The organism is Streptomyces globisporus C-1027, from assembly GCF_000261345.2.
Classification (GTDB): Bacteria; Actinomycetota; Actinomycetes; order Streptomycetales; family Streptomycetaceae; genus Streptomyces; species Streptomyces pakalii.
Genome location: NZ_CP013738.1, coordinates 5,009,912 through 5,066,295 on the forward strand (window position 1 = coordinate 5,009,912; position 56,384 = coordinate 5,066,295).

53 protein-coding genes and 1 pseudogene (2 of these 54 running past the window's edge) are annotated in these 56,384 nt (G+C 72.3%); 34 read left to right on the plus strand and 20 right to left on the minus strand.

Annotated elements, in window-relative coordinates; all coding sequences use genetic code 11:
* Positions 1 to 292 carry the 5' portion of a universal stress protein gene (locus tag WQO_RS22160; protein WP_010058603.1) on the minus strand. It extends 221 nt beyond the left edge of the window, so only the first 292 of its 513 coding nucleotides appear in the window; the start codon lies at positions 290 to 292; its stop codon lies beyond the left edge, outside the window.
* A gap of 260 nt (positions 293 to 552) precedes the next feature.
* Here WQO_RS22160 and WQO_RS22165 point away from each other — a divergent pair, with 260 nt between their 5' ends.
* The 7 genes from WQO_RS22165 (at position 553) to WQO_RS22195 (ending at position 5,565) form a co-directional block, all read left to right on the plus strand.
* Positions 553 to 888 (plus strand): SAV_915 family protein, encoded by a 336-nt coding sequence (locus WQO_RS22165; protein ID WP_010058602.1) that lies wholly within the window; start codon positions 553 to 555, stop codon positions 886 to 888.
* 37 nt (positions 889 to 925) lie between these two features.
* Positions 926 to 2,260, plus strand: coding sequence for a diaminopimelate decarboxylase (gene lysA / locus WQO_RS22170; protein WP_010058601.1), 1,335 nt, complete (start codon positions 926 to 928; stop codon positions 2,258 to 2,260).
* A gap of 75 nt (positions 2,261 to 2,335) precedes the next feature.
* The gene (locus WQO_RS22175) at positions 2,336 to 2,767 is read left to right on the plus strand and encodes a hypothetical protein (RefSeq protein WP_010058600.1); all 432 of its coding nucleotides are present in this window, start codon (positions 2,336 to 2,338) and stop codon (positions 2,765 to 2,767) included.
* Positions 2,768 to 3,026: 259 nt separating this feature from the next.
* Positions 3,027 to 3,116: a K(+)-transporting ATPase subunit F gene (kdpF, locus tag WQO_RS22180; RefSeq protein ID WP_010058599.1), complete on the plus strand. Its 90-nt coding sequence runs from the start codon at positions 3,027 to 3,029 to the stop codon at positions 3,114 to 3,116.
* A gap of 8 nt (positions 3,117 to 3,124) precedes the next feature.
* Positions 3,125 to 3,310: a potassium-transporting ATPase subunit A gene (locus WQO_RS22185; protein WP_010058598.1), complete on the plus strand. Its 186-nt coding sequence runs from the start codon at positions 3,125 to 3,127 to the stop codon at positions 3,308 to 3,310.
* A gap of 360 nt (positions 3,311 to 3,670) precedes the next feature.
* Positions 3,671 to 4,438, plus strand: coding sequence for an RNA polymerase sigma factor (locus tag WQO_RS22190; RefSeq protein WP_010058597.1), 768 nt, complete (start codon positions 3,671 to 3,673; stop codon positions 4,436 to 4,438).
* On the plus strand, positions 4,438 to 5,565 hold the full coding sequence (locus WQO_RS22195) for a hypothetical protein (protein WP_010058596.1): 1,128 nt from the start codon (positions 4,438 to 4,440) through the stop codon (positions 5,563 to 5,565). The genes WQO_RS22190 and WQO_RS22195 overlap by 1 nt, the downstream gene beginning before the upstream one ends.
* Positions 5,566 to 5,792: 227 nt before the next feature.
* Here WQO_RS22195 and WQO_RS22200 read toward each other — a convergent pair whose 3' ends face one another.
* Positions 5,793 to 6,902 (minus strand): L,D-transpeptidase family protein, encoded by a 1,110-nt coding sequence (locus tag WQO_RS22200; protein WP_237274155.1) that lies wholly within the window; start codon positions 6,900 to 6,902, stop codon positions 5,793 to 5,795.
* A gap of 254 nt (positions 6,903 to 7,156) precedes the next feature.
* Here WQO_RS22200 and leuE point away from each other — a divergent pair, with 254 nt between their 5' ends.
* From leuE to WQO_RS22230, 6 genes are all read left to right on the plus strand, one after another.
* Positions 7,157 to 7,843: a leucine efflux protein LeuE gene (leuE, locus tag WQO_RS22205; RefSeq protein WP_058954066.1), complete on the plus strand. Its 687-nt coding sequence runs from the start codon at positions 7,157 to 7,159 to the stop codon at positions 7,841 to 7,843.
* Between the two features lie 221 nt (positions 7,844 to 8,064).
* The gene (locus WQO_RS22210) at positions 8,065 to 9,030 is read left to right on the plus strand and encodes a glycosyltransferase family 2 protein (RefSeq protein ID WP_010058590.1); all 966 of its coding nucleotides are present in this window, start codon (positions 8,065 to 8,067) and stop codon (positions 9,028 to 9,030) included.
* A gap of 3 nt (positions 9,031 to 9,033) precedes the next feature.
* Positions 9,034 to 10,440: a polysialyltransferase family glycosyltransferase gene (locus WQO_RS22215; protein WP_010058589.1), complete on the plus strand. Its 1,407-nt coding sequence runs from the start codon at positions 9,034 to 9,036 to the stop codon at positions 10,438 to 10,440.
* Positions 10,441 to 10,505: 65 nt separating this feature from the next.
* A complete protein-coding gene (locus WQO_RS22220; protein WP_010058588.1) occupies positions 10,506 to 11,849 on the plus strand; it encodes a tetratricopeptide repeat protein in 1,344 nt (447 codons plus the stop codon).
* Complete coding sequence (locus tag WQO_RS22225; RefSeq protein WP_010058587.1) at positions 11,846 to 14,245, plus strand: tetratricopeptide repeat protein; 2,400 nt, start codon at positions 11,846 to 11,848, stop codon at positions 14,243 to 14,245. Before WQO_RS22220 ends, WQO_RS22225 begins: the two co-directional genes overlap by 4 nt.
* Positions 14,246 to 14,250: 5 nt before the next feature.
* Positions 14,251 to 15,345, plus strand: a complete 1,095-nt coding sequence (locus WQO_RS22230; RefSeq protein WP_010058586.1) for an acyltransferase — start codon at positions 14,251 to 14,253, stop codon at positions 15,343 to 15,345.
* A 61-nt stretch (positions 15,346 to 15,406) separates the two neighbouring features.
* On the opposite strand, the gene WQO_RS22235 is transcribed toward WQO_RS22230, so the two are convergent.
* The gene (locus tag WQO_RS22235; protein WP_010058585.1) at positions 15,407 to 16,747 is read right to left on the minus strand and encodes a polysialyltransferase family glycosyltransferase; all 1,341 of its coding nucleotides are present in this window, start codon (positions 16,745 to 16,747) and stop codon (positions 15,407 to 15,409) included.
* Complete coding sequence (locus WQO_RS22240; protein WP_058954218.1) at positions 16,744 to 17,727, minus strand: glycosyltransferase family 2 protein; 984 nt, start codon at positions 17,725 to 17,727, stop codon at positions 16,744 to 16,746. The genes WQO_RS22235 and WQO_RS22240 overlap by 4 nt, the downstream gene beginning before the upstream one ends.
* Positions 17,728 to 17,935: 208 nt before the next feature.
* Here WQO_RS22240 and WQO_RS22245 point away from each other — a divergent pair, with 208 nt between their 5' ends.
* From WQO_RS22245 to WQO_RS22260, 4 genes are read left to right on the plus strand one after another with little or no spacing between them, the layout of a single operon-like run.
* A complete protein-coding gene (locus tag WQO_RS22245; RefSeq protein ID WP_010058582.1) occupies positions 17,936 to 19,321 on the plus strand; it encodes a DUF6716 putative glycosyltransferase in 1,386 nt (461 codons plus the stop codon).
* 20 nt (positions 19,322 to 19,341) lie between these two features.
* Complete coding sequence (locus WQO_RS22250) at positions 19,342 to 20,580, plus strand: acylneuraminate cytidylyltransferase (RefSeq protein WP_010058580.1); 1,239 nt, start codon at positions 19,342 to 19,344, stop codon at positions 20,578 to 20,580.
* 12 nt (positions 20,581 to 20,592) lie between these two features.
* Entirely contained in the window at positions 20,593 to 21,525 is a 933-nt protein-coding gene (locus tag WQO_RS22255; RefSeq protein WP_010058578.1) for an N-acetylneuraminate synthase family protein, read from the plus strand.
* Between the two features lie 10 nt (positions 21,526 to 21,535).
* Positions 21,536 to 22,570: a hypothetical protein gene (locus WQO_RS22260; RefSeq protein ID WP_010058576.1), complete on the plus strand. Its 1,035-nt coding sequence runs from the start codon at positions 21,536 to 21,538 to the stop codon at positions 22,568 to 22,570.
* On the opposite strand, the gene WQO_RS22265 is transcribed toward WQO_RS22260, so the two are convergent.
* Positions 22,561 to 22,974 (minus strand): hypothetical protein, encoded by a 414-nt coding sequence (locus WQO_RS22265; protein WP_010058575.1) that lies wholly within the window; start codon positions 22,972 to 22,974, stop codon positions 22,561 to 22,563. The genes WQO_RS22260 and WQO_RS22265 overlap by 10 nt on opposite strands.
* Before the next feature lie 175 nt (positions 22,975 to 23,149).
* Here WQO_RS22265 and WQO_RS22270 point away from each other — a divergent pair, with 175 nt between their 5' ends.
* From WQO_RS22270 to WQO_RS22305, 8 genes and pseudogenes are all read left to right on the plus strand, one after another.
* Positions 23,150 to 24,388: an amidohydrolase gene (locus WQO_RS22270; protein WP_010058574.1), complete on the plus strand. Its 1,239-nt coding sequence runs from the start codon at positions 23,150 to 23,152 to the stop codon at positions 24,386 to 24,388.
* Between the two features lie 182 nt (positions 24,389 to 24,570).
* Complete coding sequence (locus tag WQO_RS22275) at positions 24,571 to 25,617, plus strand: BMP family lipoprotein (RefSeq protein ID WP_010058573.1); 1,047 nt, start codon at positions 24,571 to 24,573, stop codon at positions 25,615 to 25,617.
* Positions 25,618 to 26,039: 422 nt separating this feature from the next.
* On the plus strand, positions 26,040 to 27,623 hold the full coding sequence (locus tag WQO_RS22280) for an ABC transporter ATP-binding protein (protein ID WP_050992270.1): 1,584 nt from the start codon (positions 26,040 to 26,042) through the stop codon (positions 27,621 to 27,623).
* Positions 27,620 to 28,738 (plus strand): ABC transporter permease, encoded by a 1,119-nt coding sequence (locus WQO_RS22285; protein ID WP_010058571.1) that lies wholly within the window; start codon positions 27,620 to 27,622, stop codon positions 28,736 to 28,738. The genes WQO_RS22280 and WQO_RS22285 overlap by 4 nt, the downstream gene beginning before the upstream one ends.
* A complete protein-coding gene (locus WQO_RS22290; protein ID WP_010058569.1) occupies positions 28,735 to 30,000 on the plus strand; it encodes an ABC transporter permease in 1,266 nt (421 codons plus the stop codon). Before WQO_RS22285 ends, WQO_RS22290 begins: the two co-directional genes overlap by 4 nt.
* Positions 29,997 to 30,410: a cytidine deaminase gene (locus WQO_RS22295; RefSeq protein ID WP_010058567.1), complete on the plus strand. Its 414-nt coding sequence runs from the start codon at positions 29,997 to 29,999 to the stop codon at positions 30,408 to 30,410. The genes WQO_RS22290 and WQO_RS22295 overlap by 4 nt, the downstream gene beginning before the upstream one ends.
* Positions 30,411 to 30,533: 123 nt before the next feature.
* Positions 30,534 to 31,811 carry a thymidine phosphorylase gene (locus WQO_RS22300; protein ID WP_010058565.1) on the plus strand — a complete coding sequence of 426 codons (1,278 nt, stop codon included), beginning with the start codon at positions 30,534 to 30,536 and terminating at the stop codon, positions 31,809 to 31,811.
* A 104-nt stretch (positions 31,812 to 31,915) separates the two neighbouring features.
* Positions 31,916 to 32,513, plus strand: a pseudogene (locus WQO_RS22305) (Uma2 family endonuclease).
* Between the two features lie 81 nt (positions 32,514 to 32,594).
* Here WQO_RS22305 and WQO_RS22310 read toward each other — a convergent pair.
* A complete protein-coding gene (locus WQO_RS22310; protein ID WP_050992277.1) occupies positions 32,595 to 35,879 on the minus strand; it encodes a S8 family peptidase in 3,285 nt (1,094 codons plus the stop codon).
* A gap of 259 nt (positions 35,880 to 36,138) precedes the next feature.
* On the opposite strand from WQO_RS22310, the gene WQO_RS22315 reads away from it, so the two are divergent.
* Complete coding sequence (locus WQO_RS22315) at positions 36,139 to 36,513, plus strand: STAS domain-containing protein (protein WP_010058562.1); 375 nt, start codon at positions 36,139 to 36,141, stop codon at positions 36,511 to 36,513.
* A gap of 56 nt (positions 36,514 to 36,569) precedes the next feature.
* Here the strand turns inward: WQO_RS22315 and WQO_RS22320 are convergent, their stop codons facing one another.
* From WQO_RS22320 to WQO_RS22330, 3 genes are all read right to left on the minus strand, one after another.
* A complete protein-coding gene (locus tag WQO_RS22320; protein ID WP_010058561.1) occupies positions 36,570 to 37,607 on the minus strand; it encodes a sigma-70 family RNA polymerase sigma factor in 1,038 nt (345 codons plus the stop codon).
* 193 nt (positions 37,608 to 37,800) lie between these two features.
* Positions 37,801 to 38,517 carry a L,D-transpeptidase family protein gene (locus WQO_RS22325; RefSeq protein WP_010058560.1) on the minus strand — a complete coding sequence of 239 codons (717 nt, stop codon included), beginning with the start codon at positions 38,515 to 38,517 and terminating at the stop codon, positions 37,801 to 37,803.
* A 152-nt stretch (positions 38,518 to 38,669) separates the two neighbouring features.
* The gene (locus tag WQO_RS22330) at positions 38,670 to 39,977 is read right to left on the minus strand and encodes an MFS transporter (RefSeq protein WP_029182098.1); all 1,308 of its coding nucleotides are present in this window, start codon (positions 39,975 to 39,977) and stop codon (positions 38,670 to 38,672) included.
* A 62-nt stretch (positions 39,978 to 40,039) separates the two neighbouring features.
* Between WQO_RS22330 and WQO_RS22335 the strand changes: the two genes are divergently transcribed.
* Both WQO_RS22335 and WQO_RS22340 read left to right on the plus strand, forming a co-directional pair.
* Positions 40,040 to 40,993 carry a LysR family transcriptional regulator gene (locus WQO_RS22335; protein WP_006127074.1) on the plus strand — a complete coding sequence of 318 codons (954 nt, stop codon included), beginning with the start codon at positions 40,040 to 40,042 and terminating at the stop codon, positions 40,991 to 40,993.
* Between the two features lie 30 nt (positions 40,994 to 41,023).
* The gene (locus WQO_RS22340; protein WP_010058555.1) at positions 41,024 to 41,272 is read left to right on the plus strand and encodes a hypothetical protein; all 249 of its coding nucleotides are present in this window, start codon (positions 41,024 to 41,026) and stop codon (positions 41,270 to 41,272) included.
* Between the two features lie 127 nt (positions 41,273 to 41,399).
* Here the strand turns inward: WQO_RS22340 and WQO_RS22345 are convergent, their stop codons facing one another.
* Entirely contained in the window at positions 41,400 to 42,077 is a 678-nt protein-coding gene (locus WQO_RS22345; RefSeq protein ID WP_010058554.1) for an alpha/beta hydrolase, read from the minus strand.
* A gap of 187 nt (positions 42,078 to 42,264) precedes the next feature.
* Between WQO_RS22345 and WQO_RS22350 the strand changes: the two genes are divergently transcribed.
* Positions 42,265 to 43,419 (plus strand): adenosine deaminase, encoded by a 1,155-nt coding sequence (locus WQO_RS22350; protein ID WP_010058553.1) that lies wholly within the window; start codon positions 42,265 to 42,267, stop codon positions 43,417 to 43,419.
* Positions 43,420 to 43,554: 135 nt separating this feature from the next.
* Positions 43,555 to 43,854 carry a hypothetical protein gene (locus WQO_RS22355; protein ID WP_010058552.1) on the plus strand — a complete coding sequence of 100 codons (300 nt, stop codon included), beginning with the start codon at positions 43,555 to 43,557 and terminating at the stop codon, positions 43,852 to 43,854.
* Between the two features lie 124 nt (positions 43,855 to 43,978).
* Here WQO_RS22355 and WQO_RS22360 read toward each other — a convergent pair whose 3' ends face one another.
* From WQO_RS22360 to afsQ1, 5 genes are all read right to left on the minus strand, one after another.
* Complete coding sequence (locus WQO_RS22360; protein WP_010058550.1) at positions 43,979 to 44,185, minus strand: PspC domain-containing protein; 207 nt, start codon at positions 44,183 to 44,185, stop codon at positions 43,979 to 43,981.
* 94 nt (positions 44,186 to 44,279) lie between these two features.
* Positions 44,280 to 44,852 carry a VanZ family protein gene (locus WQO_RS22365; protein WP_029182097.1) on the minus strand — a complete coding sequence of 191 codons (573 nt, stop codon included), beginning with the start codon at positions 44,850 to 44,852 and terminating at the stop codon, positions 44,280 to 44,282.
* Between the two features lie 77 nt (positions 44,853 to 44,929).
* Entirely contained in the window at positions 44,930 to 45,568 is a 639-nt protein-coding gene (locus WQO_RS22370; RefSeq protein WP_010058547.1) for a lipoprotein, read from the minus strand.
* On the minus strand, positions 45,565 to 47,094 hold the full coding sequence (locus WQO_RS22375) for a sensor histidine kinase (protein ID WP_010058546.1): 1,530 nt from the start codon (positions 47,092 to 47,094) through the stop codon (positions 45,565 to 45,567). The genes WQO_RS22370 and WQO_RS22375 overlap by 4 nt, the downstream gene beginning before the upstream one ends.
* On the minus strand, positions 47,091 to 47,768 hold the full coding sequence (gene afsQ1, locus WQO_RS22380) for a two-component system response regulator AfsQ1 (protein ID WP_006127084.1): 678 nt from the start codon (positions 47,766 to 47,768) through the stop codon (positions 47,091 to 47,093). The genes WQO_RS22375 and afsQ1 overlap by 4 nt, the downstream gene beginning before the upstream one ends.
* A 182-nt stretch (positions 47,769 to 47,950) precedes the next feature.
* Here afsQ1 and WQO_RS22385 point away from each other — a divergent pair, with 182 nt between their 5' ends.
* Both WQO_RS22385 and WQO_RS22390 read left to right on the plus strand, forming a co-directional pair.
* Complete coding sequence (locus WQO_RS22385; protein WP_029182096.1) at positions 47,951 to 48,742, plus strand: SigE family RNA polymerase sigma factor; 792 nt, start codon at positions 47,951 to 47,953, stop codon at positions 48,740 to 48,742.
* A gap of 324 nt (positions 48,743 to 49,066) precedes the next feature.
* A complete protein-coding gene (locus tag WQO_RS22390; RefSeq protein WP_010058542.1) occupies positions 49,067 to 50,086 on the plus strand; it encodes a hypothetical protein in 1,020 nt (339 codons plus the stop codon).
* 23 nt (positions 50,087 to 50,109) lie between these two features.
* On the opposite strand, the gene WQO_RS22395 is transcribed toward WQO_RS22390, so the two are convergent.
* Positions 50,110 to 50,820 (minus strand): hypothetical protein, encoded by a 711-nt coding sequence (locus WQO_RS22395; protein WP_073820408.1) that lies wholly within the window; start codon positions 50,818 to 50,820, stop codon positions 50,110 to 50,112.
* A 63-nt stretch (positions 50,821 to 50,883) separates the two neighbouring features.
* On the opposite strand from WQO_RS22395, the gene WQO_RS22400 reads away from it, so the two are divergent.
* The gene (locus WQO_RS22400; protein ID WP_010058539.1) at positions 50,884 to 51,306 is read left to right on the plus strand and encodes a hypothetical protein; all 423 of its coding nucleotides are present in this window, start codon (positions 50,884 to 50,886) and stop codon (positions 51,304 to 51,306) included.
* Positions 51,307 to 51,395: 89 nt separating this feature from the next.
* Here WQO_RS22400 and WQO_RS22405 read toward each other — a convergent pair whose 3' ends face one another.
* From WQO_RS22405 to deoC, 3 genes are read right to left on the minus strand one after another with little or no spacing between them, the layout of a single operon-like run.
* Entirely contained in the window at positions 51,396 to 52,337 is a 942-nt protein-coding gene (locus WQO_RS22405; protein WP_010058538.1) for an aldehyde dehydrogenase family protein, read from the minus strand.
* Complete coding sequence (locus WQO_RS22410) at positions 52,330 to 53,766, minus strand: aldehyde dehydrogenase family protein (RefSeq protein ID WP_010058537.1); 1,437 nt, start codon at positions 53,764 to 53,766, stop codon at positions 52,330 to 52,332. Before WQO_RS22410 ends, WQO_RS22405 begins: the two co-directional genes overlap by 8 nt.
* A 5-nt stretch (positions 53,767 to 53,771) precedes the next feature.
* Complete coding sequence (deoC, locus tag WQO_RS22415) at positions 53,772 to 54,719, minus strand: deoxyribose-phosphate aldolase (protein ID WP_010058536.1); 948 nt, start codon at positions 54,717 to 54,719, stop codon at positions 53,772 to 53,774.
* Between the two features lie 134 nt (positions 54,720 to 54,853).
* Between deoC and WQO_RS22420 the strand changes: the two genes are divergently transcribed.
* The gene (locus WQO_RS22420; RefSeq protein WP_010058535.1) at positions 54,854 to 55,492 is read left to right on the plus strand and encodes a PH domain-containing protein; all 639 of its coding nucleotides are present in this window, start codon (positions 54,854 to 54,856) and stop codon (positions 55,490 to 55,492) included.
* A gap of 77 nt (positions 55,493 to 55,569) precedes the next feature.
* On the opposite strand, the gene WQO_RS22425 is transcribed toward WQO_RS22420, so the two are convergent.
* Positions 55,570 to 56,384, minus strand: partial view of a phospho-sugar mutase gene (locus WQO_RS22425; protein WP_010058534.1) — the 3' end only. The gene runs 826 nt beyond the window's last position; only the last 815 of its 1,641 coding nucleotides appear in the window; its start codon lies beyond the right edge, outside the window; it ends in the stop codon at positions 55,570 to 55,572.

Here is a 56,384-nt window from a genome sequence, read left to right on the forward strand (position 1 = left end):
GCACCGCCCCGGGCTCGCCGCGCACGGTCAGCCCGGACAGGGGCACGCCCGGCCGCTCCACGGCGAACGCGCTGTTCAGGATGGTGCGGAGGTCGTCGACGGCGGCTTCCCGGCACTCCCGGAGCACGGCCGGGCCGTAAGTGGTCCGGCCGCCCAGTCCGCCGCCGGGCAGCTGCCAGGCCAGCACGACATGCAGGTCCGCATGGTGTTCCCGCGCCTCGGCGGCGGCCCGGTGCAGGGCCGTCAGGCTCCCCGGGGAGCCGTCCACGCCGACCACGATTCTCTGCCGCACTGTCCGGGCCTCCTGCCTCGTCCTGTTCCGGAATCCCGGGTCATGTTCCGGATTCCCGCGTCCTGTTCGGGGAATCGCGTTCCGTTCCGGGATTCCATTGAAGAGCGGGCCGGAGGCGGATCGGCGTCAGTGATCCGTATGGACTGGGCGGTGGCTGTCAAAGTCGCGTCAGGCGGCAGGGCCGGGCGGGGTGGGGCGGGCATAGCTTCGGCGTCACGCGGCCCGGCGAGGGCCGGTCGCGACCGACCCGGAGGAATCCCATGTGTCTCTTCTCGTACGCCGAGGACCCCGACCCTGATGAACAGGCCCCGGCCGGGCTGCTGTTCGTGCCCGTCCGGACGCAAGCGGCAGGCCCCGTGCTGCGGGTGTTCCGTACGCCGCTGGGGGAGCGCACCGCCGTCGGCTTCAGCCGCCGGGACCTGCTGACCGCGACGCTGGGCGCCGGCCAGCCCGCGATCCCGCTCGCCGAACCGGCTCTGCGGGCACTCACCCAACCCCTCGGCATCGACCGGCTCGTCGTCGACCCGGTCCTGACGGCCCCGGCCGTCGCCACCGGGCCGGTGTACGCGGCCGACGCACCCGTCCGCGCGCTGTGACCGGGCTCCTTGCCCACCCCTCCCGAGGAGACGCCTCATGTCCGCACCCCTGCTCACCGCCCTGCCCGCCGGCCCGGACGACCTGACGGTCTGGCCGGCTTCCACCGCCCGGCTGCCGCAGGGACATCTGAGCGTCGGCGGGGTCTGTCTCGCCGAGCTGGCCGACCGCTTCGGCACCCCCGCCTACGTCCTGGACGAGGACGAGATACGCGCCCGGTGCCGGACGTACCGGGCGGCCTTCCCGCAGGCCGACGTGGTCTACGCGGCCAAGGCGTTCCTGTCCCGGGCGATGGTGCGGTGGATCGAGGAGGAGGGGCTCGGGCTGGACGTCTGCTCCGCCGGGGAACTCGAACTCGCCCACGCCGCCGGGTTCCCGCCGGAGCGGATGGTGCTGCACGGCAACGCGAAGTCCCCGCGCGACATCGAACTGGCCCTGCGGGTCGGGGTCGGTCGGATCGTCGTCGACAGCCCCTCGGAGATCGCCCGGATCGCCGCGCTCACCGGTCCCGCCGGTCGGCAGAAGGTCATGGTCCGGGTGGTGCCCGGGGTGTCGGCCGGGGGCCACGAGAAGATCCGTACCGGTACGGACGGCCAGAAGTTCGGCCTGTCCCTCACCGACGGGTCCGCCCAGCACGCCATCGCCCGGGTGCTCGGCCAGCCGCAGCTCGAACTGACCGGACTGCACTGCCACATCGGCTCCCAGATCACCGACGTCAAGCCCTACCTGGTGGCCGTACGCCGCATGGTCGGACTGATGGCCCGGATCAAGGAGAGCCACGGCGTCACCCTCCCCGAACTCGACCTCGGTGGCGGGCACGGCGTCGCCTACCGGCCGGGGGAGCCCGCGCTCGACCTGACCGCTCTCGCCCGCCGCCTGACCGCGGAACTCACCGTGAGCTGCGCGGCCGCGAGGCTGCCCGTGCCGAGACTGGCCATCGAACCCGGGCGGGCGATCGCGGCTCCGGCGGGAGTCGCGCTGTACCGCGTGCTCGCCGTCAAGCACACCGGCCCGACGCTCTTCGTCGCCGTCGACGGCGGCATGAGCGACAACCCCCGGCCCGCCCTGTACGGGGCCCGCTACGCGCCCCGCCCGATCGGCCGCTCCAGCACCGCCGAGCCGGTTCCGGCCACGGTGGTGGGCCGGCACTGCGAGGCCGGAGACGTCATCGCGAGCGATGTCCCCCTGCCAGCCGACGTACGCCCCGGCGACCTCGTCGCGGTGCCGGTGGCGGGCGCCTACCAGGCGTCCATGGCCTCCGCCTACAACCTCGTCGGCAGGCCGCCGGTCATCGCGGTGCACCGCGGCACGGCACGGCTGCTGATCCGGCGCGAGACGCAGGAGGACCTCAGCCGGCGGGACGTCGGCGCGTAGACGGCCCCGGGGTCCCGGGGCTCCGGGGCCCAGGCCCCGGGAAGTCCCGGATCCCCGCGGCCCTATGATCACGGCATGTCGCTGAGCCACGTCGTCCTCGCCTCCGGCCGTTCGGTCGAACTCACCGAGATCAGGATGGAGTCGACCTACGCCGGGTTCCTGGAGGGCTACCCGTGCAAGCGGATCAACGACATGAAGACCAGGGGACTGCGGCGGCGGGCCGAACAGGACTTCCCCGCCCTCCCGTTCCACCTCGTCCCGCCCGCCCTCACGTACCCGGACGAGACGGGCGGCGCCTTCGGCCCGGTCGAGGTGCTGCCCGCCGTCCTGTGCATCGGCGTCTTCCGCTCGACGGTGGTCGATGGCGGACTCGACCCGGTGATGCACCGCTCCGCCCTCGTCGTCGCGTGGTTCCAGGACACCGCGGCCGTGCCGTCGGGCGAGGACGCCGACCCCGCGCTGCGCGGGGTCGACTGGGACGCGGCGGCCCTGGACCACGAGCTGTAGCGACGCGGCCGCCCGCCCGGCGGCGTCAGGCGCGCGTCAAGCGGACGTCAGACAGTCGTCAAGGGCGGCGCCGCATTCATATGGACCCCGTCAAGGCGGCTTATCCCCGGGGTGAAGTCGAGGTTTGCTCGTATCGGCCGAACGGCTGATTCTCTTCCTCGCATCCTCAGGAGTTCGCGATGGCCGACCTGGCCTTCGTCGCCACCACGATCGCGGTATTCGCGCTGGTGGCTCTCATCGCCCGGGCGGTGACCAGACCGTGACCGCAGAAAACATCGTCGGGCTCGTCGTGGCCGTGTCCCTGCTCGGATATCTCGTCCTGGCTCTCCTGTATCCGGAGAGGTTCTGAGCACCGACATGAGTCCCCAGGTCGCTGGAGTTCTCCAGCTCACAGCTCTGATAGCCGCGCTCGCCCTGGCCTACCGCCCGCTGGGCGACCACATGGCCAAGGTCTACTCCTCCGAGAAGCACTACACACCGGAGAAGTGGCCCCGGGTGAACGTCCTGGAGCTGAACACGGCGCTCAGGGATCTGACCCGCTAGGGGATCCGGGCCGGGGCCGGACTCAGGAGTGACTCACATCACCGTTCACTGTCGCGGGGCCTGTGCCCGCCGTACAGGCGCGGTGCCTGGCCGGAACGGCTGTGAAGAGGAGCGACGACCGGGGCCGCCACCCCCCACAGGAGAGGCCCCGGCCGTCTTCCACGGGGTCGCAGCACGACCCCGTACTCATCTCAGCGCCATGACTGCGTTTTCTGTCACACCGGAAGCGCGGCCGTCGAATTGTTGCGAGTTGTACAAGTCATGGACGTGGCCCCCACCGAGCACGTAGCGTGCTGGTTCGCGCAGGGTTGCGCAGCAGTTGACCAGCTGCGATTCAGGACGGCAGGGCGGGTTGAGGGAGTGCTGGGGGACGACGCGGAGCTGACTGCCGCGGTGCTCGCGGCACAGGACGGGGACGAGGACGCCTTCCGTGCTGTGTACCGCGCGGTGCACCCACGGTTGTTGGGCTACATACGGACGCTGGTCGGAGAGCCGGACGCCGAGGACGTGGCGTCCGAGGCGTGGCTCCAGATCGCGCGCGACCTCGACCGGTTCAGCGGTGACGCCGACCGGTTCCGGGGCTGGGCCGCGCGGATCGCGCGCAACCGCTCTCTGGACCATCTGCGGATGCGCAGCCGCCGTCCCGCCATCGGCGGCGACGAGACCGAGCTGACCACGCGCGCCGCCGAGTCCGACACCGCGGGCGACGCCATGGAGGCCCTGGACACCGACCGCACCATGTCCCTCATCGCCCAGCTGCCGCAGGACCAGGCCGAGGCCGTCGTGCTGCGGGTGGTCGTCGGGCTCGACGCGAAGAGCGCGGCGCAGACCCTGGGCAAGCGGCCCGGCGCCGTCCGCACCGCCGCCCACCGCGGCCTCAAGCGACTGGCCGAACTCCTCGGCGCCGACGGGCAGCTCCCGGCGCCCCGGGCCGACGGCGACGGGGCGTTCGACCCGGACGGCACCGCGGACCGGCCCCCGGCCCAGGACGGCGGGAACGACGCGGGCGGCGGCACCGGGCTCGGGGCCGTGCCCTCCCAGCGGCCCGGCCGCAGCGGTCCGGCGGCACCCGCCGTGGTCACTCCCGGTGTGACGCATTCGCGACCGTGGACGCAGAAGGACATGTGATGGCCGACGAGCACTACGAGTGGCTTGACAAGGACGCCGCGGAGAGACTTCTCCGCGGCGAACCGGTCGTCCCCGTCGGCGACAAGGCCCGGACCGACGCCCTCCGCCTCGCCGAAGCGCTCGGCGCGGCGCGCGCGGGGCTGCGGTCCCCGGCTGGCGAACTCCCCGGCGAGGACGCCGTCCTCGCCGCGTTCCGGCAGGCCCGCCACGGCAGCGGCGTGGACCGGCTCGCCGGCCGTACCGCCGGTGCCGCCGTCCCCGGCCGCCCCGGCCAGCTGCACGCCGTCCAGCTCGGCTCCGCCCCCGACACCCCGGCCCGCCGCCCCCGCTGGAGCCGGCCGGTCCGCTTCGGCCTGGTCGCCTCGCTCGCGGGCTGCGCGCTCGGCGGGGTGGCGGTCGCCGCCGGTACGGGCGTGTTCACCGGAACCTTCGGCGGGCAGGGCTCGCCCACGCCGGCCAGCTCCGTATCGGCCGCCGTGACCCCGGGCCCGCTGATGTCCAGCGGCTCCGCCGACGACCCGTCGGCCCCGGCCGACCCGTCCTCGCCCGCCGAGCCGGAGTCCGCCTCGTCGCCCACGGCCCGCGAATCCGGCGGGCCCGAGGAGTCCGACGGCGCGCGGACCGGCGAGACCGGCCGGGAGTCCGGTACGGGCCGCCCGGACACCCCGGACCGGCCGGGCGGCAACGGCCGGGAGGAGACCACCGGAGGCGGCACCGGGCAGGACGACCGGCCGGGCGGCTCCGGCGGCGACACGGACTCGGGCAACTGGTACGAGAAGTCCGTCAAGGCCTGCAAGGCCTTCCGCGCGGGCACGCTGGACGAGCGCAGCCGGCGCCAGCTGATCGAGTTCGCCAAGGGCGAGAAGAACCTGGAGCGCTTCTGCGACCGCCTCCTCGGCGGGAACGGCGGCAGCGGTGGGAATGGCGGCTCCGGTGGCGGGGGCGGCGACGATGACGACGACGGCGGTCATCACGGACCGGGTGACGGCGGCTCGCTGCCGCCCGTCTCCTTCCACCCCGTACCGCGTGCCGCAGCGGCCCCGGAGGACGGTGCCGGCGCAGGGGCGGACGCTGAGGTTCCGCCGCTCCCGAAGAGCAGCGGTGCGGCCCCCGCACAGACCCGCTGAACTGCGCTTTCCGGTCCCGGCCAGCAGTCCGCGCGACCAGGTGTGACGTTTTTGGAAGGCCGGGCGCAGTACAGAGTGAGCCGACTGGTCATCGGCCGCGCGACGAGCCGGGGTTCCCCCCGTACCTTCGGCTCAGCGCATCGGCGCGGGCGGGACACGTTCCCCCGGTCCCGCCCGCGCCCTCTCCCTGCGCCCGTACCGGCAGAGCAGCTGGTCACCAGTACTGGTCACCAGTAGACGACGACCTTGTCGCCGGTCCTCACCTGGCCGAACAGCGCCGCGACCTTCTTCTTGTCCCGGACGTTGACGCAGCCGTGCGAGGCGCCGCCGTAGCCGTTGGCCGCGAAGTCCGCGGAGTAGTGCACCGCCTGGCCGCCGCTGAAGAAGAGGGCGTAGGGCATCGGGGTGTCGTACAGCGTCGACACATGGTCCCGGGACTTCCAGAACACCTCGAACACGCCCTCGCGGGTGGGCGTGTACTCCGAGCCGAAGCGCACATCCATCGCCGAGACGACCTTGCCGTCGATCATCCACGCCAGGGTCCGGCTGTTCTTGCTGATGCACAGGACCCGGCCCTTCAGGCACCGTTCGTCCGGCGCGGCCAACGGCCGCTCGGTCGGCGGGCGCAGTTCGGCGGCCTTCGGCACCCGGGTCATCGCCAGCAGCCGCTGCCACGTCACCTCGTCGGTGGAGCCCGTGACCGGCAGGCTCCGCTTGGCCTGGAACGACCGTACGGCGTCGGCGGTGACGGAGCCGTAGTAGCCGGTGGGGTTGCGCCCGAAGTGGCCGATCTGGCGGAGCCGGGCCTGGAGTTCGCGCACCCGGTCGCTCTCGGACCCGGTCCGCATCAGGACGCGCGGCGGCGGTGCGGTGCTCGGTTCCGGGTCCGGGCGGACGGTCGTCGGGTCCGGGGCGGGGGCCGGTGCGGCGGTGGACGCCGACGGGCTGGGCGGTGGCACGGTACGCGGCTTCGCGTCCTCGGTCACGGGAGCGGTGCGGGTGGGGGAGGGGGCGGCGGCCTGCGTGGGCCGCGCCGGCGGCGGCGCGTCCTGCGCCCCCGTGGCCGTACCCGGTTCGCATCCCGTCGCGAGGGCGGCCAGCGCGACGAGGGACACGGCGGCGACGCGACGGCCCGGCAGGGCGGTGCGACGGTCCGGCAGGGCGGTGCGACGGTCCGGGATGGCGACTCCACGGTCCGGGGCGGCGACGCGACGGTCCGGTAGGGCGACTCCACGGTCCGGGGCGGCGACGCGACGGTCCGGTAGCGCGTCGGCCGCACGCGCGCCGCGCGAGCCCCTCCCGCCCCGGCCGTCCCACCCGCTGTCCGTGTCCACCATGGTCGATCCCCCCCTGGGTCCTCTGTCGGCCCGGTGCCTCCTGTACGGATGCTGTACGGATTCCCGTCCGGCCCGGTCAGCGAATCCTCCGCCGGACGGCGGCCGCGCGTCCAGACCCCCGAGGTCACGCCCGGCCGATCATGGCCGGGTCCGGGCCGTCGGGACCGGCCCTCGTCCGTGCACCGCCCGACGGTCCATATCGCCTGCTGAAACCCCCTGGACGGCGACCCGTACCGGCGTGCGACACTCCGTTCATGCTGGGTGTCACCGATCTTCCGACCTATCTCGCCGGCCTGGCGCTGATCGTCCTTCTGCCGGGTCCGAACTCGCTCTACGTGCTCTCCGTCGCCGCCCGACGCGGCGTACGCACCGGGTACAAAGCCGCCGCGGGCGTCTGGACCGGGGACACCGTCCTGATGACGCTCGCCGCGCTGGGCGCCGCGTCCCTGCTGACGACCACGCCCCTGCTGTTCGCGATCGTCAAGTACGCGGGCGCCGCCTATCTGACCTGGATGGCCATCGGAATGCTGCGGGCCGCCGTGGCCCTGTGGCGCGAGCGGCACCGGCGTACCGCCGAACTGGTCGAGACGGTCGAGGTGGAGGGGGCCGGCGAGCCCTCCGGGGCGGCGGCGGGACCCGTGGAGCGGCCCTACCGCCGGGCGCTCGTGGTCAGCCTGATCAACCCGAAGGCGATCCTGTTCCTGATCTCCTTCTTCGTCCAGTTCGTCGACCCCGGCTATGCCTACCCGGCGCTGTCGTTCCTGGTGCTGGGCACCCTGCTTCAGCTCGCCAGCTTCGCCTACCTCTCGGTGCTGATCTTCGGCGGCACCCGGCTGGCCGCCGTCTTCCGCCGGCGCAAGCGGCTGTCGGCGGGGGCCACTTCGGCGGCCGGTGTCCTGTTCCTCGGGTTCGCGGCCAAGCTCTCGCTCAGCAGCGTGTAGCCCGGGGGACGGCCGGGCCGGCCGTTCTCCGTGGTGCCAGGCCTCAGTGGTGCCAGGCCTTCCCCCCCGACGTTGTGGATCATCGAGCCTCCGGCTCGCACACCCCCGCACCCGGCCACCCGGCGGACGCGCAGAGTTCACCCGCTGTCGTGACGGGTGTCATCCGATCCTTCCGCGGTCTCACTACGTTGTCGGGACCATGATCGAAGGTGAGGGCGCGCGTGCCGAAACTGTCCGTTGTCGTACCGCTCCACAATGTCGCGGCCTACGCCCCGACCACGCTGGGGAGCCTGGCCCGCAACGCGGACCCGGACATCGAGTTCCTGCTGGTCGATGACGCGTCCACCGACGGCACGCAGGACATCGTCGACCACTGGGCCGAGCGGATGCCGCGCGCCCGGGTGATCAGACACGGTACGAACGTCGGCATCGCGGCCGCCCGCAACAGCGGTATCGACGCCGCCGAGGGCGACTACCTCACCTTCCTCGACGGCGACGACTGGTACGCCCCCGGCCACCTGGGCCGGCTGCTGCGCGCCGCCCAGGACCTCGACTGCGACTTCGCCCGCACCGACCACGTCCAGTCCACCGGCACCACCCGCGTCGTGCGGCGTGCCCCCGCCCCGCTCCGGGACACCCTGCTCGACCCCCGCGACGGCATCGGGGTGCCCGAGCGCGAGACCATGGTCGACTACCCGTTCGTCTGGGCCGGGATCTACCACCGGCGGCTCTTCGCGGACGGCGCCCAGCGCTTCGCCACCGAACTGCGCACCGCCGAGGACCGGCTGTGGATCTGGCAGCTCCATCTGCGCGCCCGCACCTACGCCGCGCTCGGTCTGTACGGCATCTTCTACCGGCGCGGGGTCACCACCTCCCTGACCCAGATCAAGGACGCCCGCCAGCTCGACTTCTTCGCCTCCTACGACACGCTGCTCGACCAGCTGCGCGCCGACCGGGACGCGGACACCCTGCTGCCGAAGGCCGTCCGCACCTACTGCGCGATGATCGCCTTCCACAACGAGAAGGCCGACGACTACGAGCCCGCCACCGCCCGGAAGCTGCGCGCCGAGTCCACCGCCGCGCTGGGCCGGATGCCGCAGGACGTGCTCGACCGCACCCTGACGACGATCGACGACAAGCGCGGCACGCTGCTCAGCCGTCTGCGCACCAAGCAGAAGGCCGCCTGACCGATGACCGCCACCCCCGCAGCCACCCCCGTACGTACGCCCCCGCGCACCCAGATCTTCCAGGTCTCCACCCTGTACGGCGCGGCCACCCTCGCCGCCGCCCTCGACGCCGGACAGTTCGGCCGGGCCCTCGACAGCCACCGCATCCTGCTGGTCTCCAACAACGCGGCCGTCCCCGAAACCGCCCTGCGCCTGGAGGAGATGCGCGGTTACGGCTCCCTCGCCGCCCGCTTCGACGCCGTCGTCGACTGGAACGAGGCCATCAGCCCGCACCACCCCAGCGGCTGGGGCCCCCGCTCCGAGGAGACCGTCCTGTGGCAGCGGGCCTTCCGCCTCGCCTGGGACATCGACCCCGACGCCCCCGTCGACCTCGCCGTCGAGTCCATCCAGGTCAACCCGGCCCGCGCGCTCGCCGCGATCTTCTCCGAGAGCGCCGTCCACGTCTACGCCGACGGCCTGATGAGCTACGGCCCCACCCGCAACCGGATGCCCCAGTCCATCGCCTGCCGCATCCGGCGCGTCCTCCACCTCGACCTGGTCACCGGGCTGCGCCCGCTCCTCCTCGCCGAGGCCGGCGTCGAACCCGAACTCGTCCCCGACGACGCCTTCCGCGCGGTCCTTTCCGAGATCGCCGCGGCGGCCGAGGGGGACCAGGGGCTCGCCGCCGCCGAGGCCGCCGCCCCCACCGCGATGCTGCTGGGCCAGTACCTCGCCGCCCTCACCATCCTCACCCCGGAGGAGGAAGAGGAGCTGCACATCCGGATGCTGCGCGGAGCCGCCCGCGCCGGGCACACCTCCATCCTCTTCAAGCCGCACCCCACCGCCCCGGCCCGCTACTCCCGCGCCCTGGACGAGGCCGCCGCCGAACTCGGCGTGCGGCTCACCACGCTGGACAGCCCGCTGCTCGCCGAGACGCTGTACGAGCGGTGCGCGCCGACCCTCGTCGTCGGCTGCTTCTCCACCGCGATGTTCACCGCCGCCGCCTACTACGGCATCCCCGTCGCCCGCGTCGGCACCCGGCTGGTCCTCGACCGGATCACCCCGTACGAGAACAGCAACCGCATCCCGCTGACGATCACCGACCACCTCGTGCCCGACCTGGACGCACAGGACGGCCCGGGGGAAGCGGAAGTACCAGGCTCCGGGGGCGTCCCCCGCCTGCCGCGCACCGCGCCCGACACCCTCGCCCCGCTGGTGCGCAGCGTCGGCTACTGCATGCAGGCCAAGCTCAACCCCGGGCTGCGCCCCGAGGCCGAGGCCTGGCTGCGGGAGCACCTCGACCCCACCACCCAGCACTACTTCAAACGCCGCCGCCTCCAGAGCCTCACCCTGCCCGGCGGCGGCCCCCGGGGCGCGGCGGTCCGGCTGCGCCGCACCGTACGGCGCACCCGCAGCACCCTGGGTCTCTGACCCGGGGCCGGGACCGGGGCCCGAACCCGGTGCCGGCGTCCGACTCACAGAACGGCGGAACGAGCATGGGCCAGACCCTCACCGGGCTGCTCACGTCAGTACGTGCGATGGCGGGACGGCCGGGAACGCCGCCCCGGGCCCGCCCCGGCGGCGGACCGGACCCGGAACTCCTGGCCGCCCTGCGGCACTGCGGCGACCACCTCGCCGCCCTCGCCGCCTCCGGTCCCCTCACCGACGCCCGCCGCACCCGGCTCATCGCGTCGATCGGGGCCCTGACCACCGCGTGCTCCACCCCGGGCGCCGACGCGTTCGACGCGCTGCTGCGGACCGGGCAGCAGGCCCTGGACAGCGGCGGCGACGCCGGGGCCCGCCTCGCCCTGGCCCTCGCCGACGAGGCGACCGTGCTGCGCACGCGCTCCAAGGGCGCCTGGCGGCTGCGCGGCAACGCCCTGGACGCGCTCGGCCGGAGCGAGGAGGCGATCACCGCGTACGAACGCCACCTCGCGCTCCAGCAGAACACCGCCGCCTCGCGTGACGTCGAACGCCGGATCGCCACCCTCCGCGCGGCGGGCGACCGCATCGACGAAGCGCTGGCGCTGGTCGGCGACGGGAGCGAGGGCCCTGCGGGAGCCACCGGGGCCGTCCGTCTCTCCCGCCGGCTCCCCGCCGCCGACGCCCGCGCCGCCTTCACCGAACTCGTCCGGCTCCGCACCACCGAACGCGGCGCCGCCGACCCCGCCGTACGCCGTCTCGCCGCGCTCTACGCCGAGCACCGCCGGCTCTCGGACCGCGACCCGCTGGCCGACCCGCTGCTCGGCGGCGCCGAACCCCTCGGCGTCCCCGGTCTGCGCCGGTTCCTCGCGGGCCGGGCGGTGTGCCTGGTCGCCGACACACCGCACACCGCCGAGCAGGAACAGCGGCCGGGGAGTTCGCTGGCCGCGCTCATCGACGGGTACGACCTCGTCGTGCGCTGCGACGCCGTCCGCCACGCCGCCCCCACCGCCCGAACCGACCTGCACGCCGTCACCCTGCGCGGCGACTCCCCGTGGAAGGGCCCCCGGTGGGACCGCCGGGCCGCCACCCGGCTGGTCTTCGGCGACCCGCTCCCGCACTGGCGGCTCGCCCTGCGCAGCCGGCTCGTCCCCGGCGCCCAGGACCGCATCGGCGACGCGACGCTGCGCCGCCCGCTGCACGATCCGGCGCTGCTCGCCGAGGCGGCGGCCGATGCGGAAGGGCCCGCGAGCACCGCGTACACCGTGCTGCGGCTCCTCGACTTCCTGGGCACGCCCGCCCGGGTGGACCTCATCGGGTTCGAAGGACCGGCGGCCCTGCCCCCGCGCGAGCGGGAGTGGATCGGGGCGCGGACCGGGACCACGGACGACACCGCAGTGAGGATCACTCTCAGATGACGACGCACGACTCCACCCCCGTGGCCGGGTCCGACGCCGACACCGCAGCCGACACCGCGTTCGCCTCAGCCTCATCCTCCGCCTCCGCCGACGACCGCCGCGCCGTCACCGGGAAGCGCCGGATCGCCTTCGCCGTGTACGTCGCCGACGTGGGCCGACTGCCCGGACTCCAGACCCTCCTGCGCAGCCTCGCGCTGACCGACCCCGCTCTCTGCGAGGACGTCGTCGTCCTGCACCCCGGCCTGCCGGACGTCTCCTTCGACGCCGCCCACCGGCTGCACCCCCGGCTGACCCCGCGCCCGGCCGCCGGACCCCACGACGTGTTCCGCATCGACGGCTACGACACCGTCATCGCCCTCACGCCCGCCTCGGTCGTCCTCGGCAGGCTCGACGCCCTGCTGCGCCTCCGCACGGGCGTGGCCGCCGTGCCGCGCACCGGCCCGGACGGCGTCCCCGACCCGCGTAACGGCCTCCCCGACGACGGACTCCTGGTGATCCAGCGCCAGGACCTCGACCACGCCGTACCGCCCGCCGCCGTCCCGGACGTCCCGGACGTCCCGGAGAGCGTCCTCGTACCCCTGGACTCCCGGTACGACTTCCGGGCGTCGCGGCTCGGCGACGACCTGGCGGTCCCCGAAGGCGTCGTCGTCCTGAACTTCGCTGGTGAGCAGACCCCTTGTACCGGCCCCGCCCACGAGGCCCGGGCGCGGTTCGACCTGGCCGACGAGGCGTTCCGCGCCGCCTACCTCGCCCTCCCCGGTGCGAAACACCCCGACCTGCTGCTGCACCTCGCGCTCCCGTTCCCCGACGGATCCCGGCCGCCGATCGACCTGGTCCGGCAGCTCGCCGAGATCCACCGGGGGCGCGGTCACCACGACCTGGCCGTGGCCCTGCTGGGAGAGGCCGTCGCGGACCGCCCGGACCTGCCGCGCTGCCACGAGACGCTCGGGGTCTGCCTGATGGCGCTGTCCCGGTACGAGGAGGCCGAGACGCACCTCCTCCTGGCGACGGCTTCCCCGGACTTCGCCCCACGCGCCTACGGCCAACTCGCACGGCTGGCCTGGCTGCTGGGCCGCGCCGAGGACGCCCGGGGATATGCGCTCGCCGGTCTGGAGTCCGACCCGACCGACGCCAACTGCCGTGCCTGGTACGGCCGTACGTCCGAGATGGTCACGGCGGGCGCCACCGCGCCGGACACCCCGCCGGGCGAACAGCTCGCCCATGTCGCCCTGTTCGCCGAGGGCCACGAGAACGCGGGCGACAAGGTGCTGCCCGAAGCGGTCCGCAGCTGCTTCACCGCCGACACCGGCCCCGGCCGATGGCACCAGCAGCACGCGCACCTGCTGGTCGACGAGGCCGGCCTCGAACGCCTCAACGCCCGGCGGGCCGTGATCGTCGGCGGCGGCGGGCTCTTCCTCCCCGACACCGCCCCCAACGGCAACAGCGGCTGGCAGTGGAACATCCCCGACGACGTGCTCGCCCGGATCACCGCCCCCCTGGCGGTCTTCGCCGTCGGCTACAACGTCTTCGACGGCCAGCGCTACCGGCGCGAGCGGTTCGCGGCCTCCCTGCGGGCCCTGGTCGAGCGGTCCGCGTTCTTCGGACTGCGCAACCACGGCTCCGTCGCCCGGGTCCGGGAGCTGCTGCCCGCCTCCCTCCGCGAGAAGGTGCGCTACCAGCCCTGCCCCACCACGGTCGCCCGCCACCTCGACCCCCGCCTCGCCGAACCGGCCGTACGCGAGGACACCGTCCTCATCAACTGCGCCTACGACCGGGCCGGGCTCCGCTTCGGCCACGACTACGGGCACTTCCTCGCGGAGATGGCCGCGGCGATCCGGGCCATCTCCGGTGCGGCGGAAGTCCGTTACGCCGCGCACATGCCCGCCGACGAACGCTTCGTCGACGATCTGCGGCGCGAACACGGCCTCACCCTCCCCGTGGAGCCGCTGTACCTGCTCTCCAACGACGCGATCCGCGACCTCTACCGGCGCACCCGACTGGTGATCGGGATGCGCGGGCACGCCGGGATGATCCCCTTCGGCTGCGGCACCCCGGTCATCAGCCTGGTCTCGCACCCCAAACTGGCCTACTTCCTGGCCGACATCGACCGGCCCGACTGGGGCGTCTCCGTCCACGAACGGGCCCTCGGCGCCCGGCTCGCGGAGCGGGCCCGTGCCGTGCTGGCCGACCATCCGGCGGCGGTGGCCGACGTCCACGACCGGCAGCGGGCGCTGTGGTCCGTGACCCGGGACAACCTCGCGCTGCTGCGTGAACTCACCGGTCTGCCGGACCCGTTCGGCGACCCGGGCGCCGGCCCCGTGGTTCCCGCGCCCCGGTCCGCCGCCGGTGAGGACCGTGCCGCCCCCTCCCTCCGTACCGCCCCGCCCACCCCCTGAGGACCATGTCCACCACACCTCCCGCCTCGGCCCCCGCCCCCGCTCCCGCCGCGACGGCCCCGGAGACGCCTCGCCCCGGCCGGGCGGGGCACCGCTACGACATCGACCTCATCCGGCTGCTCTGCTCCATCGCCGTCATCGGCCTCCACACCGGCTCGGCGTTCGTGAACACCGTGGGCCGTACGGCATCGGAGGGGCCCGGCACCTACTGGGCCGGGCTGACTGCCGACTCCGGCGGGCGCTTCGCCGTACCGCTCTTCTTCGCCATCGCCGGCTGGGTGGTCCTGGTCGGGGCCCCGCCCAAGGACGGCGCCCGGCTGCGGCGGCGCATCGTGCGGATCGTCGTGCCGCTCGCCGTCTGGACCGCGCTCTACCTCGCCTGGGGCAAGCTGCGCGACACCAACGACGACCCGGTCCGCGGGCTCGCCCTGGACTCCGTGTTCGCCTCGGTCCGCCCCGCCTACCACCTCTGGTACCTGTACGCCTACCTCCCCGTGATCATGGTCCTGGGTCTGGTCGTCCTCGTCCGGGCGGGCAAGCGGCCCTGGGGCCTCGGCGCGGTCCTGCTCGTGCTGGCGTCCGCCCCGCCGCTCCTCGGTGATCTGGCCGAGGCGACCGGCCGTGAACTGCCCCGCTTCGGCTGGGCGTTCGCCCCGTACCAGCTGATCTACGCGGTGCTCGGGGCACTGTTGCTCGCCGCCCCGGCCGGGGCGTTCGGCAGGCGGCGGTGGCCCTGGCTGCTGCTCGCGGCGGCCGGACTCGCCGGGGTGATCGCGTACCAGCACGAGGTGCACTACGCGATCCCGTACGCGCACGTCCTGGTGGCCCTGTTCAGCTGCGGCGTCCTGGTGTCCCTGCACGGCGTACGGGTCCCGGAGCGGATGCGCCCCACGCTGGCCCGGCTGTCCGAGGCGTCGTTCGGGGCCTACCTGGTGCACGTTCTTGTGCTCGGCGTCCTCACCGACGCCTTCGTCGGGGCGGACCTGGGCGGCCCGGCCGCCGTGGCGCTCGTGGTCGGGATCACGGTGGCCACGGCGGCCCTGTCGTTCGGCGCGGCCCTGCTGTGGGGCCGGGCGGGGGCGAGCAAGGTGCTGGGCTGAGCGCTCCGGCCCACGTCAGCCCCTCCTCGCAGGACCCCGGCCCGGCTCAGCCCCCGGGGCCTCAGCCCCTCCCGCTCCGCAGCGCCCGCGCCCGCCGGGCCACCCGCCGCAGCGCCGGGTTCGAGCGCAGGAACGCCAGCCGAACCGGGACCACGCCGGGCAGCGCGAGCGAGGCCAGACGGCGGCGCTTGAAGTAGCGCCAGGTGCGGCTGTCCAGGTGCGCGGCGAGGTAGCGCTCGGCGGCCGGGCGCAGATCGGAGCGCACCTTCGGCCGCATCGCGAAGGCGACGGCGGCCAGCAGACCGTCCAGCTCCGCCGCCGACCCCGCCCCCACCCCCACTCCCACCCCCGACTCCGCGTCGCCCAGCCCGGGCAGCACCGCGTCCGCGAGTGTCGCCGCTGTCCGCTCCGGGTTCTCGTACGGGATCAGTCGCTCCAGCAGCAGCCCCGTGCCTACCGTCGCCACCGGCAGACCGTGGAACCGGGCCGCCCCGAACAGCGCCGCCGAGGTGCAGCCCACGACCAGCGCGGGCCGCAGCCGCTGCATCAGCACGTCGGCCGGGACCGGCAACGGGCCGTCCAGAAAGGTCAGTTCGACGCCCAGCTGCTTCGCCTCCGCGCGCAGCGCCGCCGGGTTCTCCCACGGGGCGTACGGATCCGGCGCGTACACCAGCCGGGTGTGGCCGAGCGCCGCCGTCCCGCGCACCATCTCCAGGCGGAGCCCCGTCTCATCGGCCGCCGGGATCAGCCCGGCCCCCGCGAGATCCTGCCCGAGCAGCAGCGCCGGCCCCTCGACAGCGGGCAACGCCGCCTCTCCGTCCGCGAGTTCGGCGACGACCTTGGTGATCGCCTCGGCCGGCACGGTCCGCGGCTCCACCCCGAACTCGCCGAGCAGCAGCGGGCGCACCCCGGCGACCAGGTCCGGATGGAGCAGCCGCCGCACCCGGGCCCCGGCCAGCGGCGGGATCTTCTCCCCGGTCGGGCCGTACGCACCGGGCCCCTCCGCGTACACATCGACGGGGGTGCCCGCGAACACCTGGGTCAGGGCCCGGGCGGGGCCGGCGTGCGGGGAGTCCACGACGAGCTCCAGCTCCTCCTCGCCGAGGCCCCAGGCCCGCCGGAAGTGGCGTTCCCACAGCGGGGCGTCGTCCGCCCGGGGGTGCCAGCCGTCCGGGTGGAAGGGGGCGATCGCGTCGTTCCACGAGAGCACCGCGTCGAACCGGGTGCGCAGCCGGTCGAACCCGGCGCTCGCAGAGACGTCGGCGACGGTCTCCGGGGCGTGCCCGGTCCGCGACAGCAGCAGGATCCGGCGGTCGGGCTCGGTGAAGCAGCCCGCGTCGATCGCCGCGGCGAGCAGCACCGCCGCCCCGTGCGAGGAGGCGTGGAAGATCCGGATGGTCATGCGGCCGAGGCCCCCTTCGTGGCGGCCGGACGCCGGCGCAGCCTGCGCACCCGGGTCGCCCGTGTCACGTCCATGGCGTCGAGCGCCTCGTCCAGCAGCCGCTGCGGCAGGCGTCCCAGGGCCGCGGCGCCGCGCGACTTCAGTTCACGGGCCACGGCCGGCTCGAATTTGTCCAGGTCGCCCAGATGGTGGGCGATGATCGCGCAGTACGTGCGTACGGCCTTCGGCAGAAAGACCTCCGCCTCGCGGTCGGCGGCGGTCTCCGCGATCACCTGGTCGAATGCACGCAGGAAATCGAGCTGGCGCACATCGCCGATCTGGGTGAGGGAAGTCGCCACCCCGCGCCGGTAGAAATGGCTGAGCAGGCCCAGGGCGGCGAAGGATTCCGCCTCCCGGTGCAGTCGCCAGATCCACGGCCGGTCCTCCGCCGTGCGGAGCCCGTCGGTGAAGTGCAGCAGCCCCCGGTCCAGCAGCCGCCGGTGGTACAGGCCCGCCCAGGCGAACGCGTAGTCCACCGACGTGGTGCGGTGGGCGGGCAGGATCGCGGCCCGGGGGTCGCTCACCACACCGTGCGGCCCGTGCGGAACCCGGCGTACGGTGCGGGTCCTGCCGTTCACCTGGACGTGGTCCGTGCGCACGAAGTCGCAGCCCAGCGCCTCGGTCCTGGCCACCAGCCGCTCGTAGTGGCCGGGGGCCAGCCAGTCGTCGCCGTCCAGGAAGGCGATGTACTCGCCGCGGGCGGCATCCAGACCGGTGTTGCGCGCGGTCGCCAGACCGCCGTTCACCTCGTGCCGCAGCAGGACGGCCCCGGGGATCTCGTCCGCGGCCCGGCGCAGCAGCGGGAGCGTCCCGTCGGTCGAACAGTCGTCGACGAGAAGGAACTCGAAGTCCTGGCGGGCGTTGGCCCGCAGGCTTCTCAGGGTGTCGGGCGCGTAGGTCTGCACGTTGAAGAACGGCACGATGACGGAGAGCTTAACCACGCGCATCACGTTAGGTGCGGCTGTGGCCCTTTCCTTTTCCGCAATGCGCCCAGCAGGTGAACAGCGACCGACGCTCAGGTGAATCGCCTTTTCCGGAACGGGAATTGGGGGCCCATTCGGGGTGGTCCCCCAATCGTCGGCTCGCTGTTAACCATCTGTTGCCATCGCGTTGGGCCGCTCATCGAAATGCCTTCCTAACTTCTTCGACGTGCCCCCACGTACCAGCCATGAGGCCGAACCGGCCGAGACCCCCGCCGCCCGACCGGCGCTCCGGGTCGCCGTCCTCGCCGACTCCGACACCCGGTGGAAATGGGGCGCGCTCACCGCGCGCCGCCTGACCGCCGAGGCCGCCGGGGACGGACCGGACGCGCGCCCCGTCGAGGTCAGCGGGCTGCTGCTGCGCGGCCGGGCCACCCCGACGCCCCGCCAGCTCGCGGAGGTCGGCGAGGTCGGCATCGACGCCGAGCGGGTCCGCGAGGTCACCGCCGTCGAGTTCCTGCACACCGTGCGCGACGAAGGTTTCGACCTCGTCGTCCTCGCCCTCGTCGGCGGCGGCGTCCAGGCCATGCTGCACGGCATCGCCGCGTTGAACCTCCCGCGCCGGCCCGTCGTCGTCACCGGATACGTCGGCGTCGTCTACGAGAAGCTCGCCGACGGCCTCCTGCTGCGCCACGGGGCGGACGTCGTCCTCGCCAACTCGGCCCACGACGCGGAACGTTTCCGTGCGGTGTACGAGGGAGTGGGCGCCGACGCGTCGGCCGTCACCGAGGCCGCCCTGCCCTTCCTGGGCGGAGCCCCGTACAGCCCCGAAGAGGGCCGCGACACCGTGGTGTTCGCCGCCCAGCCCTCCGTACCGGCCTCCCGTGCCGACCGGACCTACCTGCTCCGCCGGCTCGTCGAGCACGCCCGGCTGCATCCGCGCCGCGAGGTCCTGCTGAAGCTGCGCTCCAAGCCCGGCGAGCACACCACCCACATCGAGGAACTGCCCTACCAGAAGCTCGCGCAGCGGCTGCCCGGCGGCCTGCCGCCCAACTTCCGCCTGGTGTACGGGCACATGGGCGAGGTCCTGGACCGCACCGACCTCCTGGTCACCGTCTCCTCGACCGCCGCCCTGGAGTCCCTGCACCGCCGCATCCCGACCGCGATCCTCACCGACCTCGGCGTCCGCGAGATGCTCGGCAACCACCACTTCGTCGGCTCCGGGCTCCTCACCTCCTGGGACCGGCTCGACGGCGGGACCCGGCCCCGGCCGGACACGGAGTGGGTGGCAGGGCAGGGCGTCGCCGCCGACGGCTCGTACGGCACCGCCTACGACACCGCGCGCACCAAGGTCACCGCCCTCCTCGACGCCGGCCAACTCCCGCCGCTCGCGCCCTACTACACACCCGCCAGCGCCCCCGGCTACCTCCCGGGCATCCTCGGCCGCCACCACCTGGCCCCCGACGGGACGCCCCTGCCCGGCGCGGCCGCGCCGCAGGAGCCCGGCCGGGTCCGGGGCGCGGTCCGCGAGACCGTCCGCAACGCGGCCCGCGGCGCCTACCGCCACGGCGTCCAGCGCGTCGCCCCGGTGATCCGCCGGATGGGGGAGCTGTGACCACTACTTCAGGAGCTTCGATGACCCCGACCGTCCTCGCCGTGATCCCCGCCCGCGGCGGATCCAAGGGCGTCCCCGCGAAGAACCTCGCCGAGGTCGGCGGCATCCCGCTGGTCGCCCGTGCCGTCCGCGCCGCGCTCGGCGCCCCCGAGGTCACCGACGTCGTCGTCACCACCGACGACGGGGCGATCGCCGAGGCCGCCCGCACCGCCGCCGCCGACCTCCGCGCCGCCCACCGGCTGCACTGCGTGGAGCGCCCCGCGGCGATCGCGGGCGACACCGCGACCAGCGAAGCGGCCGTGCTGCACGCTTTGGACGTCTACGAGGCCGAGCGGGCCCGCACCGTCGACGTGGTCCTTCTCGTCCAGTGCACCAGCCCGTTCGTCTCCCGCGAGGACATCGACGGCGTGGCCCGGGCGGTCGCCCACGAGGGCGCGGACACGGCCGTCACGGTCGCCCCGTTCCACGGCTTCGTCTGGCGCGACGGCCACGCGGTCGAGGAGAGCACGTACGGCGTCAACCACGACAAGTCCGTACGCCCCCGCCGCCAGGACCGCCCCCAGGACTATCTGGAGACCGGCGCCGCCTACGCCATGGACGCGGCGGGCTTCCGTACCCACCGCCACCGCTTCTTCGGCCACACCGCCCTGGTCCCCACCGACCCGGCCCGGGTGCTGGAGATCGACGACCCGCACGACCTGGCCCGCGCCCGGGCGCTCGCCCCGCTCCTGGACCCCTCCCCGCTGCCCTCCCTCGCGGACGTGGACGCAGTCGTCCTGGACTTCGACGGCACCCAGACCGACGACCGGGTCATGGTCGACTCCGAGGGCCGCGAGACCGTCGCCGTCCACCGGGGCGACGGCCTCGGGATCGCCGCCCTGCGCAAGGCGGGCGTCCCCCTCCTGATCCTCTCCACCGAGCAGAACCCGGTCGTCGCGGCCCGGGCCCGGAAGCTGCAGATCCCCGTCCTGCACGGCATCGACCGCAAGGACGAGGCGCTGAAGCGCTGGTGCGACGAGCACTCCATCGCCCCCGACCGGGTCCTCTACGTCGGCAACGACGTCAACGACCTCCCCTGCTTCTCCCTCGCCGGCTGGCCCGTCGCGGTCGCCAGCGCCCACGACTCGGTGCGCGCCGCCGCGCGCGCCGTCACGACCACCCCCGGGGGTTACGGCGCCATCCGCGAGATCGCGGCCTGGCTGCTGGGCCCCACCCTCACCACCACCAACACCCCTGACCCCACAGTCCCCACCACGTAAGGAAGCACCACCATGAGCACCTCCCGCCTGCGCACCTTCGGCACCCGTACCGCCGGCCCCGGCAACCCCGTCTACATCACGGGGGAGATCGGCATCAACCACAACGGCGACCTCGACAACGCCATCGCGCTGATCGACGCCGCCGCCGAAGCCGGCTGCGACGCCGTCAAGTTCCAGAAGCGCACCCCGGAGATCTGCACCCCGCGCGACCAGTGGGACATCGAGCGCGACACCCCGTGGGGCCGGATGACGTACATCGACTACCGCCACCGCGTCGAGTTCGGCGAGGACGAGTACACCGCCATCGCCGAGCACTGCGCCAAGCGCGGCATCGACTGGTTCGCCTCCCCGTGGGACACCGAGGCCGTCGCCTTCCTGGAGAAGTTCGACGTCCCCGCCCACAAGGTGGCTTCCGCCTCGCTCACCGACGACGAGCTGCTGCGTGCCCTGCGCGCCACCGGCCGCACGGTCATCCTCTCCACCGGCATGTCCACCCCGAAGCAGATCCGCCACGCGGTCGAGGTCCTCGGCTCGGACAACATCCTTCTCTGCCACGCCACGTCGACGTACCCGGCGAAGGCCGAGGAGCTGAACCTGCGGGTCATCAACACCCTCCAGCAGGAGTACCCGAACGTCCCGATCGGCTACTCCGGCCACGAGACCGGCCTGCAGACCACGCTGGCCGCCGTCGCGCTCGGCGCCACGTTCGTCGAGCGCCACATCACCCTGGACCGCGCCATGTGGGGCTCCGACCAGGCCGCCTCCGTCGAGCCGCAGGGCCTGACCCGCCTGGTCCGCGACATCCGCACCATCGAGCAGTCGCTCGGCGACGGCGTCAAGAAGGTGTACGAGTCCGAGCTCGGCCCGATGAAGAAGCTCCGCCGCGTCGCGGGTGTCGTCGCCGAGACCGAGAACGCGCCGGCCCCCGAGCCGGTCGCGGTCTGAGCGCCGACCGGTGAACCTCGCCTTCGTCGAGAGCCCGGTCCAGCTCCTGAACGTCCTGGAGTGGGTTCACACCCAGGGGGGAGACGATCCGGCCGCCACCACGGTCGTCGTCCTCCCCCCGGTCGACCCGATGTCGCGCGGTCAGCTGCGCCGGATGGCGGAGCTGGCCCGCGACGAGGGCATCACGGTCCGCTGGCAGGAGGCGCGCGGCGAGTCCGGCGCCCCCCTGAAGGCCCTGCGCGCCCTGGCCGGCCTGGTCCGGCGCGCGGACCACATAGTGATCGGCGATCCGTTCTCCCGTTATGTCCAGCTCCTGCTGACCCTGGTCCGCGCCGACCGCCTCACGGTGGTCGACGACGGCACGGCCACCATGGAGTTCGTGGCCCAGCTGGCCAGGGGCGAGCGCCTGACCCGCTGGCACCGCCGGGGCCGTACGGGACCGCGCGAACTGGTCCTGGCCCCGGTCACCGCCACGGCCCGCCGCCGCTTCACCCCGACGGCCCGCCACACGGTCGAGGTGTTCACCGCGATGCCGGTGGAGGCTCCGCCCGGCGTCGCGGTCACCCCGAACACCTTCGCCTGGACCCGGGCCCGTTTCGGCCCGCCCAGCATCGGCAAGGGCGCCGACCTGGTCGGCACCTCCCTGGTCGAGACGGGCGTCGTCGACCCCGTCCCGTACCAGGAGGCGGTGGCCTCCCTGGCCCGCGCCCACGGCGCCACCCGCTACTTCGCCCACCGCCGCGAGTCCGCCGAGAAACTCCACGCCCTGGAAGCCGCCACCGGCCTGGAGATCGTCCGCCCGGACCTCCCCCTGGAGCTGATCGCCCGCCGCGGCCCCATCGGCCGCACGATCGTCAGCTTCCCCTCCACGGTCGTCCACACCCTCCCGCTGGCCCTGGCCGGCACGGGCGTGAACGTCGCGGTCTGCGACATCGCCCCGGAATGGCTCCGCGCCACTGCCTCCCCCCGCGCGCAGGGCTTCCTGAGCGGGGTCACGGAGACGGCACGGGGGGTGCAGCGGCTGACGTCGACGGCTCATGCGTAGGGGCCCCGCCCGGGGCGGTCCGTGCGGGAGAGGACTCCGACGATGGTGTCCGAGAAGGGCTTCCGCTCGGTCCGGGGGATCGGCACCTCCACCAGCCGGCCGTCGTGGAGCATCCACATCCCGAAGCAGTCGTCGTCCTCGTCGCGTATGAGGACCTGCACGGACCACGGGTCGGGCCAGGGCAGCGACTCCAGATGGGCCATGAGCCCCGTCCAGTTGCGGCGGATGAACTGGATGACCCAGGTGCAGCACTCCTCGGACGGCATTCTCGATCCTTCGAATGTGCCTTCGTCCACGCGCGTGAAGCACTGGTGCCACTCACGGTTCTCGTCCGGCCGGGTGAGCGGCTCCATGACCTCTTCGGCGCCCCGTGCCAGCACGATGACCTCGGTGTATCTGCTCATGGCGGTCAGTGTCGCACCGGCCGCGCACCCCGCCCCGAGAAGGAGATCCGGTATACCCGCAACCACCCTGCGTCACACGTCCTCACCCGAACTTTGTTCGCCTGCACGGCTGAAATTTCCTAGATCCATGGCCAGTTGAGGGGTCTAGGGGCCTACGCTTCATAAGGTGAACCAGTTGAAGTCCCGCGCCTCCCGCCCCGACAGCCTGGCCGACCAGCCCGGGGGAGGTGCGCTGCCCGGCCGGCTCGGTGAGGAACTCCGTGCCGAGCTCATCGCCTTCCGCCGGGATCTGCACATGCACCCCGAGCTCGGCAACCAGGAGTTCCGGACCACGGCCGCCATCAAGGACCGGCTGGAGAAGGCCGGCCTGAAGCCGCAGGTCCTGGCCGTCGGCACCGGGCTCATGTGTGATGTGGGGGAGTGGGACGGGGTCACGCCCATGCTGGCGTTGCGGGCGGACATCGACGCGCTGCCGATCCCGGACACCAAGGCCGGCGTGCCCTACCGGTCCACCGTGCCCGACCGTGCGCACGCCTGCGGGCACGACGTGCACACCACCACCGTCCTCGGCGCGGGCCTCGTGCTCGCCGATCTCGACCGGCAGGGGCTGCTGCCCAACGCCGTGCGGCTGATCTTCCAGCCCGCCGAGGAGGTCCTGCCCGGCGGCGCGCTCGACGCGATCGAGTCCGGGGTGCTGGAGGGCGTCGGCCGGATCATCGGCGTGCACTGCGACCCGAAGGTGGACGTCGGGCGGATCGGGCTGCGGATCGGGGCCATCACCTCGGCCTGCGACCGGCTGGAGATCACCCTCGACGGGCCCGGCGGCCACACCGCCCGCCCCCACCTCACCACCGACCTGGTCACCGCCGCAGCCCGGATCGCCGTCGACGTGCCCGCGCTGCTCGCCCGCCGCGTCGACGCCCGCGCCGGGCTCGCGCTGACCTGGGGCCGCCTGGAGACCGGGCACGCCCCCAATGTCATCCCGCAGCACGCCGAGCTGTCCGGCACCGTCCGCTGCCTGAATCTGGACGCCTGGCGCGACGCCCCCGACCTGGTCCACGCAGCCATCGACGAGGTGGCCGGAATGCATCGGGCCAAGACCGTCATCAACTACGTGCGCGGCGTGCCGCCCGTCGTGAACGACGCCGAGTCGATCGGCCTGCTGGACGCCGCGATGACCGAGCGCCGCGGATCGTATGCGATCGAGGACACCGAGCAGAGCCTCGGCGGCGAGGACTTCTCCTGGTATCTGGAGCAGGTGCCCGGCGCGATGGCCCGCCTCGGCGTCCGGACCCCCGGCGACACGCGCGGCCTCGACCTGCACCGCGGCAACTTCGACGTGGACGAAGAGGCCATCACCGTGGGGGTCGAGCTGTTCACGGCCGCCGCCCTGCTCGACGGCGGCCGTTCGTGAAGCGTTGACACAGTCTTCGTAGGCCGTTCGTGGACTCCTGTCCCGCCGTGTGGGCGGCCTCTGTTCGCGACGATCCGATAACGGCTTCCGTACGTGCTCTTATCTGACATCTACGCGCGTTACGATCGCGGCGAAACCAGCGCCGGAAGAGGCGCTTCGGTCAGGTTTGAAGGAGCCTCCCCTTGCGCCGGATCACCAGGATCACCACCGTGGGCATCGCGTCCGCGGCGCTCGCTCTCAGCGTCACCGCGTGTGGCGGAAACTCGTCGGACGCCGGTTCCGGCTCCGACGGCGACAAGGCCGCCATCGCGTACGACATCGGCGGCCGCGGCGACCAGTCGTTCAACGACGCCGCCTACGCCGGACTCGCCAAGGCCGAGAAGGACCTCGACATCCAGGGCTCCGAGGCCGAGCCCTCCGACGGCGAGGGAGACGCGGACAAGGTCCAGCGCCTCACCGAGCTGGCCCGCTCCGGCAACAACCCGGTGATCGGCGTCGGCTTCGCCTACGCGCCCGCCATCAAGAAGGTCGCGCCGAAGTTCCCGAAGACCACCTTCGGCATCATCGACGACGCCTCGGTGACCGGCGAGAACATCGCCAACATCGTCTTCAACGAGGAGCAGGGCTCCTACCTCGCCGGCGTCGCCGCCGCGAAGGTCAGCAAGTCGAAGACGGTCGGCTTCATCGGCGGTGTCGAGACCCCGCTGATCAAGAAGTTCGAGGCGGGCTTCGTCCAGGGCGTCAAGGACACCGACGCCTCGGTCAACGTGCTGCCGCAGTACCTGACGCAGCCGCCGGACTTCGGCGGCTTCTCCAAGCCCGACCTCGGCAAGGCCGCCGCCCAGGGCCAGCTCGACAAGAAGGCCGACGTGATCTACTCGGCCGCCGGTCTGGCCGGCTCCGGTGCCATCGAGGCCGTCTCCAAGGCGGGCAAGTGGAACATCGGCGTCGACTCCGACCAGTACCAGCAGAAGGGTCTCGCGCCCTACAAGGCGTCCATCCTGACCTCGGTCACGAAGGACATCGAGGACGCGGTCTTCAACCTGATCAAGTCGGTCAAGGACGACAAGCCGCAGACCGGTGAGATCCGCTACGGCCTGGACAAGAACGGTGTCGCCCTGTCGATGTCCAACCCGGCCTTCGCCGAGATGAAGGACGTCATCGTGGCCGTCGACAAGGCCAAGCAGGAGATCATCGACGGCAAGATCACCGTCAAGACCGCTCCGTAAGGACGGTCCCGAGTCCGGCGGCCCCTCCCGGGCCGCCGGACCCGACGGCCCCCGGCCGTCGCCCCGGCTGGTTTCCCAGGCCCTGTCCGTACGCCGCGCGGCTCCCGCCGCCGGTGACGGGCAGGGCCGCGGGCCAGCCGCCCGAGCCGGCCGTACAGGAGCTTCACCGAAAACCCGTACACCGGCTTCACCTAAGACCCGCGGCCCCCGAGGCCCCGGCAGTCCGTAACCCTCAGTACGACCGAAGAAGATCCGCCTCCCGCAGTGCTCTCCCGCCCACCCTGGACCCGCGTCCGGGGTGTGACGTGCACCCCGTGTTTCACGATTCGGCAGCGCTACGCGTGTAGACAGCCCTCCGGCGCGATAACTTCACCCCCGCCCCCCAGGGCCCCCGAGCCCCCCGAGCCCCTCCGCCCCCGCTCCTGTCCGGCCAAGGAGAGTGCGTCATCAACGCGTCCAGCAGCCCCCCTGCCGTAGAACTGCACGGCATCACCAAGCGCTTCCCCGGCGTCGTCGCCAACCACGACATCGACATCACCATCGGCAAGGGCACCGTGCACGCCCTCGTAGGGGAGAACGGCGCCGGCAAGTCCACCCTGATGAAGATCCTCTACGGCATGCAGAAGCCGGACGAGGGCACCATCGCGATCAACGGCGAGCAGGTCTCGTTCTCCAACCCGGGTGACGCCATCGAGCGCGGCATCGGCATGGTGCACCAGCACTTCATGCTCGCCGACAACTTCACCGTCCTGGAGAACGTCGTCCTCGGCGGCGAGAAGCTGTACGGCATCGGCTCCGGCGCCCGGAAGAAGATCAAGGAGATCTCCGACGCGTACGGCCTGGGCATCCGGCCCGACGCGCTCGTGGAGGACCTCGGGGTCGCCGACCGGCAGCGCGTGGAGATCCTCAAGGTGCTCTACCGGGGCGCCCGCATCCTCATCCTGGACGAGCCGACCGCGGTCCTCGTGCCGCAGGAGGTCGACGCGCTCTTCGCCAACCTGCGCGAGCTCAAGGCCGAGGGCCTGACCGTCATCTTCATCTCGCACAAGCTGGGCGAGGTGCTCTCGGTCGCCGACGACATCACCGTCATCCGCCGCGGTACGACCGTGGGCACCGCCGACCCGGCCTCCACCACGACCAAGCAACTCGCCGAGCTGATGGTCGGCAGCGAGCTGCCCTCGCCGGAGACCCGCGAGTCCACCGTCACCGACGTACCGATGCTGCGGGTCCAGGACCTGAAGCTCACCGTCACCGACCCCGACGGCACCGTCCGCGACGTGCTCGCCGGCATCGACTTCACCATCCACCAGGGCGAGGTCCTGGGGATCGCGGGCGTCGAGGGCAACGGCCAGACCGAGCTCATCGAGGCCCTTATGGGCATGCGCGACCCGGACGCCGGGGTCATCACCCTCGGCTCCGACGACATCTCGCACGCCCCGACCCGCAAGCGGCGCGAGTCGGGCATCGGCTACATCCCCGAGGACCGCCACCGCCACGGCGTCCTGCTGGACGCCCCGCTGTGGGAGAACCGCATCCTCGGGCACGTCACCGAGAAGCCCAACAGCCGCGGCTGGCTGCTGGACAACAAGGCGGCCCGGACCGACACCGAGCGCATCGTGCGCGAGTACGACGTCCGCACCCCCGGTATCGACGTCACCGCGGCCTCCCTCTCCGGCGGCAACCAGCAGAAGCTGATCGTCGGCCGCGAGATGAGCCACGCGCCCAAGTTCCTGATCGCCGCCCACCCCACCCGCGGTGTGGACGTCGGCGCGCAGGCCCAGATCTGGGACCAGATCCGCGAGGCCCGCCGCGAAGGGCTCGCCGTGCTGCTGATCTCGGCCGACCTGGACGAGCTGATCGGGCTCTCCGACACCCTGCGCGTCATGTACCGCGGCCGGCTGGTCGCCGACGCCGACCCGGCCACCATCACCCCGGAGGAACTGGGCTCGGCCATGACCGGCGCCGCCACCGGTCACCTCGAAGGCTCGGAGGACGAGGCCCGATGAAGAAATTCGACAAGGACCGGCTGATCCTGGGCTTCGCCGGCCCGGTGCTCGCCCTGGTCGTCGCCCTCGCGCTGACGACCGTGGTGCTGCTCGCCTCCGGGCAGAACCCCTTCGAGCCGTACCGGATCATGTTCGACTCGGCCTCCTACGCCGACGTCCAGGTCCTGATCATCAACCAGGCCGGTACGTACTACCTCGCCGCGCTCGCGGTGGCCGTCGGCTTCCGGATGAACCTCTTCAACATCGGGGTCGACGGGCAGTACCGCCTCGCCGCGATGATGGCCGCGCTGGTCGGCGCGAGCGTCGAGCTGCCGGGGCCGCTGCACATCGCGCTGATCGTGATCGTCGCGATGCTCGTGGGCGCGTTCTGGTCCGGTATCGCGGGCTTCCTCAAGACCACCCGCGGGGTGAGCGAGGTCGTCTCGACGATCATGCTCAACTCGATCGCCACCGCGCTCGTCGCCTGGCTGATCCTGCCGAAGAACTTCGGTGAGCAGCCCGCAGGCTCCAACAACCTGACCACCGGGGAGATCCCGGAGTCGGGCTGGTTCCCGGGGCTGCCGATGGCGGACGGGGCCGGGGAGATCTACGGCTTCACCTTCGTCGCCGCGGGCTGCGGCGTCCTCTACTGGTTCGCCCTCAACCGCACCCGGTTCGGCTTCGACCTGCGCGCCACCGGCGCCAGTGAGAGCGCCGCCCAGGCCTCCGGTGTGGACGCCAAGAAGATGGTCCTCACCTCGATGCTGATCTCCGGCGCGGTCGCGGGCCTCGCCGGCATGCCGACCCTGCTCGGCGACACGCACACCTACAGCCTCGACTTCCCCACGGGCATCGGCTTCACCGGCATCACCATCGCGCTGCTGGGCCGGAACAACCCGCTCGGCATCGCCCTCAGCGCCCTGCTGATCGCGTTCCTGGACAAGTCCTCGGCCTCGCTCGACCAGTACGGGTACGAGAAGGAGATCGCCACGATCATGCAGGGCCTGATCGTGATCTCGGTCGTCGTCTCCTACGAGCTGGTCCGCCGTTACGGCATCCGCCGCCAGCAGCAGAAGGTCGGCGAGGAGCTCGCCGCCGGACACGCCCTCACGACCGAGAAGGAGGCGGCCCTGTGAGCACCAGCAAAACCACCGCCGCACGCCCCGCCCCCCAGAAGGGCAACGGCCGCCGCAAGCTCACCCTGCCCGTCGTCCTGCTGATCGTCGCGGGCGGACTCGCCCTGATCTCGCTGGTCCGCCTCATCAGCGGCGCCGAGGACATCACCTCGGTCGGCCAGGTCGCCGGCGCCCTGGAACTCGCCGTACCGATCGGCCTCGCCGGACTCGGCGGCCTGTGGGCCGAGCGCGCGGGCGTCATCAACATCGGCCTCGAAGGCATGATGATCCTCGGCACCTGGTTCGGCGCCTGGGCCGGGTTCCAGTGGGGCCCGTGGATGGGTGTCCTCTTCGGGATCCTCGGCGGCTGCATCGGCGGTCTGCTGCACGCGGTCATCACCGTCACCTTCGGCGTGAACCACATCGTCTCCGGTGTGGCCATCAACATCCTCGCCGTCGGTGTCACCCGCTACCTGTCCAACTTCGCTTTCGACGGCATCCAGGGCGGCTCCTCCAAGCAGTCCCCGCGCATCGACCCGATCGACAAGATCACCATTCCGGGGCTCTCGGACTGGCTCGCGGACCTCCAGCAGCACCACTGGTTCCTGATCTCCGACATCGCGGGCATCATCGGCGGCCTGATCACCGGCCTCTCCCTGCTCACCGTCGTCGCCCTGCTGCTGATCCCCGCCACCTGGTGGATCCTGTGGCGCACCCCGTTCGGACTGCGGCTGCGCTCCTGCGGCGAGTCCCCGGTGGCCGCCGAGACCCTCGGCGTCAACGTGTACAAGTACAAGTACATCGCCGTCACGGTCTCCGGCGGTCTGGCGGGCCTCGGCGGCGCGTTCCTCGCGATCGTCGCCACCGGCATCTACCAGGAGGGCCAGACCGGCGGCCGCGGCTACATCGGTCTCGCCGCGATGATCTTCGGCAACTGGATGCCGGGCGGTATGGCGCTGGGTGCGGGCCTCTTCGGCTTCACCGACAGCCTCAAGCTGCGCGGTGGCGCCGAGAACGTCCACGCGATGCTGCTCCTGCTGGCGATCCTGCTGGTCATCGCGGTGTTCTGGCAGCTGTACAAGAAGAAGTACGTCTCCGCGGTGATCGCGGCGGCCGTCTCGGCGCTGCTGTTCACCTGGTACTTCCTGACCGACCAGGTGCCGAGCCAGTTCGTCGACGCCGCGCCGTACGTCACCACGCTGCTGGTCCTCTCGCTCTCCGCGCAACGCCTGCGGATGCCGAAGGCCAACGGTGTGCCGTACCGCAAGGGCGAGGGCAAGTGACACCCCCGCCCGCCCCGGCCTTCGGCGAGGCCGGCTGGGACGCCCTGCGGGAGGCCGCCCGGGACGCCATGTCCCGGGCATACGCCCCCTACTCGGGCTTCCCGGTCGGTGTCGCCGCCCGGGTGGACGACGGCCGCACCATCACCGGCTGCAACGTGGAGAACGCCAGCTACGGCCTCTCGCTCTGCGCCGAGTGCGGTCTGGTCTCCACGCTCCACGCCACCGGCGGTGGCCGGCTGACCCACTTCACCTGCGTGGACGGCACCGGGGCGATCCTGGTGCCGTGCGGCCGGTGCCGGCAGCTGCTGTACGAGTTCGGCGGCCCGGAGCTCCTCCTGGAGACGCCGGACGGCATCCGTACGCTCGACGCGATGCTGCCGCAGTCGTTCGGCCCGCAGCACCTCGGCTGACGCCGTACCTCGCACGTTCCGGCGGTGGCCCTTCCTTCCCGGAAGGGCCACCGCTCTTTCCCCTCTCTATGCGCGTAGAGTCAACGAGGACTCTTGCGTACGCACCCGGCCGGAAGGATTCCCATGGACGCCATCTCCGTCATCCGCACCAAGCGGGACCGAGGCGAGCTGACCCCCGAGCAGATCGACTGGGTCATCGACGCCTACACCCGCGGCGAGGTCGCCGACGAGCAGATGTCCGCTCTCGCCATGGCGATCCTGCTCAACGGCATGAACCGCACCGAGATCGCCCGCTGGACCGCAGCGATGATCGCGTCCGGCGAGCGGATGAACTTCGACGCGCTCTCCCGCCCCACCACCGACAAGCACTCCACCGGCGGCGTCGGCGACAAGATCACCCTGCCGCTCGCCCCGCTGGTCGCCGCCTGCGGCGCGGCCGTGCCGCAGCTCAGCGGCCGGGGCCTCGGCCACACCGGCGGCACCCTGGACAAGCTGGAGTCCATCCCCGGCTGGCGGGCCCACCTCTCCAACGAGGAGATGCTGAACGTCCTCGACACCACCGGCGCGGTCATCTGCGCCGCCGGTGACGGACTCGCCCCCGCCGACAAGAAGCTGTACGCGCTGCGCGATGTCACCGGCACCGTCGAGGCCATCCCGCTGATCGCCAGCTCGATCATGTCCAAGAAGATCGCCGAGGGCACCGGCGCGCTCGTCCTGGACGTCAAGGTCGGCTCCGGCGCCTTCATGAAGACCATCGAGGACGCCCGCGAACTCGCCTCCACCATGGTCGCGCTCGGCACCGACAGCGGGGTGCGCACGGTCGCCCTGCTCACCGACATGTCGACCCCGCTCGGCCTCACCGCGGGCAACGCCCTGGAGGTCCGCGAGTCCGTCGAGGTCCTTGCCGGCGGCGGCCCGCAGGACGTCATCGACCTCACCCTCGCCCTCGCCCGCGAGATGCTGGACGCGGCGGGCCTCAAGGACGCCGACCCGGAGAAGGCCCTGGCCGACGGCTCCGCGATGGACGTCTGGCGCCGCATGATCTCCGCCCAGGGCGGCGACCCGGACGCCACCCTCCCCACCGCCCGCGAACAGCACGTGGTCACCGCCCCCGCCTCCGGCGTCCTGATCCGCCTGGACGCCTACGACGTCGGCGTCGCCGCCTGGCGCCTCGGCGCGGGCCGCGCCCGCAAGGAGGACCCGGTGCAGGCGGGCGCGGGCGTCGAACTCCACGCCAAGCCCGGCGACACGGTCACCGAGGGCCAGCCCCTGATGACGCTGCACACGGACACCCCGGAGAAGTTCGACTACGCGCTCAAGGCCCTGCCGGAGTCGTACGACATCGCCCCGGCCGGCACGTCGTTCTCGCCGCTGCCGGTGGTGCGGGAACGTATCGCCTGACCTGCGGTTTTCTCGTACGGGTGAACGGGACCGGTGGACTGCCGCCGGTCCCGTTCGGCATGCTGGACTCGGCCCGAGGCGACGCACCGACAGAGGAGACCGCCATGGACCCGCTCACCGTCGACCCCGCGCCGGGCCAAGGGCAAGGCCAGGACTGGGACGACCTCGTCCGGATCTGGGAGGAGACGGACGCACCCGAGGGCTGCAAGGTGGAGATCATCGAGGAGATCGTCACCGTGTCGCCGCCGCCGTCCAAGGACCACAACACCACCGCTGCGCTGCTCCAGCGCAGGCTCTACACGGTGATCCCCGAGGACTGGGAGATCTACCAGACTTTCGGCCTCTCCCCCCCCGGGGCGGGGCGGGATCTACATCCCCGACCTCGTCGTCGTGGACCGAGCCACCGCCACCGGGCCGGGCAACACCGTCCCCGCCGAAGAAGCCCGCCTCGTCGTGGAGATCACCTCCCGCGCCAACGCCAACCACGACCGAGTCAGCAAGGTCAACGGCTACGCCAAGGCCGGAGTGGAACTGTTCCCGCTCCTCGACCCCTGGCACTCCGGCCGCCCGACCGCGACGCTTTACGGCGAGCCGGAGAACGGTACGTACCGAGTGCTGGAGACGGTCGAGTACGGGCGTGAGCTCACCCTCCCCGAGCCGTTCGGACTGGTCCTGGACACTGGCGTCTTCCCCATCAGTTGATAGACCGGCGGCCCGCCGCACGGATGCTCTCCGTGCGGCGGGCCGCCGTCATGCGTGGAGTGAACTACCCGCGAGCGCCCGTCACTTGCCCAGGTACGCGCTGTAGATCTGCACCGACGAGGTGTTGCCCTTCTTGTCGGTGACCTTGGCGGAGAAGGAGATCGCCTTGTTCTTCGCCGGGTTCTTGACGGTGATCTTCCCCTTCTTCACCGTGACCTTCTTCCAGGTCTTGCCGCCGTTGTAACTGACGTACGTCTTCAGCGACTTCAGGTTCTTGCCCGCGGCCGCGCCGTGCACCTTCACCGGCACCGAGACCGTCTTGCCCGCCTTGGCCCGGCCGTCGGCGCCGACGGCCGGGGTGAACCGGACCGTGGAGACCGGGAGCATCGTGAACTCGGTCTTCTTCGAGCTGAACGTCCAGGACGCGTCCACCCGGGTGGAGAGCGGGCTGATCTTCGCGCTGTGCTTGACCGAGGTCGACAGCTTGTAGGCCGCGGATCCGGCCGGGACCTTGAAAGATCCCTCGCCGCTCAGCGGGTCGTCGTTCTGGCCGATCTTCTTGCCGTTGCGGTGCAGGACGGTCTTGGCCGACGCATGCTCCATGCCGCCCGCGTTGCCCGCGCCGTCCGCCAGCAGCGGGAGGTATCCGCTGATCTCGTTGCCCTCACGGGCGACACCGAAGTCGTCGTTCACCAGCGGCTGGAACACCCCGTTGTTCACGGACTTGCTGTAGGACTTGCCCGCCTTGTACACCGCCTCCGGGCCGACGAAGTAGTTCGCTTCGTACGTCGGGAAGCCGTCCGCGTCGACCGCGCCCATCTGGCTGAAGTCGAAGGCCCAGGTCACCTTGTCGGCGGTGGAGAGGTACAGCGTGCGGGTGCCGGGCAGCTTCTGCTCGATCGAGGCGGCCACGCCGCCGTCCGCCGAGGGCAGGAAGCCCCAGGCGGCGACCGCGCCCTTCTTCTTCGGGGCGGCCGCGCCCATCGTGAACTTCACCTTGGCCAGCTGGCCGGTGGTGAACTTCCGGTCGTAGCCGGTCGCGAGCTGCTTGACCTTGCCGCCGACCGCGATGTCGTACTCGGTCGACGCGCCCTTGGTCCACATGCCCGACCAGTGCTGGGCGAGCGAGCCGTCCGTGATCTGCGGACCCACGTGCAGCGTGCGGAAGTGGGCCGGCGAGTCCATCAGCCAGCCGAAGGAGACGGCGTCGTTCTTCGACTCCACCGAGTAGTCCGGCGCGAACAGCTGGCCCTTCGCCTTGGCGTCCGGCAGCGTGATCTTCACCGGCTTCGCCTTGCGGGCGTCGAACGTCAGCGAGGTGTTCTTGGTGACCGCGACCTTCGGCTGGGCGATCCAGTCGGCGCCCTTGGTGAAGTCCTCCGGGTCGCCGTAGACCGTGGAGTTGACCACGTACGTGCCCTTGGGCACCCGGATCTTCGCCGTGCCGTTCACGACCTGCGGGCTCAGGAACGACCCGCCGACCTTGTCGTTGAAGCCGTAGAGTGTGCTGTCCGCGTAGGCCGCCGGGAGGCCCTTCCGGTCCAGGTGCTTGACGGTCAGGTCGTAGCTCTCGACCTCCCGCTCGACGGCGGCCGCCGTGCGCACGGTCTGCCCGCCGCCCGTCGCCACCACGTACGCGGAGTAGGTGCCGTCCGCCGTGCCGCCGATCCGGGTGTCGGCGGTCAGCGTCGCCTCCGCGGTGCCGCCCGCGGGAACGGTGACCTGGTCCGCGCCGAGGGTGAAGAAGCCCGCCGGGGCCGGCTTGCCCGTCGGGCCCGTGCCGGTCACCTTCAGGTCGAGGGTGACATCGGTCGTACCGAGGTTGCGGTACGTCACCTTCTTGCCGACCGGTACGTCATCGGTGTGCGGCCACTGCTGCACACCGAAGCTCACCGAGACCGGCTCCGCGACGACGCTCTGGGCGATCGCCCGGTCCACCTGGATCCGGCCGGAGCCCTGCTGGAACGGGTTGTACGCCCCGGGCTTCGTGGACGCGGTCAGCGCGCCCTTCAGCTCGCCGTACTTCCAGCCCGGGTGCTGCTGCTTGAGCAGCGCGGCCGCGCCCGCGACATGCGGGGTGGCCATCGACGTACCCGAGATGGTGGCGTAACCGGCGGGCTTCTCGCCCACCTCCTGGGCGATCAGCGAACCGGGCGGGATGGCCGCCGTGGTGTCCACGCCGGGAGCCGTCACATCCGGCTTGATCGCACCGTCGCCGATCCGCGGGCCGCGGCTGGAGAAGTCCGCCAGCAGGTCCTTGTCGTCGACCGCGCCCACGGTCAGCGCGGCGTCCGCGCTGCCCGGCGAGCCGACCGTGCCCGCGTCGTCGCCCTCGTTGCCGGCGGCGATGGCGAACAGGACGCCCTTCTCGGCCGACAGCTTGTCGACCGCCGCCTCCAGCGGGTCCACCTCGGGGCTGTCGGGCCCGCCGAGGCTCAGGTTGACGATGTCGGCGCCCTGGGCGACCGCCCACTCCATACCGGCCAGGATGCCGGAGTCATCGCCGTAGCCGTCGTCGTCGAGCACCTTGCCCGAGAGCAGCTTGGCGTCCGGGGCCACGCCCTTGAGCTTGCCGCCCGACTTGGCGCCGGTGCCCGCCGCGATCGAGGCGACGTGCGTGCCGTGGCCGACCCGGTCCTTCGTGTCCTTCGCGGCGCTGAAGTTCTTCTCCGCGAGGATCTGGCCCTTGAGGTCCGGGTGGGTGGAGTCCGTCCCGGTGTCCAGGACCGCGATCTTGACGCCCTTGCCGGTGAACCCGGCCTTCCAGGCCGCCGGGGCGCCGATCTGCGGGATGCTCTTGTCGAGGCTCGCCTTCCGTACGCCGTCCAGCCAGACCCGGTCGATACCGGCGGCGGTGGTCACCCGGTCGCCCCCGGCGCGACGCTCCGTGAGCGCCTTCCAGATCTCCGGGGCGTCGGTCGTCGGCGTCGTCACCGACTCGGCGTTCAGCGACCTCAGGCTCCGGCCGACCTCGGTGCCGCCCGCGTCGCGGACCTGCGCCTTCGCGGTGGCGGCCTGCTTGCCCCGGTAGCCGACGATCAGCTTCAGACCGTCCCGCTGGGCCCGGAGGTTCTCCGGACGGCTCAGCTCGGTGACGTCGAACAGCCGGCGGTCGAGCTTGCCGGAGACGATCAGCCGGTGGGCGTCGGCCGGAATGACGAGGGTGTGCCCCCGGTCGCTCATCCGCTGGACCGGGATGTGCTCCCGGCCCTTCGCGGGCCGGAAGGCGACCGGCTTGCCCTGGGCGTCCACGGTGACCCGGTCGCCGGTGACGAGGGCCAGCTGACGCGTCTCCCGGTCCTGGGCCTGCGCCCGGGTGCCGGCCGCCCCCTTCGGGTCCGGCTGGGCGACGGCGGGGCTGACCATGCCGGCCGCCAGCGCCACTGCGGCCGCCGTGGCGACCGCGGGTATGCACGCGTTTCTCACGTGTCTGCGCAACTCTCCCCCTGGAGAACTCGATGGTTCCTCAACCCGTCGGCCCGCAGATACGCAGAAGAGACGGCTGCGGCCGTCGGTTCACCCGACTAGAGGGGACACCGGGGAGATGGGTTCACAGGAGGGACACAAGAAGTCATGGGTTGACGCGAAAAGGCTCCTCCGCGGCGCGATGACGCCCAGGGGGCCGATGAATTTCGCCCGCCGGTCCGGTCTGCCTGGTGTGGATGCCGAAAACCCGATCACCCTGACCGTGACCGGCCGGGTCAGCCGTGCCGTCGTCCCCGACCTCTGCGCCGAACTGGAGCGCGCCCTCGCCGGTCCCCGCGGCGCCGCCCTCACCCCGGGCGCGGCGGTGGACTGCGATGTGGGCGGCATGATCCGGCCGGATCTCACCGCCGTCGAGGCGGTGGCCCGGCTGGGCCTCGTCGCCCGCCGGGCCGGACACACCCTGCGGCTGCGCCGGGTGCCCCCCGAACTCCGGGCGCTGCTGAACCTGGTGGGGCTGGCCGACGTGGTGACCCTGGAGGAGGACCCGGAGGAACGCGTGCCGGGGCGGTACTGACGTACGCGGGTGGGGAGGGCAGGCGCCGTACGCGTCCGCCCTCCCCACCCGTCCGGCTACGCCTCCCGCGCGTCCGCCGGGAGCCGGTCCGGCAGACCGAACAGCGGGAACCAGCGCGGGACGTCCAGGAAGCAGTGCATCCCGGTGATCGCCCCGTCCTGGACGTCGATGACCTGGACCGCCCACGGCACGAACCCGGAGCCGTCCTCGGCGGGCTTGTAGTGCGCGAAGGCGGGGGAGCCGTTGGCCGAGACGGGCACCAGCCGGGAGCCCGCGCAGGCCGCGCCGATGGAGGTCATGAAGCCCGTGATGTCCCCGGTGCCCTGGAGCCACAGGTCGAACGGCGGCATCGTCATCACCGCGTCTTCGTGGAGCAGCGCCGTCAGGGCGGCCATGTCATACCCCTCGAACGCCTTCACATAGCGCTCCAGGAGCTTCTGCTGCTCCTCGTCGAGCGGGTCCGCCGCATCGCCCGCCTTGCCCTCCGTCTCGGTCAGCGTGGCGCGGGCCCGCTGCAGGGCGCTGTTGACCGAGGCCACGGAGGTCTCCAGCAGCTCGGCGACCTCGGCGGCCTTCCACGCGAGGACCTCGCGCAGGATCAGCACGGCCCGCTGCTTCGGCGGCAGGTGCTGGAGGGCGGCGACGAACGCCAGGCGCACCGACTCCCGCGCCACCGCCGCCTCCGCCGGGTCCTGGACCGACGGCAGGATCCGGCCGTCGGGCATCGGCTCCAGCCAGACGTTCTCCGGGCGGGGGCTCAGCGCGGCCTGGGCGAGCGGGGTCGGGCCGGTCAGATCGACGGGGCGGGCCCGCTTGTTGCCCGCGTTCAGCATGTCCAGGCAGACGTTGGTGGCGATCCGGTAGAGCCAGGAGCGCAGCGAGGAGCGGCCCTCGAACTTGTCGAAGTTGCGCCAGGCCCGGACCAGGGTGTCCTGCACCGCGTCCTCGGCCTCGAAGGCGGATCCGAGCATCCGGTAGCAGTAGCCGGTCAGCTCGACCCGGTGCCCTTCCAGACGGCTGTCGATCCCGGCGGCATCCGGCTTCCCGGCGTCCGCCGCCGCTCCCGCGGCCGTCGTCGTGGTCAGATCGCTCATCGCTCCACCCCTGTCGCGCGCCCTCGCGCTGTGGCATCCGTCACCCGGTACGTCGGAAGCTAACGCAGGCCACTGACAGTCGGGGGCGGAAAACGAACAAGGGGTACCGGAGGCCGTGGCTCCGGCCACGATCCGTCCGGCACCCCTCAGGAGATCCGTCCGGCACCCCTCAAGGATGCGCCCAGCGCCCCGCTCAGGTCCCGGGCTTGCGCCCGTACACATACACGTCGTCGCCGTTCTTCAGCAGTTTCCAGTATGCCTTCGCGTCGGCGGGCCGCATGTTGACGCAGCCGCCGGAGCCCGGCGGGTTGTACATGGACTTGGTGACCGAGTGGAACGCCTGGCCACCGTCGAAGAACTGGGAGTACGGCATCCAGACCTTGTAGATCGTCGACCAGTGCTTGATGCTGCGCCAGTAGACCTTCTTGGCTCCGGTCCGGGTCTCCGCGCCGTCCCGGCCGGTCCGCACCGGTACCGGACCGTACGTCAGCTTCTTGCCGTCCTGGATCCAGCTCAGCTGCCGGGTCAGGTCGACACAGGCGATGCGTCCCTTGTTGGTGGGGCACTTCCCCGCCTTGTTGGGGTTCTTCCCGGCCGCCTTCTGGGCGAGCATCGTGTTCATCGTGCGCCAGGTCAGCGGACCGGCGTAGCCGATGGTGGGGGTGATCCCGTGGGCCTTCTGGAACTTCTGGATCGCCTTGCAGTCGGCCGTCGACTGCTTGCCGTCCACGGGCCGCTTGAGGAACTTCTCGACCTGCTTCTGGTGGGGGCCCACCGACTTCGTGCAGGACGCCGCCTGGGCGGCGGTGCCGCTGCCCAGGACCAGGGCCGGAGCGGCCACCAGCCCGGCGACGGACAGCGCCACCCCGCGTCGCAGCCGTCTGCCGGATGTCTTCGCCATGTCTCCCATGCGGCAACTCCCCTTCGCCCACAGTGGTTTTGTGGTTACGCCTGGTAGACGTGCGAGGGGGAGTACTGGTTGCGCGCGGGTATGTCTCGGTTGCGTCCCGGTCCGGCATAGCCGGGATGACGGCCTCCGGTCTGCGAGTGCGCCAGGGCCGCTCAGCGGGTCGCCGGAACCAGCGCCCGCCGCTCCGCCCGCGCCACCCGGGTCCCGTACAGGGTGATCGAGACGACGCCGAGGACCGCGAGCAGGCCCAGTGCCACCGTCGCCGCCCAGCCCCCGGCGTGGAAGGCGACCGCGCCCAGCGTGCCGCCCGCGCTGGAGCCCAGGTAGTACGCCGACTGGTAGAGCGCCGACGCCTGCGCCCGGCCCTCCGTCGCGGTCCGGCTCACCGAGGACGAGGCGACCGCGTGTCCGGCGAAGAAGCCGGCCGTGATCAGCACCAGGCCCAGCAGCACGGCGGCCAGCTGGTCCGCCAGGGAGAGCAGCAGCCCGGCGGCCGTGGTGGAGACGGCCAGGTAGAGCGCGCCCCGGCGGCCGAGGCGGGCCACCAGACGTCCGGCGGCGGCGGAGGAGACCGTACCCACCAGGTAGACGAGGAAGATCGACCCGATGACGCCCTGCGGCAGGCTGAACGGCTCCTCGACCAGCCGGTAGCCGATCACCGTGTAGACCGCGCCGAACACCGTCATGAACAGGGCCCCGATCGCGTACAGCCGGACCAGCAGCGGGTTGCCCAGGTGGGTGGCGACGGTCTTCGCCAGGGCCTTCGGGTTCAGCGAACCGGGGCGGAAGTTCCTCGCCTTCGGGATGAGGAAGTGGAAGGCGACGGCGCACGCCAGCGCGAGCAGCCCGACCGCCGCGAGCGCGGCGCGCCAGCCCCACGCCTGGGCGACCCAGCCGGTGAGGATGCGACCGCTCATCCCGCCGATGCTGTTGCCCGCCACGAACAGCCCGATCGCGGCGATCAGCGCCTTGGGCCGTACCTCCTCCGCGAGATAGGCCATCGCGGAGGCCGGAAGCCCGGCCAGCGCCGCACCCTGGACGGCGCGCAGCGCGATCAGCGCGCCCATCGACGGGGCGAGGGGCACCAGCAGCCCGACCAGCACCGCGATGGCCAGCGACGCCGTCATCATCTGCCGGCGCCCGAACCGCTCGGAGAGCGCGCTCAGCGGCAGCACGAACAGGGCCAGGGCCCCGGTCGCCGCCGAGACCGTCCAGCTCGCCTGTCCGGCGGTGGCGCCGAACGACGCGGAGACGGCGGGCAGCAGGGCCTGGGTGGAGTAGAGGAGGGCGAACGCCGCGACACCGGCGGCGAAGAGGGCGAAGCTCATCCGGCGGTAGCCGGGGCGGCCGGGCTCCAGGCGCTCATGGGGGGAGGCCGGCGCGGCGGTGGTGGTGACGGGGGACGACGGGGCAGAGGCACCCACCACGACGGTGGATGCCCCGGTATCAGCGGGAGGCATACGTCGAAAGTAGACCCGCAGGTTTCATGCGTCCAATGCACGAAACTGCGATAATCAATCCCATGGCGCATGAACGCAGCTCAGGACCTCGGCTGTCACCAAGCAGTTACGAAGAAGACATCCGGGCCGTGCTCGCGCCCCGCCTCGCGTACTTCGAGGCGGTCGCCCGGCACGAGCATGTGACCCGCGCCGCACACGAGCTGGGCGTGCCGCAGTCCACGCTCTCGCGGGCCATGGTCCGGCTCGAAGCGGACCTGGGCGTCGCCCTGTTCGCCCGCAAGGGCCGCACGGTCTCCCTCACCCCGGCGGGCCGGACCTTCCTCGGCTCGGCCGAACGCGCCCTGGCCGAGGTGGAGAAGGCCGCCGACTCGGTCCGGGCGGACGCCGACCCGACGGCGGGCCGGGTCTCCTTCGGCTTCCTGCACACCATGGGCTCCGAGACCGTGCCCGCCCTGATCCGCGCCTTCCGGGTCGACCACCCGAGGGTCCGCTTCCAGCTCGTGCAGAACTACGGCGAGGCCATGATCGAACGGCTCCGCGCGGGCGGCCTCGACCTCTGCCTCACCTCGCCCGTGCCCGACGCCCCCGACCTGGTCACCCGCCGCCTCGACGAACAGCGGCTGCGCCTGGTGGTCCCGGACGACCACCGCCTCGCCTCCCGCCGCCGGATCCGCCTCGCGGAGGCCGCCGACGAGACGTTCGTGACGCTGGAGCCGGGTTACGGGCTCCGCCGGATCACCGACGACCTCTGCGCGGAGGCGGGCTTCACCCCGCGCGTCGCCTTCGAGGGCGAGGAGGCGGAGACCCTGCGCGGGCTGGTCGCGGCCGGGCTCGGGGTGGCGCTGCTGCCGCCGCCCGCCGTCGCCCGCCCCGGGGTCGTCGAGCTGACGGTGACGGCCCCGCGCGCGGCCCGCGAGATCGGCGTCGCCTGGCTGGACGGACACCCCGACACCCCGCCGGTCGCCGCCTTCAAGCGCTTCCTGCTCTCGCGGCGGGGGAACCTGCTGCCGGACTGAGGGGGAAGGGCGAGGCCGAGGGGACCAGGCGTGGTCGGGGCCGTCTTCCTGCGGGGAGCGGGGTGGCTGCACCGCCGCCGCGCCACGCGCGCCACGGACACCCCCACGGCACAGGTCGTCGTGGTGATGGCGGCGACCCTGGTGGCAGCCGCCCTGGCCGCCACCGCCGCCACGGACACCGTGTGGCTCGCCCTGCTGCTGGCCGCCGCCGGATGCGCGGCCGTGTGGGCGGCCACCGTGCTGCTGCTCCGGGGGCTCGCACGGCGGCGGACGGCCTGACGCCGGCTCCGGCCCGGCGGTGGCAGCCTGCGCCGCGGACTCGCACGGCGGCACCAGGCCTGACGCCCACCCTGCCCCGGCGCCCGCCCCGATCCTGTGCCTGACCCCACCCCGCCCCGACGCCCCCTCAGTGCCGCAGCGACCGCCCGAACCCGGCGGCCAGCGGCATCCGCAGCCCCAGCGGCGGCGGTGCGGCGAGCGCGTCCGCGACCGGGCGGGCGTAGGACCGGGCGAAGAGCGAGCCCCGGACGAAGTCGGCTGCCAGCGCGACCACTTCGGAGCGGTGCTGGCGCAACGCGTGCCCGTCGGAGTGGACTTCGAAGCGGCAGGTGTCCCGGTTGGCCTTCTTCGCCCGCTCGGCCAGCCGGTAGGACAGCTCCGGGTCGGTGCGCTCGTCGTTGGTGCCGTGCACGATCAGCACCCGCCGCCCCATCAACTGCTTCACCGGCTCCGGTCCGGCCGCCGTCGCGTCCGGCAGCCAGGGGGCCATCGCCAGGACGGAGGTGACCGCACCGTGCCCGGCGGCCCGCAACGCGGCCCGCCCGCCCACCCCGTGGCCGACCAGGCAGACCGGGACGTCGCCGTAGAGCCGCTGGACCTCGTCGGCCGCCCACGCTGCGTCCTCGGCGGGATGCGCGCCGTCCGCGTTCCAGCCCCGGCAGCGGTAGCGCAGCACGTGCACCGCGAGCCCGTCGCCCTCCCCGGCGCGGGCCAGGGCGCGGGCGAACGGCAGCTGTATCGCGTACGAGAGGGTGGAGGGGCGGCGGTGCGAGTCGGCCTCGCCGTCCGGGAGCAGCAGAACCACGCCGCTGACCTCGTCGGTTGCTCCGGCCGTCCGAACGGCCCGTCCCAGCCTGGCTGCGGGCAGGGGGAGTGCGCGCTGTCCCATGACAGAACAGTCTCAGAAGAGCAGGTGTACTCCACCCGACTTTCCGGTCACCGTTACGCATCGACAACCGGCGCTCTACGCGCGTAGGCGCTAGAGTGCGAAGATGACGAGCCAGACCCCGAATGTCCCTGATTCCGACCAGATCCGGCGCGCCCCCAAGGTGCTGCTCCACGACCACCTCGACGGCGGCCTGCGGCCGGGCACCATCGTCGAGCTGGCCCGCGCGCAGGGTTACGACTCCCTCCCCGAGACCGAGCCGGACAAGCTCGGCATCTGGTTCCGCGAGGCCGCCGACTCCGGCTCGCTGCCCCGGTATCTGGAGACCTTCGCCCACACCTGCGCCGTCATGCAGACCCGTGACGCGCTGTTCCGCGTGGCGGCCGAGTGCGCCGAGGACCTCGCCGAGGACGGTGTCGTCTACGCCGAGATCCGCTACGCCCCCGAGCAGCACCTGGAAGGCGGCCTGACCCTCGAAGAGGTCGTCGAGGCCGTCAACGCGGGCTTCCGCGAGGGCGAGCGCATCGCCCGCGCCAACGGCCACCGCATCCGCGTCGGCGCCCTCCTCACCGCGATGCGGCACGCCGCCCGCGCCCTGGAGATCGCCGAGCTGGCCAACAGCTACCGCGACCAGGGCGTCGTCGGCTTCGACATCGCGGGCGCCGAGGCCGGCTTCCCGCCCACCCGCCACCTCGACGCGTTCGAGTACCTCAAGCGCGAGAACAACCACTTCACGATCCACGCGGGCGAGGCCTTCGGCCTGCCGTCGATCTGGCAGGCCCTCCAGTGGTGCGGCGCCGACCGGCTCGGCCACGGGGTGCGGATCATCGACGACATCGAGGTCGCCGAGGACGGTTCGGTCTCCCTCGGCCGCCTCGCCTCCTACGTACGGGACAAGCGCATCCCGCTGGAGATGTGCCCGACCTCCAACCTCCAGACCGGCGCCGCCGACTCGTACGCCGAGCACCCGATCGGACTGCTGCGCAAACTGCACTTCCGCATCACGGTGAACACGGACAACCGGCTGATGAGCGGGACCAGCATGAGCCAGGAATTCGAGCTGTTGACCGAGACCTTCGGATACACGCTCGACGACATGCAGTGGTTCACAGTCAATGCGATGAAATCAGCTTTCATTCCTTTCGACGAACGTCTCGCGATGATCAATGACGTCATCAAGCCCGGATATGCCGAGCTGAAGTCGGAGTGGCTCTTCCGTCAGACCGCTGTGACCAGCAGTTCTGCGGTCTCCGGGAGCTGAGTGACGCATCAGGTGAAGGGGTCGGGAAACGGTTTCCCGGCCCTTTTCCCGCGTGTCGGGATGTTTGCGGATCGGGCGGTGGGCTGGCTAGTTTGCAGAGCCGCTCACATCCCCTTCCCCAAGGATGAATTCTCCATGAAGAAGTCTGCCAAGACTCTCGGTGTCGCCGCTCTCGGTGCCGCTTTCGCCGCTGCCGCCGCCGGCAGCGCCTCCGCCGCTCCCGCGCTGCCGCTGGACGCCGCGGCCGGGGCGCTCCCCGTCTCGACGATGGCGCTGGACACCGTCGCGCAGTCGGTCCAGAACGCGCCGGTCCAGGACACCGTCGGCAAGGTCCTCGGCGGCCAGGCCACCGACGCGGCCGCCCCGGTCACCGGTCTGCTCGGCGGACTGCCCACCCAGGGCCTCACCGCCAACGGGATCCCGCTCGGCGGCTGATCCGCGCCCGCGCGCCGGGATCCGGCGCGCACCCGCACATGCCGGTGGGGCGCACACCCTGGTCCAGGGTGTGCGCCCCACGGCGCGTTCTCGTCCGGCTTCTCGCTCCCCGTGGTCCGGCGCGTCACCAGGCCGTCGCGGAAGAGGTGGACTTCTCCGAGGGCAGCAGCGCCCACAGCGCCAGATAGAGCAGGAACTGCGGACCGGGCAGCAGGCAGGACACGACGAAGATCACGCGCATCGTGCTCGCCGACGTACCGAAGCGCCGGGCGAGGCCCGCGCACACTCCGCCGATCATGCGGCCTTCGCGGGGGCGGACAAGTGCGGCCATGGTGGGCTCCTTCGCGAACCGTAGCGGGAGGAGCAGCTTTCTCTGCTCCCCGATGTATCCATGGTGCCGCCGCGACGGGGGACAAAGCATCGCTCTACGGGGCGAGGCCGACCCCGGTAATCGTCGGGGTCGATCCCTGAGGGGCCTCGTCCCCGAGTCGGGTCTCGTGGCGGCGGTGGGGCAGGTCCCGCACCCCCGGCAGCCCCCGGCGGCGCAGCCGCGCCCGGCAGACCGGCACGACCAGCAGATGGGCCAGGACCACCCCGGTGGTGTTCAGCAGCAGCGAGTCGATGTCGACGACCTGCCCCGGCACCCCGGTCTGCCCCAGCTCGATGGCCAGCGAGATCAGCGCCCCGGCGGCGACCGTACGCAGCAGCGAGACCCAGGGGGAGACGAAGATCCGGCCCCCGGCCATCGGCAGCAGCACCCCGAGCGGGGCCAGCAGCACCAGCGCCCCACCGATCCGGCGGGCCGCCTCGGCCGGTCCCAGCGCGAGGTCCGCCCTGATCCCGGCGAGCGGCTCGAAATTCGCCGCCGTGATCCAGGGGACGTCCAGCGGGCGCAGCGTCAGCCACCCGACGAACAGGAGATGTGCGATCAGGAGGGTGATGCCCGCCGCGCGCAAGGGGATGACGGTCTGGCCGTCCGAACTGTGACGCACGCCCACCAAGACGCCACGACCGGCAGGATCGGTTCCGTACGGTCGAGGGTGACTGCGTACGAACGCTCCCGGCAGGGCCCGCGTCAGTCCAGCCGGAGCGCGTCCGGCGTGGCCAGGTCCCCCGGCCGGGACTTCGTCTGCGAGGTGCACAGATAGCCGCGCGGCGGGTAGTCCCCGGGCCCGCCCAGCACCACCGAACCGTCCCGGACCAGCGACTCGCTCTCCGCGTACGTGCACACCAGCTGGGCCAGCGCCTCCGCCGACAGGTCCTCCGGCTGGCTGCTCAGCCGCAGGGTGCCCGCCGGATCGCCGCTCCGGGACGGATCCACCCGCAGCCCCGCCGGGACCGCCGTGGTGAACCCGGCCCTCCGCTCGCCCGCGGACGGCGCCTCCTGGACCTCGTTCAGCAGAGCACGGGCCACCTCCACCGGCTCGGCGCCGACCGCGTCCGCCGGCATCGGCCGGTCCACGGTGACCAGCTGCGAGGCGCACACCAGATACACCTCGGCGCTCACACTGTCCGGCGACCGGGTGGCCACGTCGGAGGCGGAGAGCCGGCACGGCACCCGGGAGGGAGCGGCCCCCGCGTCCACCGGCACCGAGGTCGTCCGGATCCCGCACCCGGAGACCAGCGCCGCGACCGCCAGCAGGCCTGCCAGGGAGACCGCGGAACGCCCCCGCAGCGGGCTCCGCCTCCGGTACGTGACATCGTCGCGCTTCACGTCGCCCCGTCCTCGCCCGGTGCGCCCGCGCCCGGTTCGTCGTTCCGTACGATCCTCTCGGCGTCACGCGGCAGCCGCAGCGTGAACACGGCACCGCCGTCCGGGGAGTTCGCCGCCGAGATGTCACCGCCGTGGATGTGCGCGTTCTCCATGGCGATGGAGAGGCCGAGCCCGCTGCCCTCCGACCGCGGCCGGGAGGCGCTCGCCTTGTAGAACCGGTCGAAGACGTGCGGCAGCACGTCCTCGGGGATGCCCGGACCGTGGTCCCGTACCTCGATGACCAGCTCCTCGCCCTCGGTCCGCACCCGGACGCCCACCGGCGAACCGCCGTGCTTGAGGGCGTTGCCGATCAGGTTGGCCAGGATCACGTCCAGCCGGCGCGGATCGAGCCGGGCCATCATGCCGCGCTCCGCGTCCAGGTGCACCGCGTCCAGCCAGGCCCGCGCGTCGATGCACGCGGTCACCTGGTCGGCCACGTCGACGTCGTCCAGGACGAGCCGGGCCGTGCCCGCGTCGAAGCGGGTCACCTCCATGAGGTTCTCCACCAGGTCGTTCAGCCGCCGGGTCTCGCTGACCACCAGGTGCACGGCCGGCGCGATCATCGGATCGAGGGTGTCCGCCTCGTCCTCCAGCACCTCGGCCACCGCGGTGATCGCGGTCAGCGGCGTACGCAGCTCGTGCGACATGTCGGCGACGAACCGCCGGCTCGCCTCCTCCCGCGCACTCATGTCCGCGACCTTCTTCTCCAGCGAGCTCGCCGTCCGGTTGAACGTACGGGAGAGATCGGCCAGTTCGTCCGTGCCGGAGACCACGAGCCGGGTGTCGAGCTTGCCCTCGCCGAGCTTGCGGGCCGCGTCGCCGAGCCGCTGCACCGGGCGCAGCACCGTCGTCGCGGCCGCCTGCGCGAGCAGCGCCGAGCCGACCAGCGCGAGGGCGGTGGCGATCCCCAGTGACCAGGCCAGCGAGTTGAGGTCCTGCCGCTCCTGGTCGAGGGACTTGAGCATGTAACCGGTCGGGCCGCCGCCGATGATCCGCGTACCGGCCACGAGATACGGCGTCCCCGCGATGCTCGTACGCTGCCAGAACAGGTGGTACTCGTGCTCGTTGCTCGACGTCAGCGGCTGCTTGCGGGCCACCTGCTGCTGCAGCGAGTCCGGCACGTGGGCCCGGGTGAAGGTGTCCAGGTCGGAGTAGCCCACGATCGGCTTGCCGCGCTCGCGCTCGGCCTCCAGCAGCACGCTGTAGCCCGGGCTGCTGGACGCCATCTCCCCGGCCGCCCGCTGGAGATCGTCCTTGGTCGGCCGCGTCGGCAGCGCCGCCGCCGTCTCCTGCATCTGCCGCCGGAAGTCATCGAGCGCGGCGCCCTGCGTACGGGTCAGCACGGCCTCGCGGTTGAGCCAGTACGCGATGCCCGAGGCGGACGCCGCGGCCACCAGCGCCACCAGCGCGAACACCACGACGAGCCGCATGCGCAGACTGGTCCAGCGCAGCCCCGCACGCGGGGACCGCTTGGCGGTCTCGGTCACTGAGGTGAGTCCAGCCGGTAGCCCACGCCCCGCACCGTACGGATCAGGGTCGGCGAGGACGGCACGTCCTCCACCTTCGCGCGCAGCCGCTGCACACAGGCGTCCACCAGACGGGAGTCGCCCAGATAATCGTGCTCCCAGACCAGCCGCAGCAACTGCTGCCGGGACAGGGCCTGTCCCGGCCGGCGGCTCAGCTCCAGCAGGAGCCGCAGCTCGGTCGGCGTGAGCTGCAGGTCCTCCCCGTCCTTGGTGACGGTCATGGCGGAGCGGTCGATCACCACGTTGCCGAAGGTCGCCGAGTCGGTCGACTCGCGCTCCCCGCGGCGCAGCACCGCCCGGATCCGGGCGTCCAGCACCCGGCCCTGGACGGGTTTCACCACATAGTCGTCCGCGCCGGACTCCAGTCCCACCACGACGTCGATGTCGTCGCTGCGCGCGGTCAGCAGAATGATCGGCAGCTGGTCGGTGCGGCGGATTCGCCGGCACACCTCGAAACCGTCGATCCCGGGCAGCATCACATCCAGCACGACCAGGTCGGGCCGCTGCTCGCGCAGCAGCTCCAGACCGTCCTCTCCCGTCGCCGCGGTGGCCACACGGTGGCCCTGGCGTGACAGCGAGAGTTCGAGGGCCGTGCGGATGGCGTCGTCGTCCTCGATCAGCAACAGGAAAGGCACGAGCGTCATTCTGGCCCATGGTGGCGCTTCAGTTCGACCTGTGGTCCCGTCCGATTGTCCGGGCACGGCCGCAACCGCCCCTGTGACAGGCCTGTGACAGTCGGGGGACAGCGCCATGAAACTGCCCCGGCAAGCTCTTGGTCAGCAAGGAACGAACGGACTCCACCGATAGGGGGCGCGAGATGAACGCACTGCACAGCACCAGCTCAAGCGCAGTTGTGACGCGCCTCCACGACATCGGGCGGAGCAGCGAGAAGTCCGGTGTGACGAACGTACGGGGGTGTGTTCGGAGCGCCGGGCGTCAGCATCTGCCGTCGCAGTCGACCGCGGAGCAGCCGCGTTCGATGTACATGACGGTGGTTGACGCACCCACGGGGGATGTGGGGGGCAACGGGGGAAGCGCGTACGGGAAGGCCACGGGGGATCGCACCACGGGGGCGGAGAACGCGGACGCCGAAGCGGCGTTCACGGCCTACGTCCAGGAGCGACGGGCCTCCCTGTACGCCACCGCCTACCACCTGACCGGTGACCGGTTCGAGGCCGAGGACCTGCTGCAGAGCGCCCTCTTCTCGACGTACCGGGCCTGGGACCGGATCAGCGACAAGGCGGCCGTCGGCGGCTATCTGCGCCGCACCATGACCAACCTGCACATCAGCGCCTGGCGCAGGCGCAAGCTCAACGAATACCCGACCGAGGAGCTGCCGGAGACGGTGGGCGACACGGACGCGATGCGCGGCACGGAGCTGCGGGCGGTGCTGTGGCAGGCGCTCGCCCGGCTGCCCGAACTCCAGCGCACGATGCTGGTCCTGCGGTACTACGAGGGCCGCACCGACCCGGAGATCGCGTCCATCCTCGACATCAGTGTCGGCACGGTGAAGTCGAGCATCTGGCGCTCCCTGCGCCGGCTGCGCGAGGACGAGGTCCTCAGCTTCGGACGTGACGAGCAGGAGTCCTTCGGCGAGCTGGTGGCCTGAGGCAGGGCCCTCCGCTTCGGGGGAGGCGGGGGCCACGGGGGAACACGGGGGAGCAGGAAAACGGGGACCGAGGGGACCCGGGGGAAAACGGGGGAGTACGGGGAAAGGCCCATCGCTTCGGGGGAGGCGCGGGCCACGGGGGAAACGGGAAAGCAGCGGGGTCGTACGGGCCGGGGGGTCCTGTACGGCCCCGCTGTCCGTGTGCCCTGACCGTTACGGTGTGGCCGGCGCCGTTGTTCCCGGCCCCGCGAACCAGGAAGCGAGCACGTGAGCACAGCAGGAGCAGCAGGCCGTACGCGACCGGCGTGGAAGATCTGGGCGGTCGTGGCCGCCGTCGTCGTCGTGGTGATCGCGGGGCTGCTGCACGTCTGGCGCAACACCAATGTGCTGACGGCGGATCGGCTCTGCGGGGACCTGGTCTCGGCGGAGAAGGCGGACGCCGTCCTTCCGGGGTCCGGGCGCCTGGACGCCGAAGGGGGCGGGCTGGACGGCGACGACCTGACGGATACGCGGTGCGGGGTCGAGAAGTCGTCCGTCGTCCTCGGTTCCGGCGCGAGCGGGCTGAGTGTCCGGCTCTGGGGGGCACGGGGCTATGACCCACTGGCGTTCGAAGGCGAGCCCTACCCGCCGGGCGCCTCGTACTTCACCGGCGAGGTGACCGGCGGGGCCAATGCGTACAAAGCGTGGGTCATGCTGCCCGAGAAGTGCTGGACCGACCGGCCGGTGGTCGCCGAGTTCAGCGTTGACGAACCGGCCGCCGACCGCACCGCCTTTGCCGCCCTGGCCACCGACACCGCACGGACCATCGCGGCCCGGGCCACGTGCGGTGACCTCCCCGAGAAGCCCGGAACGCTCATCTCTCCCCGCTCCGATGCCGCGCGCCCGGTCTCCGAAGCGCAGGTGTGCGGCCTGGACGGCCTGACCGTGGAGGGGCAGGCGCCGGCCGGGACGAAGGTGCTCGAAGAGGAGCAGAAGGCCCCCGCCGACCTGTGGTTCTGCAAGCTGACCCTGGACGACGAGACGAGTGGCTTCGTCCGTGGTGACGGCTTCATGAAGTACACCGCCACCACGGACCCGCTGCTCATCGACGCCCTGCGGAAGTTCCCGGGTACGGAGAAGGGCCGGGCGCCGGACGGCCGGGAAGCCGAAATCGTCGACAAGGGGGTCGGATTCATCCTGCCCTGTGTCGGCAGCGGCCCTCTCTACCTGGCGATGGAGTCGGGGCAGCAGTACCTGGAGGCGAGCAAGCGCCACGCGGACCTTCCCCGGAGGGACGCGTACTTCGCCCCCTTCATGAAGGCCGCCACCAAGACCTTCGGCTGCGCCACCCCCGCAACCGGCTGAGCGCGAGCACGGGGGCGTCCGTCCTATTCCGGGACCGGCGCTCCCACGCTCGCCCGCCGATACCGCCCCGCCGCCGCCGCGGCGAACCGCCCCAGCGCCTCCTCCTTGCCGCACGGATACGCCCCCAGCGCCGTCTGACGGGCCACGATGCGCCGCTCGGCCCGCATCAGCCGCCAGCCGCGCCGCAGCAGGAACGGGACCGACTTGCGGCCCTCGCGCAGGTCCCGCAGCAGCCGGCGGCGGAAGGTCGTGGTCGGGCGGCCGCGCAGGCAGAGCGCGTCCGCGAGCAGGCCTGTTTCCTGGCAGCGTTCCACGATGTCCGCCGCGAAGATGCCCTCCGCCACGAACAGTGGCGAGCGCTCGATGTGGAAGGTCTCGTGCCCCGTACGGGAGCTGGTCGCGATGTCGTACACCGGAACGTCCGTACGGCCTCGCCGGCACAGCTCGGCGATCGCGGCCACCGCCGCGTCCGCGTCCCAGGACCCGGCGGAGTCCCAGTCGATGTCCGTCGAGCCGGGGACCCGGGGCAGCGTCGGGTCGTCGTACTCCTTGTAGAAGTCGTCGAGGCGCAGCACCGGAAGGCCGGTGCGGGCGGCGAGGACGGACTTGCCGGAGCCGGAGGGGCCCGCGAGCAGCACGACGCGGGTCGGGATCGGTTGGGAACTCACAGAACAGAAGTGTGAGGCATTGACCCGCGCAGGGGACCCCTCGGGCCTCCTGTTGGTATCCAGCATCACACCTCAACTACTCTGCGCGTACGGACGATTACCCGACCAGGCTCGATCAGGTGGAAAAACATGGCACTTCATGCACGTAAGCCCGAACGTCGCGTCCTGCTGCGCGCCGGTCTGACCTTCACCGCGCTGGGGGCCGCGCTGGGGGCCGGTGCGGGCTCCGCACAGGCCGCCCCCCAGCTGCCTCCGGTCGCGGAGATCCCCGAGCAGGGCGTCTCCGCCGTGCAGGCGGTCACCGAGTCGGCCGGACCCGCGGTGACCGGCGCGCTCGGCACCTCGGTGGCGAGCAGCCTCGCCCCGATCACCGACCTTCAGCTGCACCCGCTGGCCAACACCGGCGTGGACCCGCTGGACAACGCCGTGGGCACCCAGATCGCCGACTTCAAGCCGGTGACCACCGCCATCGTCACCGACCCGATCACCAGCGGCGGTTCGCTGAGTGACCTGCCCGTGGTGGGTCCGGTGACCAAGCTCGTCACCGGCTGACGCACGCGGGCACGGATACGGACACGCGAACGGGGCCGCCCCGGGGTGGGAGGGCGGCCCCGTTCGGGTACCTGGCGGGAGGTCCCTGCTCAGTACGAGGAGCCCGCTGCTCCCAGTGCGCCCGTCGGGTGCCAGACCGTCTTGGTCTCCAGGAACGCCGTCAGACGGTGCGTGCCGGGGGAGGCCGGCCAGTCCTCGGAGTCCGACGTGCCGTCCGCGTCCACAGGCTGTGGACGGAGGACGCGCTTCAGGTTGTCCGCCGCCGCGATCTCCAGCTCCTTCGCCAGCGCGGCGTCCGCGCCGGTCAGGTCGATCGCGTTGACGTCCTGGTGGGCGGCGAGCGGCGCGGCGATCTCCGCTGTGACGCCCGACAGGATGTTGACCACACCGCCGGGTACGTCGGAGGTGGCCAGCACCTCGCCCAGCGACAGCGCGGGCAGCGGGGCGTCCGCCGAGGCGATGACGACCGCCGTGTTGCCGGTGGCGATCACCGGGGCGATCACCGAGACCAGCCCGAGGAACGACGACTTCTGCGGCGCCAGGACCGCGACGACGCCCGTCGGCTCCGGGGTGGAGAGGTTGAAGAAGGGGCCCGCGACCGGGTTGGCCCCGCCCGCGATCTGGCCGATCTTGTCGGTCCAGCCCGCGTACCAGACCCAGCGGTCGATCGCCGCGTCGACCGCGGCCGCCGCCTTGGACTTCGACAGCCCCTCGGAGGCGGCCACCTCGCGGACGAACTGCTCCTTGCGGCCCTCCAGCATCTCCGCGACGCGGTAGAGGACCTGGCCCCGGTTGTACGCGGTCGCGCCCGACCAGCCGCCGAACGCCTTGCGCGCGGCCACGACCGCGTCGCGCGCGTCCTTGCGGGAGGACTTCGGAGCGTTGGCCAGCCACTGGCCCTTGCCCGCCGCGCCAGCGGCTGATGTCTTCGTCGTCACCTCGTACACCCGGCCGCTCTCGGAGCGGGGGAACTTGCCCCCGACGTACAGCTTGTAGGTCTTGAAGACGCCAAGACGGTTCTGATCAGACATCGAGGTACGCCTCCAGGCCGTGGCGGCCGCCCTCGCGGCCGAAGCCCGACTCCTTGTAACCGCCGAACGGCGACGTCGGGTCGAACTTGTTGAACGTGTTGGCCCAGACGACGCCCGCGCGGAGCTTGTTGGCCACCGCGAGGATGCGGGAGCCCTTCTCCGTCCAGATGCCCGCCGAGAGGCCGTACTGGCTGTTGTTGGCCTTGGCGACCGCCTCGTCCGGGGTGCGGAACGAGAGCACGGAGAGGACCGGGCCGAAGATCTCGTCCCGGGCCACCGTGTGCGCCTGGGTGACGTTCGTGAAGAGCGTCGGGGCGAACCAGTAACCGGAGGAGGGCAGTTCGCAGGGGGCGCTCCAGCGCTCCGCGCCCTCCGCCTCGCCCGTCTCGACCAGGGAGGTGATCCGGGCGAGCTGCTCGGCGGAGTTGATCGCGCCGATGTCGGTGTTCTTGTCCAGCGGGTCGCCGAGGCGGAGGGTCGAGAGCCGGCGCTTGAGCGCGTCCAGCACCTCGTCCTGGACCGACTCCTGGACCAGCAGCCGGGAGCCCGCGCAGCAGACCTGGCCCTGGTTGAAGAAGATCCCGGTGACGATGCCCTCGACGGCCTGGTCGATCGGGGCGTCGTCGAACACGATGTTCGCGCCCTTGCCGCCCAGCTCCAGGGTGACCTTCTTGTCCGTACCCGCGACGGAGCGGGCGATGGCCTTGCCGACGGCGGTCGAACCGGTGAAGGCCACCTTGTTGACGTCCGGGTGCGTGACGAGCGCCTCGCCCGCGTCCCCGTAGCCGGTGAGGATGTTGACGACGCCCTTGGGGAGTCCCGCCTGGCGGCAGATGTCCGCGAAGAAGAGCGCGCTCAGCGGCGTCGTCTCGGCCGGCTTCAGGACCACCGTGTTGCCCGTGGCGAGCGCCGGGGCGATCTTCCACGCGAGCATCAGCAGCGGGAAGTTCCACGGGATGACCTGGCCGGCCACGCCCAGCGGACGGGGGTTCGCCCCGTACCCCGCGTGGTCGAGCTTGTCCGCCCAGCCCGCGTAGTAGAAGAAGTGCGCGGCGACCAGCGGGAGGTCCGCGTCGCGGGTCTCCTTGATGGGCTTGCCGTTGTCGAGCGTCTCCAGGACGGCCAGCTCACGGCTGCGCTCCTGGATGATCCGGGCGATCCGGAACAGGTACTTGGCGCGCTCGGAGCCGGGCAGCGCCGACCACTTCTCGAACGCCTTGCGGGCCGCCTTCACGGCCCGGTCCACGTCCGCCGTGCCCGCCTGCGCGACCTCGGAGAGGACCTCCTCGCTGCTCGGCGAGACGGTCTTGAAGACCTTGCCGTCGGCGGCCTCGGTGAACTCCCCGTCGATGAACAGCCCGTACGACGGGGCGATGTCGACGACGGAACGGGACTCCGGCGCCGGTGCGTACTCGAATGCGGATGCCATGGCTATCAGTCCACCGTCACGTAATCGGGGCCGGAGTAACGGCCGGTGCTGAGCTTCTGGCGCTGCATCAGCAGGTCGTTGAGCAGGCTGGACGCGCCGAACCGGAACCAGTGCGGGTCCAGCCAGTCCTCGCCCGCCGTCTCGTTCACCAGGACCAGGAACTTCACCGCGTCCTTGGTGGTGCGGATGCCGCCGGCCGGCTTCACGCCGATCTGCACGCCGGTGGCCGCCCGGAAGTCCCGGACCGCCTCCAGCATGAGGAGGGTGTTGGCGGGGGTGGCGTTGGTGGCCACCTTGCCGGTCGAGGTCTTGATGAAGTCCGCGCCCGCCAGCATCCCGATCCAGGAGGCCCGGCGGATGTTGTCGTACGTGGACAGCTCGCCGGTCTCGAAGATCACCTTGAGGCGGGCGGGGCCGCACTCCGCCTTCACGGCGAGGATCTCCTCGTACACCTTCAGGAACCGGCCGGAGAGGAACGCCCCCCGGTCGATCACCATGTCGATCTCGTCGGCCCCGGCCGCCACGGCGTCGCGGACGTCCGCGAGCTTGACGTCCAGCGCGGCACGGCCCGCCGGGAAGGCGGTCGCCACGGACGCCACCTTCACGCCGGAACCGGCGACCGAGGCGGCCGCGGTGGCCGCCATGTCGGGGTAGACGCAGACGGCCGCGGTGCGCGGGGTCGTGCGGTCGGTCGGGTCGGGATTGACGGCCTTGGCGGCGAGAGCCCGGACCTTGCCCGGGGTGTCCGCGCCTTCCAGCGTCGTCAGGTCGATCATCGAGATGGCGAGATCGATGGCGTACGCCTTGGCCGTCGTCTTGATCGAACGGGTTCCGAGGGAGGCGGCGCGCGCTTCGAGGCCGACGGCGTCGACGCCGGGCAACCCGAACAGGAAGCGGCGCAGCGCACTGTCGGACGCCGTCGCGTCGGCAAATGCGGGAGCAGTGGTGGGCATGGTCACCAGAGGAGCATATCTACGCGCGTAGCGACCTGTACAGGGGGCCGGGCGATCCGTGCGTTCCGGCCCGGGGGCGCGAGCGCGGGCGGGCGCTCCGCCGGGCCGGACGCCCATCGGGCAGAATCGGCCCCATGACGAGCCCCACACCCCCCGCAGAGCCGCCCCACGCGGACCGGACCTACCGCTCCGTGGCCGCGCTGGTCTGCGGGTCGCTGCTGCTCCTGCTGATCGCCTGGATGGCCGGGGACGCCATGATCCGGGGCGAGGGGCGCACGCCGTGGCTCGCGCTGGCCGCGCTGCTCCTCGTGGTGCCGCTGGTGGTGGCGTTCACCCTGCGGCCCGCCGTCTTCGCGAACGACGAGCGCATCCGGGTCCGCAACCCGTTCCGGACGATCCAGCTCCCCTGGACCGAGGTCGCCGACGTACGGGCCTCGTACTCCTCCGAACTGCTCGCCCAGGACGGTACGAAGTACCAGCTCTGGGCGATCCCCGTCTCCCTGCGCGCCCGCAAGCGCGCGGCGCGCAGCGCGGCCCGGGCGGCGCACGACGACCCCTACGGCCGTACGTCGGTGAGCGCCGACGTCCGCGACTCCGCCGGGCGCACGGGCTCGGCCGACCAGACCGTCCGCGATCTGCGGGACATCGCCGAGCGAGCCGGTGACACGACTCCGGAGGGCGTGGACCGGGGCTCGGTGCGCTGGGCGTACGAGGTGATCGCCCCGGCCGTCGCGGGGGCCGTCCTGCTGGTGGTGCTGGTGGCGGTGGGCTGACGCCGACGCCACCGGACGCCGAGGGGCCGGGACCCCGGGCGGGGTGCCGGCCCCTCGGCGTGTGCGGAATCGGTCCGTCAGATGCCTGCCGCCGTCGCCAGGTCCCGCTTGATCCCGGCGAGCAGTTCGGCTCCCCGGGCCCGCGCGGCGGGCAGCCCGGCCGCGTCCGCCACCGGGACGACGACCTCCAGGTAGCACTTCAGCTTCGGCTCGGTGCCGCTCGGGCGGACGATCACCCGGGCCCCCTCCAGCTGGTAGCGCAGCCCGTCGGTGGGCGGCAGCCGGTCCGTGCCCTGCGACAGGTCCTCGGCCGAGGTGACCGCGAGGCCGGCCAGGGCGGTCGGGGGCTGCTCGCGGAGCCGGGCCATGGCGTCCGCGATGACCGACAGGTCCTCCACCCGCACCGAGAGCTGGTCGGTGGCGTGCAGGCCGTGCGCGAGCGCCAGGTCGTCCAGCAGATCCAGCAGCGTACGGCCCTGCTCCTTGAGTACGGAGGCGAGCTCGGCGACGAGCAGGGCTGCGGTGATGCCGTCCTTGTCGCGGACGCCCTCGGGGTCGACGCAGTACCCGAGCGCCTCCTCGTAGCCGTACCGCAGGCCGTCCACCCGGGCGATCCACTTGAAGCCCGTCAGCGTCTCCTCGTAGCCGAGGCCCGCCTTCTCGGCGATCCGGCCGAGCAGCGAGGACGACACGATGGACTCAGCGAAGACGCCGCTCGCGCCCCGCTCCACCAGGTGCGCGGCGAGCAGCGCGCCCACCTCGTCGCCGCGCAGCATCCGCCAGCCGCCCTCCACGGAGGTGTCGGGCGCGGCGACGGCGCAGCGGTCCGCGTCCGGGTCGTTGGCGATGATCAGGTCCGGCGCGGCCCGGCGCGCGGTGGCGAACGCGAGAT

What these genes read in the sequence shown, in the direction of transcription:
- WQO_RS22235 (WP_010058585.1), bottom strand. Translation starts at nt 16,747, where the DNA reads ATGACCATCCGGATCTTCCACGCCTCCTCGCACGGGGCGGCGGTGCTG.
- WQO_RS22285 (WP_010058571.1), top strand. Translation starts at nt 27,620, where the DNA reads ATGAAGAAATTCGACAAGGACCGGCTGATCCTGGGCTTCGCCGGCCCG.
- WQO_RS22185 (WP_010058598.1), top strand. Translation starts at nt 3,125, where the DNA reads ATGAGTCCCCAGGTCGCTGGAGTTCTCCAGCTCACAGCTCTGATAGCC.
- WQO_RS22325 (WP_010058560.1), bottom strand. Translation starts at nt 38,517, where the DNA reads ATGGGAGACATGGCGAAGACATCCGGCAGACGGCTGCGACGCGGGGTG.
- WQO_RS22255 (WP_010058578.1), top strand. Translation starts at nt 20,593, where the DNA reads ATGAGCACCTCCCGCCTGCGCACCTTCGGCACCCGTACCGCCGGCCCC.
- WQO_RS22225 (WP_010058587.1), top strand. Translation starts at nt 11,846, where the DNA reads ATGACGACGCACGACTCCACCCCCGTGGCCGGGTCCGACGCCGACACC.
- WQO_RS22335 (WP_006127074.1), top strand. Translation starts at nt 40,040, where the DNA reads ATGGCGCATGAACGCAGCTCAGGACCTCGGCTGTCACCAAGCAGTTAC.
- WQO_RS22330 (WP_029182098.1), bottom strand. Translation starts at nt 39,977, where the DNA reads ATGCCTCCCGCTGATACCGGGGCATCCACCGTCGTGGTGGGTGCCTCT.
- WQO_RS22405 (WP_010058538.1), bottom strand. Translation starts at nt 52,337, where the DNA reads ATGTCTGATCAGAACCGTCTTGGCGTCTTCAAGACCTACAAGCTGTAC.
- WQO_RS22200 (WP_237274155.1), bottom strand. Translation starts at nt 6,902, where the DNA reads ATGGTGGACACGGACAGCGGGTGGGACGGCCGGGGCGGGAGGGGCTCG.
- WQO_RS22385 (WP_029182096.1), top strand. Translation starts at nt 47,951, where the DNA reads ATGAACGCACTGCACAGCACCAGCTCAAGCGCAGTTGTGACGCGCCTC.
- WQO_RS22195 (WP_010058596.1), top strand. Translation starts at nt 4,438, where the DNA reads ATGGCCGACGAGCACTACGAGTGGCTTGACAAGGACGCCGCGGAGAGA.
- WQO_RS22395 (WP_073820408.1), bottom strand. Translation starts at nt 50,820, where the DNA reads ATGCTGGATACCAACAGGAGGCCCGAGGGGTCCCCTGCGCGGGTCAAT.
- WQO_RS22310 (WP_050992277.1), bottom strand. Translation starts at nt 35,879, where the DNA reads ATGGTCAGCCCCGCCGTCGCCCAGCCGGACCCGAAGGGGGCGGCCGGC.
- WQO_RS22360 (WP_010058550.1), bottom strand. Translation starts at nt 44,185, where the DNA reads ATGGCCGCACTTGTCCGCCCCCGCGAAGGCCGCATGATCGGCGGAGTG.
- WQO_RS22315 (WP_010058562.1), top strand. Translation starts at nt 36,139, where the DNA reads ATGAATTTCGCCCGCCGGTCCGGTCTGCCTGGTGTGGATGCCGAAAAC.
- WQO_RS22410 (WP_010058537.1), bottom strand. Translation starts at nt 53,766, where the DNA reads ATGGCATCCGCATTCGAGTACGCACCGGCGCCGGAGTCCCGTTCCGTC.
- WQO_RS22400 (WP_010058539.1), top strand. Translation starts at nt 50,884, where the DNA reads ATGGCACTTCATGCACGTAAGCCCGAACGTCGCGTCCTGCTGCGCGCC.
- WQO_RS22300 (WP_010058565.1), top strand. Translation starts at nt 30,534, where the DNA reads ATGGACGCCATCTCCGTCATCCGCACCAAGCGGGACCGAGGCGAGCTG.
- lysA (WP_010058601.1), top strand. Translation starts at nt 926, where the DNA reads ATGTCCGCACCCCTGCTCACCGCCCTGCCCGCCGGCCCGGACGACCTG.
- WQO_RS22165 (WP_010058602.1), top strand. Translation starts at nt 553, where the DNA reads ATGTGTCTCTTCTCGTACGCCGAGGACCCCGACCCTGATGAACAGGCC.
- WQO_RS22215 (WP_010058589.1), top strand. Translation starts at nt 9,034, where the DNA reads ATGACCGCCACCCCCGCAGCCACCCCCGTACGTACGCCCCCGCGCACC.
- leuE (WP_058954066.1), top strand. Translation starts at nt 7,157, where the DNA reads ATGCTGGGTGTCACCGATCTTCCGACCTATCTCGCCGGCCTGGCGCTG.
- WQO_RS22230 (WP_010058586.1), top strand. Translation starts at nt 14,251, where the DNA reads ATGTCCACCACACCTCCCGCCTCGGCCCCCGCCCCCGCTCCCGCCGCG.
- deoC (WP_010058536.1), bottom strand. Translation starts at nt 54,719, where the DNA reads ATGCCCACCACTGCTCCCGCATTTGCCGACGCGACGGCGTCCGACAGT.
- WQO_RS22250 (WP_010058580.1), top strand. Translation starts at nt 19,342, where the DNA reads ATGACCCCGACCGTCCTCGCCGTGATCCCCGCCCGCGGCGGATCCAAG.
- WQO_RS22175 (WP_010058600.1), top strand. Translation starts at nt 2,336, where the DNA reads ATGTCGCTGAGCCACGTCGTCCTCGCCTCCGGCCGTTCGGTCGAACTC.
- WQO_RS22355 (WP_010058552.1), top strand. Translation starts at nt 43,555, where the DNA reads ATGAAGAAGTCTGCCAAGACTCTCGGTGTCGCCGCTCTCGGTGCCGCT.
- WQO_RS22420 (WP_010058535.1), top strand. Translation starts at nt 54,854, where the DNA reads ATGACGAGCCCCACACCCCCCGCAGAGCCGCCCCACGCGGACCGGACC.
- WQO_RS22350 (WP_010058553.1), top strand. Translation starts at nt 42,265, where the DNA reads ATGACGAGCCAGACCCCGAATGTCCCTGATTCCGACCAGATCCGGCGC.
- WQO_RS22265 (WP_010058575.1), bottom strand. Translation starts at nt 22,974, where the DNA reads ATGAGCAGATACACCGAGGTCATCGTGCTGGCACGGGGCGCCGAAGAG.
- WQO_RS22220 (WP_010058588.1), top strand. Translation starts at nt 10,506, where the DNA reads ATGGGCCAGACCCTCACCGGGCTGCTCACGTCAGTACGTGCGATGGCG.
- WQO_RS22320 (WP_010058561.1), bottom strand. Translation starts at nt 37,607, where the DNA reads ATGAGCGATCTGACCACGACGACGGCCGCGGGAGCGGCGGCGGACGCC.